We start from the raw sequence: 55,153 nt of genomic DNA, 5'->3' as shown, positions 1-55,153 counted from the left end.
CGTCGTCGCGGACATGCCGCGGGCGCTGGCCTTCTACCGCCGTCTCGGGCTGGACGTGCCGGAGGCCGAGGACAAGGCGCCGCACGTCGAGTACGTGCTCGGCGACGGCCTCAAGCTGGCCTGGGACACCGTCGAGACGATCCACTCGTTCGACCCCGGCTGGGTGCCGCCGGTCGGGGGTGGCCGCATCGGGCTCGCATTCGAGTGCGATTCGCCGGCCGAGGTCGATCGGATGTACTCCGAGCTGGTCGCGGCCGGACATGAGGGCCACAAGGAGCCGTGGGACGCGTTCTGGGGGCAGCGGTACGCGGTGGTCCACGACCCCGACGGCAACGGCGTCGACCTCTACGCGCCGCTTCCGTAGCCGGTTTTTCATTAGGTGCCGCCAGGCGCCTCGTTCTTCGGCACCGTAATTACTACGGACGCCGAAGGGAGGCGCCCTGGCGCCGACCGGTGTCTGGCGGGAGCAGCGGACCGCAATCACCGCGGACCCGAGTAAAAAGCCTCTTGTTCTTCCGGCTCGGCCGGGCCTTTTCTCCGGCTTGGCCGGGCTTTTGTTCTTCCGGCTCGGCCGGGTTTTTGCGTTTCGGGGCTTTTATCCGTGTCCGTACGGTTCGGCCGGTTCGTCGCCGTCGACGGAGCCCGGGGCGCGGCTCACCGCGACCGCCTCGACTTCGCTGTCGTCGAACACCGTCGGCAGCTCGTCGACCACCTGGACCTGCTCGACCAGCACCTCGGAGTGGGCGCCGCAGCCGTGGTCGACCGAGACGACCTGGGCGTCGTCGGGCGCGTACTCGTTGCCGCACACCCCGAACGCCTGCCGCATCGAGCCGGCGAGCTGCATGTAGAAGCCGCACGAGCCGCAGCGGGCGGCCGACGGGGCGGCGACGGAGATGGGCGCGTTGGGGCCGCGGTCGCCGTCGTACCAGCGCTGGGCCGCGTCCAGGCGCCCCTCGCGGGACAGGACGCGGGCGCGGCCGAGGCCGAGCTCCCAGTTGACCTCCTCGACGCCCGGGTCGTCGGACAGCACGTAGCCGGGTGCCAGGCGGATGTCGTCGGCCGGGGTCGGCAGCAGGTCGCCCACGCCCAGATCGCCGGGTTGCAGGCGCTCCTGCCACGGCACCCACTCCGGCGCGCGCAGCGACTCCGCGCCCGGGAGCAGCGCCGACTCGCAGATCGTGACCTGCTTGCTGCGCGGGATGCGGGTGACGGTGACGGCCCAGCGCCAGCCGCGGTATCCGGGCAGGCCGCACTCGAAGAAGTGCGTGACCAGGCGTTCGCCTTCTGCCACAACGCCCATATGCGCACCGATGTGCTCAGGGTCGACGACGTCGAGTCCCTGCATCGCGACGTCGACCGCGTCGGTCAGGACCTGGTCGGGCTTCGCGGCACGGCCGCTTCCTCGCGTGGGCGCAGTCGAGGCAGTCACGACCCTATTCTTGCTCATCCCCGCGCCTCCTCAACATGCCGGTCCCGGCGCGCCCCGATTTCTGTCGTACCCGTGGTCCAAGATGGTGGCATGTCGGTGATTCGAGGAGTGGCACAGACCGTGGTGACCACCGCGCGCGCGGCCCGGGTCGCGACCGTGGGCACCACGCGGGCGGGCCGCTACCTCGGGCGCAACCTGCTGCGCGTCCGCGAGCGCGGTGCGGGTGGCGAGGCCGGCATGCTGCGCCTGCTCGACCTGCACGCCGCGTCGTGCGCGGGCGACGCCCTGGTCACGTTGGGCCTGGCCGGGACCGTCTTCTTCTCGGTGCCGGCCGGCGAGGCCCGCGGCCGCGTGGCCCTCTATCTGCTCATCACCATGCTGCCGTTCGCGCTGCTCGCGCCGGTCATCGGGCCGCTGCTCGACCGGTTCCGGCACGGCCGGCGCTATGCGCTCGCCGTGACCATGCTCGGCCGGGCCGCCCTGGCCTTCCTGCTCTCCGATCACCTTTCGAGCTGGCTGCTCTATCCGGCCGCGTTCGGCATGCTCGTGCTGTCCCGGGCCTACGGGGTGGCTCGCAGCGCCGCCGTGCCCCGGGTGCTGCCGCCCGGGCTGGGGCTGTCCGAGGCGGGCGCGCGAGCCTCCGTGTTCGGGACCATCGCCGGGGCCATCGCCCTGCCGCTCGGGCTGCTCGCCGGGCAGTGGGGTCCGCAGTGGCCGCTGCGGCTGTCCATCCTCGTGTTCGTGTTCGGCATGGTCACCGCCCTGCGGCTGCCGGCCCGCGCCGACTCCGACCCGCCCGAGACGGTCCCGGGCGTGCTCCGGCGCAGCCTCGGCCGGCGCCAGGTCAAGGTGCTCAGCGGCCGCGTGGTGGTGTCCGCGCTGATCGGCAGCGCCACGCTGCGGGCGCTCTACGGCTTCCTGACGTTGTACCTCGCGTTCGCGATCAAGGAGGGCACGCTTCCGGTCGGCTTCCTGGCCTGGCAGCTCTCCCAGCAGGCGGCGGTCGTCGTGGCGGCCGGGGCCCTCGGCGTGGGCACGTTCCTCGCTACGGCGATCGGCACTCGGCTGCGCATCCACCGCCCCGCCCAGCTGCAGGCGATCGGCCTGGTGATGGTCGCGTTCGTCGCGGTCCTCGCCGCCGACCGCAACTCGCTGGCCACGGTCGCGCTGCTGTGCCTGTTCACGGCGGTCGCCAGCGGCCTGGCCAAGCTCGCCGTGGACGCCTCGATCCAGGAGCGGATCGACGAGAACGTCAGGGCCAGCGCGTTCGCCCACTCCGAGACGCTGCTCATGATCGCGTGGGTGCTCGGCGGGGCGGTCGGGCTCGTGCCGTTCGGCTCGTCGTGGGGGCTGATCCTGGCGGCCGGGTTCGTGACGCTGGGGGCGGTGCGGGCGCTGTATTCGGCGGTGGTGCTGCGCAAGGAGCGGCTGCGGGGTGCGCCGGCGGACGTGCCCGATGCCGAGGGGACCACGGTGGTCACGCCGGCCCGGCAGGCGAGCTCCACGACGACCACGGGCGCCAGCACCAGCACCACGGCGGCGGGCGCTGGAGCTGGCGGCGCTTCCGAGGCTCCCACGGTGCCGCGGCCGGCGCAGGCGGCTGAGCAGGGGGAACGTCGGCGGTTCGGGTTCGGGCGGCGGGGGGAGCGGGCGACGGAGACCGCCTCCGCGCCCACGGCACCTGGTGGAGGTTCGGCGCCGCCACCGTCCACGGCTCCGTCCCCGTCCGCGGCCCCACCGCCGGCCGGCGGGCCGACGGAGACGAGGCGGATGCCGGCCGTGGACGTCGAGGACGGTTCACCCTTGGCCCCACCGGGGTACACGCTGTATCGGCCGTCGGGGACCGACCCGACGGCGCGGCTGGAGGACGACGAGCGATGAGGTCGTTTCTGGGGTACTCCCGGGCGTTGATCGTGACCGCGGTCGAGGCGGAACGGGCGAGCGTGCTCGGCGGGCTGGGGCTCGGCGAGCAAGGAGCGGACGCGCTCGAGTCCGGCGCACCCGTGGTCGTGGTCGCGTGCGGGGTGGGGCCAGCGGCGGCCGCGGCGGTGACGGCCCAGCACCTGACCATCGCGATGCAGGAAGGCGCGCCGTTCGACGTGGCCGTCTCGGCCGGCATCGCGGGCGGTTTCGCGGGGCGCGTCGAGATCGGCGGCCTGGTCGTCGCGACCGAGTCGATCGCGGCCGACCTGGGCGCCGAAGGGCCGGACGGGTTCCAGAGCGTCGACGAGCTGGGCTTCGGCACGTCGCGCTGTGACGCCGACCCGGGCTTGCTGCGGACCCTCCGACAGGCGCTGCCCGAAGCGATCGGCGGGCCGGTGCTGACGGTTTCGACGGTGACGGGCACGGCCCACTCGAAGGAGCTGGTGCAGAAGCGACACCCCGACGCGGTGGCCGAGGCGATGGAGGGCTTCGGCGTGGCCAGCGCGGCGCGGCTGTGGCCAGCAACAGCCTTCGGCGAGATCCGCACCGTCTCCAACGCCGTCGGACCACGCGACCGAGCCGCATGGCGAATACCACAGGCTTTGGCAACCTTGCAGGACGCCTTCGGGGCGCTCGTCGTGCGCTGATCCTGCGCTCCGGCGCCTCGGCACGCGACCGGCTTTGGCGTGCCGCTTCTGGGGGCGCGGTCGGACGTGGCGTGGCGGGCGCGGCGTGCGCTGACCACGAGGTGCGGTGCGCTGCGCTGCGGTGTGCGGTCCGCGGCTGGCTTGGCGTGCCACATTCGGGCACGGTCGGGCGTAATTGGCGTGCGCTGATCATGCGGTGCGATGCTGCTCGCCGAGGCCACCGCCGGTGCCGTGCGCGGTCCGTGCGTGCGTGCGTGCATGACTGGGCGCTCGTGCGTGCGTGCGCGTGCGTGCATGGCTGGGCGCTGGTGTGTCCGTTTGTGCGTGTGCGTTCATGCGTCCGTGACTGTGCGCTCGTGCCCCTGTCGCGTCCGGGCTTCGTGTGCGGCTCCGGACCGCGCGGCTCGTGGCGTCGGGGTCGAGGGTGGAGGTTGGCGTGGGGAAGGTGAGGAAATTGGTGGCGGTCGTTTCGATGTGAGCTTAGTCTCATATCGTGGGCGTCCTGCACGGGCTGGTGGTGGCGGGGGTCATTGGGCTTATCGCCGTGGCTCCTTGTCTGGTCTGTGTGTTGCTCATGTCGGCTGATGAAGTGGTGGGCAAGGTTTGGACTCGGGTTCGGTGGGTGTTGCCGCGGGGGGTTCGGCGGCGGCTTGTTAAAAGACAACAGCGGGTTGAGCTGGAGCGGCTGGCTCGGGATCGGCGGTGGGCTCGGCTTGATCGGTGGTCTCGGGAGACGCAGTTCGGGCAGCGGTGGGAAGAGGCGCCGGTTATCGGGCAGCGGCCTCAGCTCGGCGAGACCGGGACCGGGACCGGGGCCGGGACTGGGACTGGGACTGGGACTGAGACCGGGGCCGGGACTGAGGCCGGGGCCGGGACTGGGGCCGGGGTCGGAGAGCAGGCCCTGCACGAGCGCAGGACCCGGGTTGGGCGGTGGCTGGAGCGGTGGCGGGTTGCGCGAGAGATCGAGGATGCGGTCACCGAGACGGAGTCGCTGCAGGTGGTCGGGCCGCCGATTGAGCAGGTCGCGGGGGATTTGCGGCGGTTGAATCGGCTGCGGGAGAGTGTCGCCACGCGGTCTCGAGTCTGGTTCGTGGCGGTGCAGGAGGCGTACGACGAAGGGTTGCACGTCGCTTGCGCGGAGTTGAAGGTTGAGGAGCACCTCGACGAGCTCACCGGGATCGATCTCGAAGTTGAGCGGCTGCGGGTCGAGGGGGAGTTGGAGCGGGCCGGGCTGGTGCTCAGGAATGCCGGCGCTGAACAACGCTGAGGACAACACTGAAGGCAGCGGGCCGAAGACGGCGGTAGAAAGACGGCGGTAGAAAGAGACCGCGGGCCGAAGACGGCGGTAGAAAGACCGCAGTAGAGAGACAAACGGTAGGAAGAGTCGAGGTTGAGGGTGTTCATGGCGGTGTATCCGCCGATCGAAGTGCAGCAACACTTCAAGGTCGTCGTGGATCGGCTGGCCGTGGCGCGGCCGCGGGAGCGGTCCGTGCGGCTGGCTTCGCCGGAGCGGTGGCATCTCACCGTCGCGTTCATCGGGGACGTCGAGGATGAGCTTGCGTCCGTCGCGGCGCTTCAGGAGTTGGCCGACGTCCCGGTGCCTACCGTGTGGATCGCCGGTGGGAAGACGCTGGGGCGGGGGAAGTTTCGGCACCTGGTGGCCGGGGTCGAGACCGACGACGGCGGTGCGGGGCTCAAGCGGCTCGGCGATCGGACCAGGAAGGCGCTGAAACGGCACCGGCTGCCGTTCGACAAGCGCGAATGGCAGCCGCACGTGACCATCGCCCGGCCGTCCGACATACTGAGCGCCGAGGAGCTCGGCGGGGATCTTGAAATGCTGGCCGGGTACCGCTCGCCGGCGTGGCGCCTCCAGGAAGTACACCTGATGCGTAGTCGCCTTGGACCCCGGCCGGAGTATGACGTCCTGGCCAGGGTCCCGCTGAGCGAAGCGAGCTGAGGACTACCAGGCCCACGCCTCGGGGCCGGGGCCGCCCTTGCCGACCGGCGGGAAGAGCTCGTCGAGCCGGTCCAGCGTCGCCTGATCCAATTGCAGTTCCAGAGCCCCGAGCGTGCTGTCGAGCTGCGAGATCGTGCGGGGGCCGATGATCGGGGCGGTCACCGCCTCCTGGGCCAGCAGCCAGGCCAGGGCCACGTTCGACGGGTCGCCGCCGAGCCCGGCGGCCAGCTTCTCGAACTGCTCGATCGCGCCGCGGTGCTTCTCCAGGTCCTCGGCCGAGCGGCCCTCGCTGGACCGGCCGGCCGTGCCCGCGGCCTGCTTGGCCAGGGCGCCGCTGAGCAGGCCGCCGTGCAGCGGGGACCACGGGATGACGCCGAGGCCGTACTGCTTGGCGGCCGGGAGCACCTCCAGCTCGACCGTGCGGGCCATGAGGTTGTAGATGCACTGCTCGGCGACGAGGCCGAGGAAGTGGCGGGCCTTCGCCGACTCCTGCGCGGCCGCGATGTGCCAGCCGGCGAAGTTGGACGAGCCGACGTAGAGGACCTTGCCCTGGGCGACCAGGACCTCCATCGCCTGCCAGATCTCCTCCCAGGGCGTGGTCCGGGAGATGTGGTGCATCTGATACAGGTCGATGTAGTCGGTCTGCAGGCGGCGCAGCGAGGCGTTGGCCTCGGCGATGATGTGCCGGGCGGAGAGGCCCTGGCCGTTGGGCCACTCCTGCATCTTGCCGTAGACCTTGGTCGCCAGGACGACCTTCTCGCGGCGGCCGCCGCCCTGGGCGAACCAGTTGCCGATGATGGTCTCGGTGATGCCTTCGCCGGTCTTCCAGCCATACACGTTCGCGGTGTCGAAGAAGTTGAAGCCGTGCTCCAGCGCGCGGTCCATGATCGCGAAGCTGTCCGGCTCGGTGGTCTTCGGCCCGAAGTTCATGGTGCCCAGGCAGAGGCGGCTCACGGAGAGGCCGGTGCGCCCGAGGTTGGTGTACTCCATGCACACCAAACTATCCCGGTAAAGCAGGCCCAAACAGACCCTGCGAATACCCCTCAGGAGGTCTCGCGGGCCGCCAAGCGCAGAAAAGCGCGAAGCAGCCGAGCTCAGGAGGTCTCGCGGGCCGCCGGTGCGCCGCCGAACAGCACGTCGTCCCAGCTGGGCAGGCGCTTGCGTGGCTTCTCGGTGGCCGCCGACGGCTGCTCCACCGCGGCCGCCGCCGAGGCCGTGTTGCGGCGCGGGCGAAGCACAGCCAGCGACGGTACCGCCGGAATCTCCTTCGCCTGATCCGAGTCCTCGTCGAACGGGGAGCGGCCGATCAGCGCCGCGGCACCGCGGGCCCGGTTTTCGTGCTTGGCGGGGGGCGTGACGACGGGCGCCTGCTCCTCGCCCGGCTGCGAGCCGAGCGGCCGGTCGAGCGAGGCCAGCAGCGCGTCGCGGCCGGCCCGGATCGGGTCGTTGCCCAGGGTGCGGCCACCGGGGCGGCGCTCGGGCGTGGTCGGCCGGATCGGCTCGTGGCCACCGCTGCGCCCGGCGTCGGGGCGCAGCCCGAGGTCACCGCGGCTGGTCTCGCCCCGGCTGGGCATGGACCGCTCCGGCGCCGGCGGCTCGAGGCCGGCCGGGGCGCGCTCGGTGCACAGGTATTGCGCCATGTCGTCGTGCGGCGCGACCAGCTGCCGGGCCTTGTCCAGCTCCCACACGGCCTGCGCGGTCGCCTTGCCGCTGGGCCAGGTCGCGGTGATGCGCCAGGTGCCGTCCTCGCGCCGGTAGGCGTCCCAGGAGATCTTCTCGGTGTCGATCCCGTGCTGGCTGAGGCGGGTGTCGACGACCTCGGCCAGGGAGGAGCCGCGGTCGGAGGTCTTCAGCCGGGTGCGCCGGGCGTGCTGGGCGAGCATGGCCCGCTCCTGCAGCACCGGGCCCGCGTAACGCAGGACCCGGTCGACGGGCACGCCGGCTGCCCGCGCGACTTCGTCGGCCGACTCGCCGGAGCGGATGCGGGCCTGGATGTCACGCGGCGCGAGCTGGGAAGCACCGGTCTCGACGATGGTCGTCGGGTGGCTGTGGTCGGGGCGCAGGGCACCCTGGACACGCTCATCGATGGGCAGCGCCAGCAGCCGCCCAACCTCGTCGGCCAGGACGAACGCCTGCCCGTCCTCCGAGAGGGCGACGAATCGCACAGGCCGCATCGCGTGCCTCCGTCCCCGCATCAGGCACCATCGGCCGGCGCCTTCCAGTCACAGTACGACAACCGTAGCTGGAAAGACGCACGCCGCGCCGACAAAAAGCTGATCAGAGACGTTCGATGACGTAGTCGACGCAGACGGTCAGCGCCTCGACGTCGGCCGGGTCGACGCCGGGGAACATCGCGACCCGCAGCTGGTTGCGGCCCAGCTTGCGGTAGGGCTCGGTGTCGACGATCCCGTTGGCCCGCAGCGCCTTGGCGATGGCCGTGGCGTCGATCGAGTCAGCGAAGTCGATGGTCCCGACGACGTTGGAGCGCACCGCCGGGTCGGTGACGAACGGGGTGGCCACCGCCGAACGCTCGGCCCAGCCGTAGAGCAGCGCCGCCGACTCCGCGCTGCGCTTGGCCGCGAACGACAGCCCGCCGCCGGCCAGCATCCAGTCGACCTGCTCGGCCGCGAGGAAGATCGTCGCCAGGGCCGGGGTGTTGTAGGTCTGCTCGAGCCGGGAGTTGTCGATCGCCGTCTGCAGGTCGAGGAAGTCGGGGATGTAGCGGCCGGACTCCTTGATCTCCGCGGCCCGCGCGATGGCGGCCGGCGACATGAGCGCGATCCACAGGCCGCCGTCGGAGCCGAAGCCCTTCTGCGGCGCGAAGTAATAGACGTCGGTCTGGCTCACATCGACGTCGAGCCCGCCCGCCCCCGAAGTCGCGTCGGTCAAGTGCAAGGCGCCTTCATCGGTACCGTCCAGACGCCGCACCGGCACCGCGACGCCGGTCGAGGTCTCGTTGTGCGGCGAGCAGTACGCGTCCACACCGGCTTCGGCGCGCAGGATGGCGCCGGTGCCCGGCTCCGCCTTGATCACGGTCGGCTCGCCGAGGAACGGGGCCTTCTTGGCCGCGGACGCGAACTTGGCGCCGAACTCGCCGAAGCTGGCGAACTGGGCCCGGTCCCGGATCAGACCGAAGGCCGCGACCTCCCAGAACGCGGTGCTGCCGCCGTTGCCCAGGACGACCTCGTAGCCCGCGGGCAGGCTGAACAGCTCCGCGAGGCCCCGCCGCAGCCGGGCCACCTCGTCGCGGACGGGCTTCTGCCGGTGGCTGGTGCCCATCCACGTGGCGGCCACACCGGCGAGGGCCTGCACCGCCTCCGGCCGCACCTTGCTCGGGCCGGAGCCGAAGCGGCCGTCCTTGGGCTTGATCTCGTCGGGAATGCGGATGTCAGCCATGTGAGTACTCCGGGGTGCGGCGGGCGGGCGGGTACCTCGCGGATCCTGCCATCTTCCCCGCCGCCGCCCCGAGAAAATTAACGAGCGTCACACAGCGTTGCGTTCAGACCCCGTGCGGGATCTTCTCCCAGCCCTCGACGTCCTGCGGCTTGCGCGGGGCCGGGCCGACGTACTTCGCCGACGGGCGGACCAGGCGGCCGAGCTCCTTCTGCTCCAGGATGTGGGCACTCCAGCCGGCCACCCGGGCGCAGGTGAACATCGACGTGAACATGTGCGCCGGGACCTCGGCGAAGTCCAGCACGACGGCCGACCAGAACTCCACGTTGGTGGCCAGCACCCGGTCGGGCCGGCGGGCGTGCAGCTCCTCCAGTGCGGCCTTCTCCAGGGCCTCGGCGACCTCGAAGCGGGGCGCGCTGAGCTCCTTGGCCGTGCGCCGCAGCACGCGGGCGCGCGGGTCCTCGGCCCGGTAGACCCGGTGGCCGAAGCCCATCAGGCGCTCGCCGCGGTCCAGGACGCTCTTGACGTAGCCCTCCGCGTCGCCGCTGCGCTCGACCGCCTCGATCATGCCGAGCACGCGCGACGGCGCGCCGCCGTGCAGCGGGCCGGACAGGGCCCCGATGCCGGAGGAGATGCAGGCCGCGGCGTCGGCGCCGGTGGAGGCGACCACGCGGGTGGTGAACGTGGAGGCGTTCATGCCGTGCTCGGCGGCCGAGATGAAGTAGGCGTCGACGGCCTTGACGTGCCGCGGGTCCGGGTCGCCCCGCCAGCGGCGCATGAACCGCTCGACGATGGTCTCGGCCTTGTCGATCTCCTTCTGCGGCACGGCCGGCAGCCCGAGGCCGCGGGCGGCCTGCGCGACGAACGACAGCGCGGTGACGCTCACCCGGGCCAGGTCCTCGCGGGCCTGCGGGGTCTCGATGTCCAGCAGCTGGCCCAGGCCCCAGTAGGGGGCGAGCATGGCGACCGCGGACTGCACGTCCACGCGGATGTCACCGGAGTGCACGGGCACCGGGAACGGCTCGGCCGGCGGCAGACCCGGCCCGAACTTCCCGTCGACCAGCAATGCCCAAACGTTGCCGAAGGACACCTGGCCGATGAGATCCTCGATGTCGACGCCGCGGTAACGCAGCGCGCCGCCTTCCTTGTCGGGCTCCGCGATTTCGGATTCGAAGGCGATCACGCCCTCGAGTCCCGGCTTGAAATCGGACATCACGCACTCCTGATCAAATCGGGGTGTCAACGCCAACCCATCTTCGCCCAGCCATCTTCGCTCAGCGGCGTGGCGGCTGCCGCCTGAACGGTGGCTCAGATGTGTCCTGCACGACACATCTTCACGCAAATTCGGGGCACAGAGGAAGGATGTGAGCGTGAGACCCAGCACATCGCCGCAAGATTTGTCACGCATGCGCACCGAGTATTCGGGCGAGATCGATGAAGCGACCCTCGCCGACAACTGGCTCGACCAGTTCGCCACCTGGTTCGCCGACGCGATGGACGCCGGACTGCCCGAACCCAACGCGATGCTCCTGGCGACCGCCTCCGCCGACGGCCGCCCATCCGCCCGCACGGTGCTGCTCAAGGGCTATGACCAGCGCGGATTCACGTTCTTCACCAACTATCAGTCCCATAAAGGGCAGGACCTGGCCGAGAACCCGCGGGCCACGCTCGTCTTCCCCTGGTACCACCTCAAACGCCAGGTCATCGTGAGCGGCTCGGTGTCGAAGGTGGCGCGGGAGGAGACCGAGGAGTACTTCGCGGTGCGGCCCCGCGGCGCCCAGCTCGGCGCCTGGGCCAGCCCGCAGTCGACCGTGATCGAGAGCCGGGCCGACATCGAGGGGCGCCTCGAAGCGGCCGAGCGGCGCTTCGGCGACGGCACCATCGAGCCCCCGCCGCACTGGGGCGGGTTCCGGGTCGAGCCGGACGAGGTCGAGTTCTGGCAGGGCCGACTCAACCGGCTGCACGACCGGCTGCGCTACACCGCGACCGGCAAGATCGAGCGGCTGGCACCGTGACGGCGGTCGAGGACGAGGCGCGGCCAGAAGAGCCGAAAGGCTGGCTGCGCCGCCACGCCATCGACGTGCGGCCGTTGCGCCACCACGCGTACCGCCGAATCTTCATCGGCAACGCCGTGTCCTTCTTCGGGGTGCAGTTCACTGCGGTGGCGGTACCCGTGCAGGTCTACGCCATCACGAAGTCCGCGCTCTGGGTCGGCATCGCCAGCTTCGTCGGCCTGGTCCCGCTGATCGTGTTCTCGATCTGGGGCGGCGCGATCGCCGACGCCTATGACCGGCGCAAGGTGCTGCTGACCAGCTCTACGCTGATGTGGCTGACCACGCTGGGCCTGCTCGTCCAGGCCGTGCTGCACCTGAACAACGCCTGGCTGATGCTCGGGCTCATCGCCGCCCAGTCGGCCGCGTTCGGCGTCAACAGCCCGGTCCGGCAGGCCATCATCCCGTCGCTGGTCGGCCCGGAGGAGGTGGCCTCGGCCAACACTCTGGGCTTCACCATCTCCAACGCGGCCGCGATCGGCGGCCCGGTCGGCGCCGGCCTGGTCATCCCCGCGTTCGGCTTCCCGGCCGCCTATGCCGTCGACGCCGTCATGTTCACCGTTGTGCTCTGGGCCACGCTGCGCCTGCCCGCCCTGCCCCCGACCGGCGAGAAGCAGGCGGCCGGCCTGCGCGACATCGGCATCGGCCTGCGCTTCCTGGCCGGGCACCGGCTGATCCTGCTCACGTTCGCCATCGACATCGCGGCGATGGTGCTGGCCATGCCCAAGGCGCTGTTCCCGGTCGTGGCCGACCAGCGCTTCGGGGAGTCGTCGCTGGGCTGGCTGTACTCGTCCATCGCGATCGGCGCCGTGCTGGCCGGACTGACCTCGGGCTGGATCAACCGGGTGCACCGGCGGGGCGTCGCGCTCGTCGGCGCCGTCGTCGGCTGGGGGCTCGCGGTCGCGGCCGCCGGCGCCGTGCCGTGGCTGTGGGCGTGTGTAGCTTTCATGGCCTTGGCGGGGGCGGCCGACATGATCAGCGGGGTGTACCGCCAGACGGTGCTCCTCGGCGCGCCGGACGCGATGCGGGGCCGGTTGCAGGGTGTCTTCTTCGCCGTCGTGGCCGGAGGTCCACGTCTCGGTGACCTTCGGGCCGGCTCGGTGGCCGACTGGACGGGCGCGACCTTCTCGTGGGTGGCCGGTGGAATCGCCGCCGCGGTCGTCGCCGTGCTGCTCGCGGCCGCGTTCCCGGTGCTCCTTCGCTACACCGACACGACACAGTGACGATATTGTCACTGACCATGGAAACAGCCGCCGCCGCGCAGCTCAAACATGCGCCCTCCGGTACACAGTGGACGATTCGCTCCGGCGGCCAAGAGGCCGTCATCGTCGAGGTGGGCGGAGGCGTGCGCACGTTCACCGCTGACGGGCGCGACGTCGTCTCCGGCTACGAGGAGCACGAGCACGCGATCGGGTCGGCCGGGCACGTCCTGGCACCGTGGCCCAACCGCATCCGCGACGGGCAATACACGTTCGGCGGCGAGCACCAGCAGCTGCCGCTGACCGAACCGGACCGCCACAACGCCATCCACGGCCTGGTCAACTGGGTCCGCTGGACCGCCGTCGACGCGACCGAGGACAGCATCACCGTCGCGCACGACCTGGTCCCGCAGGCCGGCTACCCGTGGCCGCTGCGGCTGCAGACCCGCTGGTCGGTCGGCGCGGCCGGGCTCAAGGCCGAGCACGAGGTGACCAACACCGGCGGCACCCCCGTCCCGTTCGGCCTGGCCACGCACCCCTACGTCCTCGTGCCCGGCGTGCCCGTGGACGACCTGACCCTGCGCGTGCCGGCCCACAGCCGCGTGCTCGTCGACGTCCGGCTCCTGCCGATCGGCGCGGCCCCGGTGACCGGCACCGAGTTCGACTTCGTCGACGGCCGGCGGCTCGGCGGGACCGTCCTGGACACCGCCTTCGGCGAGGTGGACACCAACGCCGAGGGCGGCTCCCAGATCGACGTCTCCGCCCCCGACGGGCGCGGGGTGACCGTCTGGGCCGACTCCGCCTTCTCGTGGTGGCAGGTGTACTCCTCCGACACCCTGCCCCCCGAGCGGCTGCGCAAGGCCCTCGCCATCGAGCCGATGACCTGCCCGCCGGACGCCTTCCGCTCCGGCCGCGACGTCATCGTCCTCGAGCCCGGCACGACCTGGCGCGGCACGTGGGGCATCCGCGCCCACTGAAAGATCTAGTCTTTCCCGGTGGAACTTTCCGAGGTGATCCGCCGGCGGCGGATGGTGCGCAACTACGACCCCGACCGTCCGGTGCCGGCGGAGACCGTCGAGAAGCTGCTCGGCTACGCCACGCATGCCCCGTCGGCGGGCTTCTCCCAGGGCTGGGAGTTCCTGCTGCTGGACACGCCGGCCGACGTCGAGCGCTTCTGGACCGCCACCGCCCCGGAGGAGGAGCTCCCCGGCTCGTGGATGGCGGGCATGACCAAGGCCCCCGTCATCGTCGTGGCGCTGAGCCACCGGGACGCCTACCTCGACCGCTACGCCCAGTCCGACAAGGGCTGGACGGACCGCGACGAGGCCCGGTGGCCGGTGCCCTACTGGCACATCGACACCGGGATGGCGAGCCTGCTGGTGCTGCTCGGAGCGGTCGACGAGGGCCTCGGCGCGTGCTTCTTCGGCATCACGCCGGACCGCATCCCGCAGTTCCGGGCCGAGTTCGGCGTCCCGGACGCCTACACCCCGATCGGGGCCATGACCATCGGGTACCGCGCCCAGGACAAGCGCTCCCCATCACTCAAACGGGGCCGGCGGGAATCACCCACTGTTACGCATCGCGGCAATTGGGGTAACCGAGCCGACTCGTGACACAAATCTTGTCGCACCCAGTCGGTACCCTGACAACCGTCAGGGGGGTGACACGTTCATGATCTTCAAGGCGGTCAAAGACGGTCGGCCGTATCCGGAGCATGGGCTGACGCTGAAGCAGTGGTCCGAGATTCCGCCGCGGCCGGTGCGGCTCGACCAGCTCATCACCACCAAGCGCGAGCTCAAGCTCGACCACCTGCTCGCCGAGGACTCGACGTTCTACGGCGACCTGTTCCCGCACGTCGTGCAGTGGGACGGCGGGCTCTACCTGGAGGACGGGCTGCACCGCGCGCTCCGGGCCGCATTGCAGCAACGCACCTCGATCCACGCCCGAGTTCTGCAGGCATAGTGCATATTCTGGGGGCGTGACGACGACGCCGGAGCGCCCCCTGGACCTGCTCGACCTCGACGGCCTGCACTCCGAGGAGGAGCTGGCGATCCGGGGCGTCGTGCGACAGATCGTGGACGACCATGTCCGGCCCAATGTCGCCGAGTGGTACGAGCGGGGCACCGTGCCCGTCCGCGAGCTGGCCACGGAGCTCGCCAAAGTCGGGCTGCTCGGCATGCATCTGGAGGGCTACGGATGCGCCGGGGCGAGCGCGGTGGCCTACGGCCTGGCCTGCCTGGAGCTCGAGGCCGGCGACTCCGGCGTGCGCAGCCTGGTGTCGGTGCAGGGCTCCCTCGCCATGTTCGCGATCTGGAAGTACGGCTCCGACGAGCAGAAGGCCGAGTGGCTGCCCCGGATGGCGGCCGGCGACGCGATCGGCTGCTTCGGGCTGACCGAGCCCGACCACGGCTCCGACCCGGCCGCGATGACGACCCGGGCCCGGCGCGACGGCGACGACTGGGTGCTCTCCGGCGGCAAGATGTGGATCACCAACGCCCCGGTCGCGGATGTGGCGGTCATCTGGGCACGTACTGACGACGGGATCAGCGGCTTCGCGGTACCCACCGAAACTCCCGGCTTCAGCGCCCGCGAGGTCCACCACAAGCTCTCGCTCCGGGCCTCCTGCACCGGGCAGATCTTCCTCGACGAGGTCCGGCTGCCGGCCGCGGCCCAGCTGCCCCTGGCGCGGGGTCTGAAGGCGCCGCTGTCCTGCCTTACCGAGGCCCGCTACGGCATCGTCTGGGGGGCGCTGGGGGCCGCCCGCGACAGCCTCCACACGGCGCTGGACTACGCCGGGGCGCGGGAGCAGTTCGGGCGGCCGATCGCCGGGTTCCAGCTGACCCAGGCGAAGCTGGCCGACGCGGCGGTGGAGCTGCAGAAGGGCTACCTCCTCGCCCTGCACCTGGGCCGCCTGGCCGACGCCGGCCGGCTGCGCCCCGAGCAGGTCAGCGTGGGCAAGCTCAACAACGTCCGCGAGGCCCTCGCGATCGCCCGCCAGTGCCGCACGATCCTGGGCGCCAACGGCATCAGCGCCGAGTATCCGATCATGCGCCACGCCGCCAACCTTGAGACGGTCCTCACATACGAGGGCACGTCGGAGATCCACCAGCTGGTCATCGGCCAAAGACTCACCGGGCTCGCCGCGTTCGCATGACAAACCGCGGGGACTGATCGACTCGCGGGGCTTTACTGACACCCTTAACGTTGTCAGTAGGTAGATCCTCCGCAACCAGGAGTCAGCGATGGCCGACAATAACGAGTCGAAGACCTCCGAGTACCCGGAGATCACCTCGGGTCCTGGAAGCGATCTGCGGATCGGTGACCCGATCGACAGCCGCAAGAGCACCGAGCCGCCCCAGCCGGTGATCGTGAAGCAGGGCGGCGGCGCGATGCGCGGGCTGTTCTGGCTCGTCGCCGCGATCGGCCTGGTCGTCGCGCTCGTGCTGGGCGCCAAGACGATCGGGCTGTTCCCCGGCCTGAAGAACCCGTTCGCCCAGGAGCAGACCGACCGCTCCGGCCCGGCGCTGCTCAAGTCCGTGCAGGACCTCAACCAGTTCGTCGCGGCCGAGGGCAACTTCCAGGTCATCGTCGACGTGCAGAAGGACCGTAAGTACATTCCGGACTTCCTGCTCAATGAGCGCATTCTGTTCGTCGCGGCCGGATCGGTGGAGGTTTACGTCGATTTCTCCGCCATCGGGCAGGGTGCCGTCAAGGAGTCCGACGACCGCCGCTCGGCCGAGATCAACCTGCCGGCGCCGCAGCTGCGGCCGGTGCGGATCGACAACGACAAGAGCTACGTCTACTCGGAGGAGCGCGGCGTCTTCAACCGGATCGGCGACGCTTTCAGCTCCGACCCCAACCGGCTCCAGGAGGTCTACAAGCTCTCCGAGCAGAAGATCGGCGACGCGGCCAAGGACGCCGGGCTGCAGAAGCGGGCCGAGGACAACACCCGCAAGATGCTGCAGCAGTTTCTCACAGCCCTGGGCTACACTTCGGTCACCGTGAATTTTCCCGCCGGCTGACAGAGCCTTGAGCAGGGATCTTGCGCCTCAGTAGTCACGCAGTAACGCGGCGAACACTGGTCATTTACCCGATGGACCAACTTGCGTGTGCCTCATCACAGTATTTGACTCGGGGTAACTGGCCGAACCGCGAACGCTGACCTGGGGTGGAGGTGACGGTGGCTACCGTCGCACTCAAAGATGTGATGAAGGTTTTTGCCGACGGCACGGTAGCCGTCGACAGGGTGAACCTGGATGTCGGGCAGGGCGAGTTCATGGTCCTGCTCGGACCCAGCGGCTGCGGCAAGTCGACGCTGCTGCGCATGGTGGCCGGGCTCGAGGACCCCACCTCGGGCGCGATCATCATGGACGGAGAACTGGCCAACGACCTGCCGCCGCGGGAGCGGGGGGTCGCGATGGTCTTCCAGGACTTCGCCCTCTATCCGCACATGACGGTCGGCGAGAACATCGGCTTCCCGCTGCGGCTGTCCGGCATCGAGCCGGAGCCACGGGCGGAGCAGGTGGCCGAGGTGGCCAGCGCACTGGGCATCGGTGACGTGCTCGCGCGCAAGCCCGGGCAGCTCTCCGGTGGCCAGCGGCAGCGGGTCGCGATGGGGCGCGCCATCGTGCGGCGGCCGAAGCTGTTCCTGATGGACGAGCCGCTGTCCAACCTGGACAGTGGGCTGCGGGCCGAGCTGCGGGCCGAGATCTCGGGCCTGGTGCGGGAGCTGGGCGTCACGACCATCTACGTGACGCACGACCAGGCCGAGGCGCTCACCATGGCCGACCGGGTCGCGATCCTGCGCAAGGGCGTCCTGCAGGACGTGGGCACGCCGACGCAGGTCTACGGGCGGCCGGCGACGCTCTACGTGGCCGCCTTCCTGGGCAGCCCGCGGATGAACCTGCTCGAGGCCGAGGTGTATGTCCACCTCGACCGCCACATCGCGCTGCACATGGGCGACCAGGTGCTGCACCTGCCGTGGAACGACCTGCGCTCGCGCCAGGTCGCGCACTTCCACGGCGAGCGCATCGTCATCGGGGTGCGGGCGGAGGCGTTGACCCCGGTGCCGGACTCGACCACGGGTGACGTGCTGCGGGGCCGCATCCGCTACCTGGAGCACCACGGGCACGAGTCGCTGGCGTTCCTCGACATCGGCGCGACCGCGGTCATCGTCGACGAGATCGGCAAGCCGCCGACGGACGTGCCGATCAACGGTGGCGGCCTGAAGCGGTTCGTCAGCAAGCTCACCGGCCGCGGCGGCGAGGACGAGCTCGTCGGGGCCGGCGTCAACGGCCGCGGCGGCACGCAGCGCCGCCCGCAGAACCGGGAGAGCGTCCTGAGCGACCCGGGCCGGCACCACCGACGCCCGGCGGAGCTCGCCGTGCGCCTGGCGCCCTACCCGAATGTCACACACGGTCACCCCTTGACCGTCGCTGTGCGAATGGAAGCTCTGCACTTTTTCGACGAAAGAGGACAACGTATCGACGTGGGGTGGCGCTAAGTGACAGGCATCACTTAGCCTGCGCCGATGGCAGCCTATGGCGAATCCAGTTCCGGACTGCTCATCATCGAGCGGATCCTGCGTGACCGCGACGGGATCTGGCGACAGATCGGTGAAGAGCGCGAGCTCGGCAAGCTGACGAGGCAGATGCTGTACAGCTCCGTGGTGGCCCTGGCCTGCTACGGAGCTGTACTCGGCGCATCCCACAGCGTCGCGATGGCGGGGCTCTCGGCGGTCAAGCTCCCCCTGCTGTTCCTGGCCACACTGGCGATCTGCCTGCCGACGCTCTACCTGTTCAACCTGGTCTTCGGGGCCCGGCTGCAGGTGAAGCAGGCACTGTCGCTGGTGATGGTCACGATCACCGTCATGTCGGTGCTCTCACTGGCGTTCGCGCCGATCAGCCTGTTCTTCCTGATCACCGCGTACAGCTACGACTTCTACAAGGTGCTCAACGTCGCGATCCTGGCCCTGACCGCCTTCGTGGGTCTGCGCTTCCTGACCAGCGGCATGCGGGCGCTCAACGAGCACACCACGGCCCTGGCCCTGGCCCGGCGGCAGGAGCAGGAGCGCAAGGACCGCGAGGAGGCGGCCGCCCTGGCCGCGCTCTCGGCCCCGGATGCCCCCGCTGAGGGGGCGGTGGAGCCCGTTTCGCCCGTCTCCGGAGTGCCCGCCGCGGCTCCGGCCCCCAACGGCCTGGTCTCCACCATCGTGGCGCCCGCACCGGCACCCGCGCCGGTGATGGTCGCGCCCGACGGCCGGCCGATGTACCCGGTGATGATGCCGCAGCTGGCCCCGCGCCCGTTGCCGCAGCGCCAGGAGCAGTTGGCGCCGGGGGAGCGGCCGGCCAGCATGGCGCTGCTCAACGTCTGGATCCTGCTGTTCGGCTTCGTCGGCACGCAGCTGGCGTGGACGTTGCGGCCGTTCTTCGGCTCGCCGGACGAGCCGTTCGAGATCTTCCGCAAGATCGAGGGCAACTTCTACGTCGAGATCGTCCGCTCGATCGGTCGCCTGTTCACCTGAGTCGCAAACGCCCTACTCGCTGAGCTCCACCGGCCCTACTCGCCGGTAACATCCGGGGCATGACTGATACGAAAGCGATCGCCGAAGGCCTCATCGCGGCCGTACCGTTCGCCCGCACGCTCGGCATCGAGATCACCGACCTGGACCTGGGCGCCGACCAGGTCCGGGCGGTGGCCACCCTGCCGGACGAGGAGCGGCTCCACAACCACGTCGCCGGGCCGCACGCCGGCGCCCTGTTCGCGCTCGGTGAGACCGCGTCCGGCGCCGTGGTGATGGGCGCATTCGGGCCTTACCTCCACCTGGGCACGCCACTCGCGGTGCGCTCCGACATCGCCTACGCCAAGCTGGCCCGCGGCCCCGTCCGGGCCACCGCCACCCTGGGCCGCCCGATGGCGGAGGTCGTGACCGAGCTGACCGCCGGCGACCGCCCCGAGTTCCCCGTGCACATCGAGATCACCCGGGGCGACGGCGCTGTCACCACCACGATGACGGTCGTGTGGACGATCCGCCCGCACGGGTGACTGCGGCCTGGTACTTACCTGTTAACTACTGGAAGGTTTCTTGACTATTACTCAGTGGTGATGTGACCATTTTCGCCAGACGAAGGGGTGGTCACAGGCATGGAAGCTGGCACGGGGGTCGATCTGGCCGGCATGGCGAATGCCGTGCTGCAGCCGGGATTCGTAGGCAAGGAGCCGCCACCGTGGCTACGTCGCCGCCTCGCCGAAGGGCTGGGCGGCGTCGCGCTTTACGCCCGTAACGTGGTCGACCGCGACCAGGTCGCCGAGCTCACCGCCGGTCTGCGGGCGGAGCGGCCGGACGTCATCGTCGCGATCGACGAGGAGGCCGGCGACGTCACCCGCATCGACGCGCACACCGGCAGCCCCTGGCCCGGCAACCTGGCGCTCGGCGCGATCGACGACCCCGCCCTGACCCGGGAGGTCGCCGGGCACATCGGCCGCGACCTGGCCGCGGCCGGCGTCACGTTCGACTACGCCCCCGACGCGGACGTCAACAACGACCCCGGCAACCCGGTCATCGGCTCCCGCGCGTTCGGCGCCGAGCCCGAGCGGGTCGCCCGGCACACCGCCGCCTGGATCGCCGGGCTGCAGGCGGCGGGCGTCGCCGCGTGCGCCAAGCACTTCCCCGGCCACGGCAACACCAGCGTCGACTCGCACCTCGACGTCCCGCTGATCGACGCCGGCCGGGCCGAGCTCGACGCGATCGAGCTGGTCCCGTTCCGGGCCGCCATCGCCGCCGGAGTGCGGGCGGTGATGAGCGCCCACCTGCGGGTACCGTCGCTGGACCCGGACCTGCCGGCCACCCTGAGCCGCCGGATCATGACCGACCTCTTACGCGGCGAGCTGGGCTTCGACGGCCTCATCGTCACCGACGCCATCGAGATGCGGGCCGTCGCCGGCCGCTACGGGCTGGCCAACGCCACGGTCCTGGCCCTGGCCGCCGGCGCCGATGCCGTCTGTGTCGGCGGCGAGCACGCCGACGAGGAGACCGCGACCATGCTCCGCGACGCGATCTGCGCCGCCGTGGTCGCCGGCGCGCTGTCCGAGGAGCGCCTGGCCGACGCGGCCGCCCGGGTCGCCCGCCTGGCCGCCTGGTCGGCCGCCGCCCCGAAGAGCACCCCCGACCCCCGCGCGGCCGCCGTCGGCCTCTCCGCGGCCCGCCGCGCGCTGCGCATCTCGGCCCCGGACGCCCGGTTCCCGCTGTCCGCCGCGCCGTACGTGCTCGAGTTCCAGCCCGAGCTCAACATGGCCATCGCCGCCGAGACGCCGTGGGGGGTCCTCGCACCGCTGGCCGAGCTGGTCCCGGCCACGACCGGCGCCCGCCTCTCCGCGGCCGACGGCCTGCCCGCCGCCCTGGAGGCGTCCCAGGGCCGCCCGCTCGTCCTGGTCGTGCGCGACCCGCACCGCTACGCCTGGATGACCGAGGCGTTGAAGGCCGCGCTGGCGGTCCGTCCGGAGGCGGTCGTCGTCGAGATGGGCGTCCCGGCCGCGCCGATGGGAGACGTGCACATCGCGACATTCGGCGCGACCGCCGCTTCCGGGCGGGCCGTGGCGGAGCTGCTGGCCGGTCGCTGAGAACTCTCCGTGAGCTCTCGGCGCGCCCTTGTTGTTCTTCGCGTCCAGGACGAGGATGCGGGGAAAACCGGAGGCGCCGATGCAAGTTCCCGCCGCATTCGAATACGCCAAGGCGACGAGCGTCGATCAGGCCCTGGAGCTGCTAGCGCAGCACGGGGAGGACGCCCGGGTCATCGCCGGCGGGCACAGCCTCATCCCGATGATGAAGCTGCGCCTGGCCCGGCCGACCGCACTCATCGACATCAACGACGTGACCGAGCTGTCCTACATCCGGGTCGAGGGCGCTGAGCTGCGGATCGGTGCGCTCACCCGGCACGCCGAGCTGCTGGAGTCCCGGCTGGTCGGCGAGCACTACCGGATCTTCGCCGACGCCGAGAAGGTGATCGCCGACCCGCTCGTGCGCAACCGCGGGACCATCGGCGGGTCGCTCTGCCAGGCCGACCCGGCCGAGGACCTCTCCGCCGCGTTCGCCGCCGTCGACGCGTCAGTGGTCGTCCGCAGCCGGGCCGGCGAGCGGGTCGTGCCACTGACCGAGTTCCACGTCGGCCCCTACGAGACCGTCGTACAGGAGGGCGAGCTGCTCACCGAGGTCCGGGTGCCGATCCGGCCGGGCGGTGGGTCCGCCTACCGCAAGGTCGAGCGCCGAGTGGGGGACTGGGCGGTCGCGGCGGCCGGGGCCGCGGTGTGGCTGGACGGCGACACCGTGCAGCGGGCCGGGATCGGCCTGGCCGCGGTCGGGGCCGAGCACTTCCGGGCGGCCGAGGCCCAGGAGTATTTGGTGGGTCAGCCCGCCACCGAGGAGACGTTCGCCCAGGCCGGCCGGATCGCCGCCGAGCACACCAACCCGACCGCGGACCAGCGCGGGCCGGTCGACTACAAGCGCCACCTCGCGGGGGAGCTGACCACGCGCGCGCTGCGCGCCGCGGCCGCTCGTGCGAGAGGACAGGAGGCCTGAGCATGCAGATCACCGTGACCGTCAACGGCGAGGCGCACACCCGTGACGTCGAGCCCCGCCTGCTGCTGGTGCACTTCCTGCGCAACGAGCTCGGCCTCACCGGCACGCACTGGGGCTGCGACACCTCCAACTGCGGCGTGTGCACCGTGACCCTGGACGACGTGCCCGTGAAGTCGTGCACCGTGCTCGCGGTCATGGCCGACGGCAAGCGGGTCGGCACCGTCGAGGGCCTGGAGCAGCCGGACGGGCTGGACCCAGTCCAACAGGGCTTCGTCCAATGCCACGGACTGCAGTGCGGCTTCTGCACCCCCGGCATGTTGATCACCGCCCGCGCGTTGCTCGACCGCAATCCCGACCCGTCCGAGGGCGAGATCCGGGAGGCGATCTCCGGCCAGCTCTGTCGCTGCACGGGATACGAGAACATCGTCCGATCGATCCAGTGGGCCGCTTCCCAGGAAAAGAGCCCGGCATGACCGTTACAGAGACCCCTATGGGCTTCGGGCGTATGCACCGCAAGGAAGACGCGCGGTTCGTGCGGGGCCGCGGCAACTACGTCGACGACGTGCGCCTGCCCGGCATGCTGCACGGTGCGTTCCTGCGCAGCCCCTACGCGCACGCGAAGATCCTCTCGATCGACACCGGCGCGGCCGAGCAGCTCCCCGGGGTCAGGGCCGTCATCACCGGTGCGACCCTCGAAACCCTGAAGCTGGCCTGGATGCCGACGCTGTCCTACGACACGCAGGCCGTCCTCGCGACCGACAAGGTGCGCTTCCAGAACCAGGAGGTCGCGTTCGTCGTCGCCGACAACCACTACATCGCGCGCGACGCCCTGGAGCTCATCGAGGTCGACTACGAGCCGCTGCCGGTCGTAGCCGACGCCAAGCTGGCCCTCGCACCGGGCGCCCCGGTCATCCGGGACGACAAGGAGGGCAAGACCGACAACCACATCTTCGACTGGACCGCCGGCGACAAGGAGAAGACGGACGCGGTCTTCGCCGGGGCCGAGGTCGTCGTGGCCGAGGACGTGCTCTACCCGCGGGTCCACCCGTCGCCGCTGGAGACCTGCGGCGCGGTCGCCGACTTCGACAAGGTCACCGGCAAGCTCACCATCTACTCGACGACACAGGCCCCGCACGCCCACCGCACGGTCTACGCGCTCGTCGCCGGCCTGCCCGAGCACAAGATCCGGGTGATCTCGCCCGACATCGGCGGCGGCTTCGGCGGCAAGGTCGGCATCTACCCCGGCTACGTGCTGGCGATCGTCGGCTCGATCGTCACCGGCAAGCCGGTCAAGTGGATGGAGGACCGCAACGAGCACCTGACCTCCACGGCGTTCGCCCGCGACTACCACATGCACGGCGAGATCGCGGCGACCCGGGACGGCAAGATCAAGGGCCTGCGGGTCAAGGTCATCGCCGACCATGGCGCGTTCAACGGCACCGCCCAGCCGACGAAGTTCCCGGCCGGCTTCTTCCACATCTTCACCGGCTCCTACGACCTGGAGGCGGCCTTCTGCGACGTCACCGGGGTCTACACCAACAAGGCCCCCGGCGGCGTGGCCTACGCCTGCTCGTTCCGGATCACCGAGGCCGTCTACCTCGTCGAGCGCATGATCGACGTGCTGGCCTACGAGCTGAAGATGGACCCGGCCGAGCTGCGGATGAAGAACCTGCTCAAGCCCGAGCAGTTCCCGTATACGACCCCCACCGGCTGGGAGTACGACTCCGGCGACTATCCGAAGGCCCTCCGGCTGGCCATGGACATGGTCGGCTACGAGCAGCTCCGGCAGGAACAGGCGGAGAAGCTCGAGCGGGGCGAGTACATGGGCATCGGCCTGAGCTTCTTCACCGAAGGTGTCGGCGCGGGACCGCGCAAGCACATGGACATCCTCGGGCTCGGCATGGCCGACGGCGCCGAGCTGCGCGTGCACCCGACGGGCAAGGCCGTCCTACGGCTGTCGGTCCAGACCCAGGGCCAGGGCCACGAGACGACGTTCGCCCAGATCGTGGCCGAAGAGCTGGGCATCTCGCCCGACGACATCGACGTCGTGCACGGCGACACCGATCAAACCCCATTCGGCCTGGGTACTTATGGAAGCCGGTCGACCCCGGTGAGCGGCGCGGCCACCGCGATCGTGGCCCGCAAGGTCCGCGACCGCGCCCGGATCGTGGCCTCGGCCATGCTCGAGGTGTCCCCGGACGACCTCGAGTGGGAGAAGGGCCGGTTCTTCGTCAAGGGCGACCCGGACCAGGGCAAGTCCATCCAGGAGATCGCGATGGCGGCCCACTCCAGCCTCGAGCTGCCCGAGGGCGTCGAGGGGCACCTGGACGCGACGACGGTCTACAACCCGCCCAACCTGACCTACCCGTTCGGCGCCTACATCTGTGTCGTGGACGTCGACCCGGCCACCGGCCAGGTGAAGGTGCGCCGGTTCATCGCGGTCGACGACTGCGGGGTCCGGATCAACCCGATGATCGTCGAGGGCCAGGTCCACGGCGGCCTCGCCGACGGCATCGGCATGGCCCTGATGCAGCTCATGGCCTTCGACGAGGAGGGCAACCACCTCGGCGCCTCGCTGATGGACTACCTGCTGCCGACGGCCCTCGAGTGCCCCTCGTGGGAGCTCGGCGAGACCGTCACCCCGTCGCCGCACCACCCGATCGGGGCCAAGGGTGTCGGCGAGTCGGCCACGGTCGGCTCCCCGGCGGCGGTCGTCAACGCCGTCCTCGACGCGATCAAGCCCTTCGGGGTGCGCCACGCCGACATGCCCCTCACGCCGTCCAACGTCTGGCGGGCCGTGCAGGGCAACCCCATCCGCACCGACCTCGCGATCAGCTGATGAACCTGCTGCTTCGCGCCGATCAGCTCCGTTCGGCCCGCACCCCGTTCGTCTTCGCGACGGTGGTGCGGGCCGAGCGCCCCACCAGCGCCAAGGCCGGCGACCGGGCCCTCGTGCTGCCCGACGGCACGATCGAGGGCTTCGTCGGCGGCACCTGCGCCGAGACGACGGTCCGCCTGCAGGGGCTGCGGCTGCTGGAGACCGGGGAGTCCCTGCTGCTGCGGATCACTCCCGAGGACGCCGAGCCGGACGCCCGCCCGGGGGCCGAAGGCCTGCTGACGGTGGCCAACCCGTGCCTGTCCGGCGGCACGATGGAGATCTTCCTGGAGGCGATGATCCCGGCCCCGCTGGTCTTCGTCTACGGCGAGGCGCCCGTCGCCCGCGCCCTGGTCGACGTGGCCGGGTCCGTGGGCTGGGACGCCCGCCGCGCCACCGAACTGCCGATCCCCGCGGACACGGATGCGGTCGTGGTCGCCTCCCACGGGCGTGACGAGCTCGAGGTCCTGGCGGCCGCGGTCAAGGTCGGCGTCCCCTACATCGCGCTCGTGGCCAGCCGGAAGCGCGCGGCGGCGGTCCTGGCCGAGCTCGACCGGCCCGAGGCCGAGATTCACGCCCCGGCCGGCCTGGACATCGGCGCGCGGACCGCGCCGGAGATAGCGCTGTCCATCGTCGCTGAAGTGCTGTCCCTGCGCACCGCCCGCGCGAAGCCGGCACCGAGCAGCGCCAAGGACCCCGTCTGCAACATGGACGTGGCGATCGTCCCGGACGCGCTGCACTACGTCTTCGAAGGGCAGACCTACTACTTCTGCGGGAGCGGCTGCCGCGCCGCGTTCGCCGACAACCCGGGCCGATATCTGTGATCGAGGACGTCGAGGCGCTGGTCGCCGGCCTGGATCGGCAGGGCTACCTCGCCGACCGGGCGCTGGGCACCGCGCTGTTCCTGGCCGTGGGGCTGCGCCAGCCGATCCTGCTCGAGGGGGAGCCCGGGGTCGGCAAGACCGCCGCGGCGGCCGCGCTCGCGTCCACGTTGGACACGCCGCTGATCCGGCTGCAGTGCTACGAGGGGCTGAGCGCGGCCGAGGCGCTCTACGAGTGGAACTACCCGCGCCAGCTCCTCGGCATCCGGCTCGCCGAGGCCCGCGGCGAGGCCCCGCGCGAGGCCGACCTGTTCGCGCCCGAGTACCTGCTGCGCCGGCCATTGCTGGCGGCCATCGAGCACCCCGGGCCGCGGCCGGCCGTGCTGCTCATCGACGAGGTCGACCGGGCCGACGACGAGTTCGAGGCGTTCCTGTTCGAGCTGCTGGCCGAGGGCGCGGTCACCATCCCCGAGCTCGGCACCCGCACCGCCACGGTCCCGCCGGTCGTGGTCCTCACCTCCAACCGGACCCGCGACCTGCACGACGCGCTGCTGCGCCGCTGCCTGTACCACTGGATCGGCTACCCCGACCAGAGCCGCGTGGCCGCCATCATCCGCCGCCGCGTGCCCGGCGCCGCCGACTACCTCGCCACCGAGGTCGCCGGGGCCGTCTCCCGGTTGCGGGCCCTGGATCTGGTCAAGCCGCCCGGGGTAGCTGAGGCGATCTCCTGGGCCAACGCGCTGCAGCTGCTCGGGCTGCGGCTCGATGCGGCCTCGGCGGAGCTGACGCTCGGGGCGGCGCTGAAGTATCACGAGGACGAGGAGACGGCCCGTGCCGCTCTCGCCGACATCGCTCGCTGACCTGGTCGCGGCGTTCGCGGCGGCGTTGCACCGGGCCGGGCTGCCGGTCGGCGCGGACCGCTTGTCCCGCTTCACCCAGGCGATCGTCCTGCTGGACCCGCGGACGGTGGACGAGCTGCACCGCTGCGCCCGGGCGACGCTGGTCTCCGATCCGGGGCATTTCGCGGTGCTGGACTCCGTGTTCGACGCGGTGTTCCGTGGCTACAGCGACGTCGCCGAGTTCCGCGGTGACATGAACGCGTCCGGGGCCCTTCCCACGACTCGAGCCGCCAGCCTCAACATTTCCGACATTCCCGGTAAATCAGAATCGCAGAGGGATGTTCGTGTCGGTGTCACCGGCAGCGGAGCCGAACACCTGGCCACGCGCGACTTCGCGACGCTGAGCGACGCCGAGCTCGACCAGCTGGCCGGGCTCATGCGGAAGCTGAAGTTCGCCACCCCGCCCCGCCGCAGCCGACGGTGGCGCCGGTCCGCGCACGGGCGCCGGATCGACCTGCGCTCCGCCCTGCGCCGAGCCCGCCGGACCGGCGGTGAGCCGCTGAAGCTGCCCCGCCGCATGAGCCGCGAGAAGCCCCGCCGCCTGGTCGTCCTGTGCGACATCTCCGGGTCGATGGAGCCATACGCACGAGCCATGATCCAGCTGTTGTACTGCGCGGCCGGTGGGTCCCGGGCCGAGGTGTTCACGTTCGCCACCCGGCTTACCCGCCTCACCCGGCTGCTGGCCCGCCGCACGACTCCGGCCGCGGCGCTGCAGCGGGCCGGGCAGGCCGCGCCGGACTGGTCGGGCGGGACGCGGATCGGGGCGGCGCTGCGGCGGTTCAACGACGAATACGGCCGCCGGGGCCTGGCCCGCGGGGCCGTCGTGCTCATCGTGTCCGACGGCTGGGAGACCGGCGACCCGGCCCCGGTCGGCGTCGAGCTGGCCCGCCTGCGCCGGCTCGCCCACCGGATCGTCTGGGTCAACCCGCGCACCCAGAGCCCGCGCTACCGGCCGCTCGTCGGCGGGATGGCGGCCGCCTGGCCCCACTGCGACGCCGTCGTCAGTGGACACTCCCTGGAAGCGGTCGGCCCCTTGCTGGACGCCTTATCAGGCAGTACCAACAAGGGGCCGTTGATCTTTTAGAACTTAACCGCAGCGGAACGTGGCCGGGGCCGCGTTCGGACCCCACGGGACGGTCCCGACCAGCAGGACCGTGGTCTGCTCACCGGGCTTCAGCCGGGCGTCGCGCGGCGCCAGCTCGACGTTGGCCGCCGTCTGGGTGGCCGTGCCGTTCACCGCCAGCTCGACCTTCTGCGTGCCGGTGTAGGCGAAGCGCACCTTCACGTCGTTCAGCGTCTGCCGGCCGGTGTTCTTGATCGTGGCCTGGGCGATGTAGACGCCGCCGAGGTTGAGCACGGTGGAGTACTGCACCGAGCACGCCGACACCGCCGGCGCGCCGCCCTCGCCCTGGTCGGCCAGGAACGAGGCGACCCACGAGAGCGTCGAGTTCCAGTTGATGGCGATCTCGTTGGTGGAGTAGGAGTTGATGTCATCCACGTAGCAGAACTGCGGCGCGCAGTTCTGCAGCAGCTTCTGCGCCAGCGGGTCCTGCAGGTTGGAGTTCGGCCCGCCGGCGATGGAGCCGGACGGCGGGTTGGGCAGGGCCGCGTTGAGCTGGTGGGCGAAGATGCGGGTGTGCTGGTTGTGCGAGTTGCGCTCGCCGAAGCCGGTCACGTAGGACTGGTTCAGCGCGTTGCGGCCGAGGATGTAGTCGATGCCGCTGACCACGCCGTCGCGGAACTCGCCCGACCCGGTCAGGTCGTAGGCGGTGGCGATGACGACGAGGTTGTTGAGCACGGCGCTGTTGGAGCCCCACTCATACTTGCCGGTGCCCGGCGCGTAAGCGATGCCGTAGGGGTTGGCCCGCACCGTCGCCAGATAGGCCTTGGCGCCGTCGACGACGGACTTGCGGACCCGGTCGCGGTCCGGCAGTCCATTGGGGACGGTGGCCAGGTCGAGCCGGCCCAGCGCCGCGGTGTAGCCCCAGCTGAAGCCCTCGGGCTTGAAGATGTCCGCGGTGTGCCACTTCGACGCGGTGACGGCATCGCGGTAGGCCTTCTCGCCCGTGCTGATGTACAGCTCGGCCGCCGCCCAGTAGAACTCGTCGGTCACGTCGGCGTCGTCGTAGGCGCCGCCGCCGTTGCCGTCGCTGACCAGCGCGTAGATCGCCGGGTGGGCCAGCGCCGCCGCGTAGGCGGTCTTGGCCGCGGCCAGCAGCTTCGCCGCGAACGCCTTGTCGTAGGGCGCGAACAGCCGTGCCCCCTGCGCCGCGGTGGCCGCCAGGTTCAGCGTGGCCGCCGTCGACGGCGGGTGCAGCTCACGCGGCTGCGGGTCGGCCGCCGGGTCGAGCGGCAGGCCGGTCCAGTTCTGGTCGTGCACCTTGTGGTGGGCCATGCCGGCCAGCGGCTGCCCGGCCGGGACCTGCATGCGCAGCAGGAACTCCAGCTCCCAGCGGGCCTCGTCGAGCACATCGGGCACCTGGTTGCCGTGCTCGGGCAGGCGCAGCGTGCCGTCGGCGAGCTGTCCGGGCTTGGCGCTCGAGGCGACCTTGGACCGCTCGAAGGTGCTCATGAGCTGGGCCACCGCGATGCCACCGTTGACGACGTACTTGCCGTGGTCGCCGGCGTCGTACCAGCCGCCGCGCACGTCCAGGCGGTAGTCGCACACGCCGGCCTGGCACGGCACGTCGGTGTCGCCCTGGTTGGGCGCGACCCCGAGGTGCCCGGCCTTGCGACCGTAGCCCGGCGCGATGGCGTCGGAGATCTCGATGCCGCTGCGCTGGACGTAGAACCACGACAGGGCGTCGGTGCGCAGCTGCTCATAGGCGGCGTTGGCACCGATGTCGAACGGCACGCTGGTCTCGCCGTCGGCCGTCAGCGTGAAGCCCTTGCCCTGGGTCTTGTACTGCGAGAAGTCGGCCGTCTGCACGTTCTGCCCGCTCGTGGCGTCGACCCCGCGCGGCGTCGTGTTGCCGGTCGCGACGACCGTCCCGGCCGCGTTCTTCAGCTGCCACGGCAGGGCCGCGGTCGCCTCGGTCACGACGGTGGCCTGCTTGGGGCCGTTGGCGAGGTAACCGACCTGGTTGACCCGCACCCGCGGTCCGGTGTCCGGCACGTACACGGGCGGCGGAGCCCCTCCTTGCAGCGAGACGTTGTCGACGCAGAACGTGTAGGCCGCGGCACTGCCGCCGACCTGGAACGCGACCTGGCCGGCGGCGGTGTCGGCCGCTGCGGTGAAGGTGTAGCTGAAGGTCTGCGCGGCCGGCGTGAGCTGCGGGGCCTCGGAGATCTCCTGGGTGTAGGGCGGGTCGGCCAGCTGCACGTTCGCGCGGACCGTCACCGGGACGCTCGCGCTGGCGTCGAACTGCAGCTTGTAGGACTCACCGGCCTGCAGCCGGATCTGGTTCTGCCCGATGATGGCGTCCCACGGGTTGGTGGTGCCCCCGGGAATGCTGGCGCATAGGCGGCCGTCGACCACGGCACCCGGCGAGTTGCCGGTCCACCACCAGGGATCGGTGCCGTTGTCGAAGGTACCGTTGACGATTTGTTCGGCCGGGTCGGCCGCATTGGCGGAGGAAGCGGCGACGGGCGAGAGAAGCAACGCCGCGCCGACGGCAATGGCTAATTTGCGCTGCACAGACACCCCTTTTTGGCGGAAGGTTGTGCTCGCTCGATGGGAGCGTTCCCACGCTGCCGCAGGGCGTCAGGGGTGTCAATACCGGAAGCGCTTCAACGCCTCATGATGGGCAGGATGTACCAGATCCCGATGAAAGCTGCAGCCAGCACGGCCGCGACGCCGATCGCCCAGGACATGCCCACGACGACTTCGAAGATCAGGAAGACCGCGCCGACGATCGACAGCCACAGAAAAAACAGCCCGACGCCGGCCAGATTGGAGCTGGTCGCTACCAGCTCCTTCTTGCGGCCGCGCCGGAACAGAATGCGATGGTGGCTCACCGGCGCGATCAGGCACAGAGTGGCGATGGCCGTGCAGACGAGCGTGGCGATATAGGTGGCTTTCTGGGTGTCCGACACCGCGGTCCACCGCTGGTTGAACGGCAGCGTCAGCAGGAACGCGAACAGGATCTGCACGCCGGTCTGGGCCACCCGCAGCTCCTGCAGCAGCTCGTTCCAGTTCCGGTCGAACCGCTCATCCGGGGTCTCGTCGCGATCGGCCATAAGGGCCCAGTTACCCAACTGTTCACCCAGATGAACCTGGCGGTTCGGGCAGTCCTGGGTCGTTCCCGCTTCCCGCGCCGCATGTCGGGGCTGGGCAAGCTCGCCGCCTCGGCTTATGGTCGCGACGTGAGCGCCCCCTTCGATGAGCTGACCGCCGGCCGGCGCGCGTGGATCGCCCGGGCCGGCCTCGCCGAGCTCAACGCCACGATCGGCCGCCCCGGCCGAGCGGCGGTGGCCGCCCGGCCGGATCTGCTGGCCCGGGTGGATCAGCACGCGGCCGCCATCCGGGACTCTCTCGGTGGAGCGCTGCTGGACCCGGTCGCGCTGGCCGGCTACTCGGCCGCTATCCGCGACGCCGCCCGCGACGCCGAGGACCCGCTGGACGACTGGTCGAAGCCGTCCTGGGCCATGCTGCGCCTGCTCGCGGTGTGCAGCCTCGTCCCGTAACTTTCACGGGGCTACCTCCGGCCGCGTCTACTTCAGTACGCGCGGGTCCGCGTGCAGGTTGTCGGCCAGGCGGATGGTGATGAACTCGTCGTTGTCCGGCTGACCCGCGGTGCGGCCGCTGGAGAACGGGAAGTTGTTGTCGTTCACGACACCCAGCGTGCGGTCGTCGAGGATCACGACGTCCTCGATGGTCTGGAACGGGAACGTGAAGACGTCGGCCGAGCTGAACAGGTGCCGCGGGTCGGCGATGTTCAGGAGGTCGGCGACCACCGTCTTGTCCATCTTGCCGTCGCGGTTGCGGTCTCGCTTGTCGGCCAGGTAGATCTTCTTGAACTTGGCCGTGGCGCCCTGGCCGTTGTCCCGCTCGATGACCAGGAAGCGGTCGTCGTCGACGGCGATGGCGTCGCCGATCGAGTTGGCCGGGTCCTCGAGCTGATACGTGTAGAACTTGCCGGTGTACTGCCGCTTGGCCACGTTGAACTCGTTGAATCGCAGAGCGCCGGCGGGATCGCCGGCCACGGTGCCCTCCAGCAGCGGGTAGAGGGTGCGGCCGTCGGGCGACTGGGCCAGGCCCTCAAAGCCTTTGCTGCTGTTCAGGTTGGGGTTGCCTTCCGGGTTCTCCGGAGCGCGCACGCCGGGCAGCGAGATCGGGGCCTGCAGCAGGCGGCCGGCCCGGTCGAAGTGCAGCAGGTAGGGGCCGAACTCGTCGCCGATCCAGTAGGAGCCGTCCTTGACCCGCTGGATCGACTCGATGTCGAAGTCGGCCCCGGTCAGGACCCGGTCCGGCCGGGTGAGCGCGAACGGCACGAACTTGTTCGGGTCGGTCAGGTTGATGCCGCCCAGCACGTCGACCGTCTTCTTGCCGTAATCCGGGGCGAGGTGGTGGATGCGCAGCACGAAGTCGCCGCTGTTGGCCTTGTTGCCGTAGCCGTTGTCGGAGATGACGTCGAATGTGCCGTCGCCGTTCTTGACGATGCCGCTGAAGCCCTGGATCGGCTGGTCGTCGAAGGGCGGCGTGATGCCGTTGGACGGGGTGCCGCCCAGCAGCGCGCCGGACGGGTCGCTGGCGGAGACGAACGTCGCCGCCGGCAGCGAGGCCCAGCCGGTGAGCGTGACCTGCCCTGTTCTGTTGTTGGCGGCGGCACTGGGCGCGGCCAGGGCGAGCACCAGCGCACCAATGCCCACGCCGAGCCCGACACGTCGAAGATTCCTCATGCGTCGGGACGCTAGGGACGGCCCGTGAACCGCACCTAGACTTTTTGTGTCATCTGCCCTAGCAGCGTGTGTAGGCGGTTGACGATGCCCGGTCCATCGGTGATCTTGCCGCTGTCGACGTAGTAGACGAACGACGCGCGCAGCACCAGGGAGCCGTCGGAGGTCTCGACGTAGGCCTGGCCGTCGTCGAAGAACGAGAACGTCTTGGCGTCGACGTCCTTGGACCCCTGCACGGCCGCCTTGTCGAAGCCCACCTGCTCGGCGGCGCCCATCGACGGGCGCATGACGCTCAGGAAGATGTAGAACGCGCCGGACGACCCGTCGACGGCGCACGCCTTGAGGCTGTCGGTGTCCCGGCGTTCCTTGCCCGCGGCGGCCTCGCCCAGCGCGGTCTTGTACTGGTCATCGCCGGCGAGGGCACACACGTCCACAGAGTCGTAGGCGGCCGCGTTGGACTTCACGTCCGGTGGCGCGGCCGCCTTGTCGTCACCGCAGCCGGCGAGCGCCAGGGTGGCGCTCGCCAGCAGCAGAGCCTTATGAAGGGTGGTGGTCACCCTCGCTTTCTACACGTTTTCAGACGCGGCCGAAGTCCTGGGTCCAGTACGGGGTGCCGTCGGCCTTGTAGGCCAGGCCCACCCCGACCGCGATGCTGGAGCAGTTCAGCATGTTCGCGCGGTGCCCGGGGCTGTTGATCCAGCCGTTCACGACGTCCTGCGCGGTGCGGTAACCCCACGCGATGTTCTCGGCCGAGGCGCCCGTGGTGTAGCCGGCGGCCACCTCACGCTGCACGAAGTTGCTGCCGTCGGAGCCCGTGTGGTCGAAGAAGTTCTTCGTCACCATGTCGCTGCTGTGCTTGCGGGCCGCCGCAACCAGGCGGTTGTCGATGCGCATGGCGCCGCAGCCGTTGGCCGTGCGGAAGTTGTTCGTGAGCGTCACGACCTCGGTCTCGATCGCGCTCGGGCTGGTCGTCGGCGCCGTCGGCGTCGTGGTCGGCGCGGTCGTCGGGGCCTTGGTGGGCGTCTTGGTCGGGGCCGTCGTCGGGACCTTCTTGGCCGTCGACTTCTTCTTCTTTTTCTTCTTCGCGGTGTACGACTGGGCGGCCGCATCGTCCGCGGCGTGCGCACCCACGAACTCGGCGACGTGCACGACACCGGCCGAGACGGGCGCGCCGGCCGCGAGGGCCTGTGGTCCGGTGGTCGTGACGAGCGCGAAGCCGAGGGGCGCCGCGATGAGGGCGGCGGCGATCGTGGTGGCGCGGCGGGCGAATCGGGTCACTGGTCGAGGCCTTCCGTTGCGGGGACAAGTGATGTCTGACGCAATGGGTATCGGGCCCGTCACACCCCGTCTGAGCTGCTGAACCGGCATGCAACCCCGAGCAACCAACCGGCTACCACCGACCTCGGCTCGGTGCATTCTCCCTAGTGGTCGGCGCCGCGGATTTCGCCCAAAGGTTGGAGGGCAGCCGCTTCGGGCATTTCTACGGTTGAGGTACACATCGACGAAGGAGCCAGTGCAATGTCCAGTCTCTACAGGCCCCGTGACAATCGCTGGATCGCCGGCGTCTGCTCGGGCCTCGCCCGCCGCTTCGGCATGTCTCCGAACATGATGCGTCTGATCTTCGTGCTCTCGTGCCTGCTGCCGGGGCCGCAGTTCATCATCTACATCGTCCTGTGGGTCCTCATGCCGGACGAGTCCAGAGCCCGCAACTACAGCTGAGTCCGCTCCTCTCTCTCCACAGTGGACTCGGCGTAGTGCGCGGCGGGAGGTCCGGGGTGCGGCCCGGACCTCCCCTTTGCCTGCTAAGTCCGAATATGACGCATCCTCGCGTTTCGGAGAGCCGAATTGGCGGGATGCGAAGTTTGTACGGTTCGGTAGCGGGCTGGGTCCAATGGGGTGCGGGCCGGTTCACCGGTTTCAGGTGGTCGCGGGGCGGCCGAAGTCGGTGGCATGTCCAACGACACGAGCTACACCGCAGCCGGAACCGGCGCCTACGGCGACTACGCCGAGGCCACTCGCCGCAGCGTCGCCCGCTCGACGCTCAACGGCCTGATGACGTGGCTCGGCGAGGCCGGCCTGGCCGCGGCCCGCGAGTCGGCCGGACTGCAGGCGACGATCGACCAGCACGCCGCCTGCGTGCGCGACGCGCTCGGTGACCCGGAGCACGGCCCCGGCGCCGTCCCGCTCGCCGGCTACGCGACCGGCGTGCGCGACGCCCTCATCGAGGCGCAGTGGCAGCTCCCGCCGGTCAGCGAGATCGACTGGGCCCGCCTGGAGTGGCCCGCCCTGCGCCTGATCGCCATCTGTGGCCTCGCCCGCGCCGGCGGTCACGTCTGATTGGTGCGACCTGGCAGCAGCAGCGAACACAGGGCGCCCGCGAGACAGATGACCGCGGTCGCGATGAAGATCTCCCGATACTCCGTGCGCAGCGCCGCCTGCAACGCCTCCTTGTAGGCGTCCAGCAGGCGGCGCTGCTCGTCCGGGGCCTTGCCGAAGACCAGCGGGAAGTTGAGCTTCGCCGTGAGCTCGTGGAAGCGGTGCAGCCCCCACGCGGTCAGTGCGGCCACCCCGATCAGCATGCCCATCATCCGGGCCACGACCACCGCCGAGGACGCCACACCGTGCTGGGCCGGCGGCGTGGCCCGCAGGATCGCCGCCGACAGCGGCCCGATCACCAGGCCCAGGCCGAACCCGGCGACCGCCAGGTCGGTGTCGAGCCGGGGCAGGAACCCGAAGTAGTCCACGCTCAGCACGTCCGCCGGCCACCCGGCGATGAGGACGTATCCGGCCGCCGCCACGGCCAGCCCGGCCACCGCGACCACGCGCTCGCCGAGCCGGCCCACCAGCCAGCCGCCGAGGACCGCACCGACCGGCAGCGCGACCAGGAACCGGGTCAGCACCAGGGTGCCCTGCACCCCACTGCGCCCGAGCAGCGTCTGCGCCACCAGCTCGACGTCCACCAGGGTCACCATCAGCGCCGCGCCCGCGCAGAAGCTGGCCCCCAGTGCCGCGAAGAACGGCCGCCGCCGCGCCCCGCGCAGGTCGATCAGCCGCGTCCGGGCCCGCGCCTCCCAGGCCGCGAACAGCACCGCCCCGACCGCGGCCCCGGCCAGCGCCCACCAGCCCCACGGCGGCAGCACCGCCCGCTCCGGGTCCGGGTTGTAGAGCGCCACCACGGCCGCCCCGAGCGTCACGGCCAGCAGCAGCCCGCCGACGACGTCGATCTTCGTGCTCGTCTTCGGCGCCGCTTCGGGCAGCGCCACCCACACGAGCGCGATGGCGACCGCCGCGAGCGGCAGGTTGAGCCAGAAGATCCCCCGCCAGGAGCCCAGCAGCGCGGCGACCCCGACCCCGTAGAGCGGTCCGAGCACACTCCCGAGCTCCTGCGCCGCCCCGACGACCCCGAGCACGCCCGCCCGCCGCCGCTCCGCCCACAGGTCACCGGCCAGCGCCAGCGTCACCGGCAGCAGCGCACCGCCGGCCAGCCCCTGCAGCGTCCGCCCGCCGGTCAGCAGCCAGATCGAGTCGCCCGACGCGGCGGTGAGGGCCGACCCGGCCGCGAAGCCGGCGAGGCACCCGATGAGCACCGCCCGCCGCCCGAGCCGGTCCGACAGGGAGCCCAGCAGGGGCATCCCGGCGATGTACCCGAGCAGGAACCCGGTCACGACCGGCGTGACCCGCTCCAGCCGGTTGGTCGCGATGTGCAGCGCGTCGAGGATGTCGGTGAGCACCCCGACGACCACGTAGGCGTCGAGCGCGGCCAGCAGCACGGTCGCCCCGCCCACCCCGATGGCCAACCGCCGCCGGCTCCCCACCCGGGGTTCGGCGAGCTCGGATACGGACACCGGCGCTACTTCGGCGGGGTGATGGTGACGGCGGCGTCGAACTCGGTGAACGTGACCGTGACCGAGCCGCCCTTGGCGTCGCCGGAGCCCGGCAGGTCGAACGTGGCCTTCAGCACGCGCTTGTTGTCCTTGGCGACCCACACCTTGCCCGGCACCACGCCGGTCACGCCGGGGACGATCTTCGAGAGGTTCTCGGCCGGGAACTTCGCCGCGACCCGGTAGGTGGCCTGGCCCTCGACGTTCTCCGCGGCCTCGGTCTTGCCGTCGGTCGCGGTGCTCAGGACCTTGGCGATGCCGCGCTCCGGGTCCAGGATCGCCGACGGGTCATAGACCGTGGCCGCCATGGACAGGGGGAGCTGCTGGTATTCGCCGGTCGGGCCCTTGAGGTACATCGTCTGCCCGACGATCGTGAAGGTCAGGTCGGTGGTCGCCCCGAGCGCCTCGACCTGTGCGGTGCCCTGGGCGTTGCCCTCCTTGGTCAGCACGCCCTCGGCGCGCTTGAGGGGCAGCCCGGCGATCGTGCCGTCGGCGGTGATCAGGAACTTGGCCGACTTGATGCCGGCCATCGCCGTCGACGCGTCCTTGAGCAGCCCGTCCGCCGCCGGCAGGTTGGCGTCGACGGCCGGGGGCGAGCTCTTCTTGTCGTCGTCATTGCCGGAGCAGCCGGTGACCGCCACGAGCACCGCCGTCAGGGCGGCGACCAGGAGACCGGAGCGAGACTGGGTGCGGGACATACCCGGCATGCTAGACCCGCCCGCATAACAAACCATGCCGACGCTGAGCGCCCTCTCAGCCCCGATGTTGCAGGATTGCGGACGTGGGCGGGCGGAAGCGGGCGACGGGGATCGTCGAGCGGGTCGACGGGGGAGTGGCCGAACTGTGCCCGGACGACGGGCGGCCGGGGCGGTGGACGCTGCTGCTGGACGGCTATCCGCAGTCCGCGCTCGACCTGGACGACCCGCGCCGGCTGGACTTCGAGTACATGCGCCGGGTCGCCTCCGTCATCGACGCCATGGCCCCGGCCCGGGCCCCGCTGTCCGTGCTGCACCTCGGCGGCGGCGCGCTGACCCTGCCGCGGTACATCGCCGCGACCCGCCCCGGCTCCGGCCAGCGCGTCGTCGAGCTTGATCAAGCCCTGATCGATTTCGTACGGCGAGAGCTCCCCCTGCCCCGCGGAGCCGACATCCGCGTGCGCGCCGCCGACGCCCGGGCCGCCGTGGAGGCCTACGCCCCCGGCAAGTTCGACCTGCTCATCGCCGACACGTACAACGGCGCCCGGGTCCCGGCCCACCTGACGTCCCTGGAGTTCCTCTCCGCGGCCGCGAAGCTGCTGCGCCCCGGCGGGGTCCACGTCGCCAACCTGGCCGACGGTGCGGGCCTGGCCTTCGCCCGTTCCCAGGTGGCGACCCTGCGGCAGGTGTACGGCGACGTCGTCCTCCTCGCCGAGCCGTCCGTCCTGCGCGGGCGCCGCTTCGGCAACGTGATCCTCGTGGCCGCGGCCGAGCCCGGCCGGATCCCGCAGGCGCCACTGGCCCGGGCCGGTGCCGGCGACGCGTTCCCGGCCCGCCTGGTCGCCGGCGACGACCTGACCGACCTGGTCGCCGGGGCGAGGGTCGTGACCGACGCGACGGCCGTCGCCTCCCCGCCACCCCCGGCCAATTTGTTCTAAGTGGTTGTTACCGACCAGTCCCCGGGACGCGGCTTAGGGATCGTTCAGGAACCGCCTACATTTGCGGAATGCTCGAATTCGACATCGTCCCGGCCCGCCGCCGCCCGGCCGAGGAGCGCGCCGCGCTGCTCGCCGACCCCGGGTTCGGCCGCGTCTTCACCGACCACATGATCACGATCAAGTTCGGTGCGGACGGCTGGCACGATGCCCGTCTGATCCCGTTCGGGCCGCTCTCGCTGTCGCCCGCGACCGCGGCGCTGCACTACAGCCAGGAGCTGTTCGAGGGGCTCAAGGCCTACGTGCGGGCGAACGGCGAGATCGGGCTGTTCCGCCCGGAGGCCAACGCCCGCCGGCTCAACGCGACCGCCGAGCGGCTGGCCATGCCGGCCCTGCCGGAGGAGCTGTTCCTGAAGGCGGTCTGGACGCTGGTCGAGGCCGACCGGGAGTGGGTGCCGTCCGGCGAGGGGCAGAGCCTCTACATCCGGCCGTTCATGATCGCCACGGACCCGTTCCTGGGGGTCCGGCCTTCGTCGGAGTACCTCTTCGCCGTCATCGCCTCCCCCTCGGGCGCCTACTTCTCCGGCGGTGCGAAGCCGGTGACGGTCTGGATCTCGCAGGACTATTCGCGGGCCGCGCCGGGCGGGACCGGCAACGTGAAGGCGGCCGCCAACTACGCCGTCAGCCTGCGCGCGCAGGCCCAGGCCCAGGACGCCGGCTGCGACCAGACGGTCTTCCTCGACGCGGTCGAGCACCGCTGGATCGAGGAGTCCGGGAGCATGAACCTGTTCTTCGTCTACGCCGACGGCGGCACTCCGCGCCTGGTCACCCCGCCGCTCAACGGCTCGATCCTGCCCGGCGTGACCCGGGACTCGGTGATCCAGCTGGCCCGGCACAACGGCTGGACCGTCGAGGAGCGGCCCTACTCGGTCGACGAGTGGCAGGCCGACGCGCGGAGCGGGGCGCTGCGCGAGACCTTCGCCTGCGGCACCGGCGTCGTGATCACGTCGATCGGCCGCGCCCGCTCCCGCGACGGCGAGTTCGAGATCGCCGGGGCCGAGGAGGGCCAGGTCACCGCCGGCATCCGCGATGCCCTGGTCGGCATCCAGCGCGGCCGGGCCGAGGACCCGTTCGGCTGGTCAATGGTGCTCAAATAAGCGACAGGTGCACGTGGTTCGTGTGGTCGCTCGACGGGTCCCCGTTGCCGCCGCTGTAGGCGTGCCAGCCGGCGGCGGGGGTCCAGACCTGCCTGAACCAGATGACGTAGAGCACCCCGAGCGCCGACGCGTTCTTCACGAAGTAGGCGGCCAGGTTGGTGCCGTAGGTCTTGTCGGCGCCGCTCGCGACGCCGCCGAAGCCGTCCGACGCGGCGGCGAAGTCGCAGGCCCGGCCCTTCGGATGCTCATACGGCCCGGACGGGCGGAAGCACGAGTAGAAGTGCGTGAAGCCGGCCTTGCGCGCCTCCTGAGCGGCGTGCAGCGTGCGCGGCGTGATGCAGCCCGTCGTCGTCGGGTCGTCGATGATGCAGTTCTCGGCCGGCCAGCTGCCGTCGGCATTGCGCGGGGCGGGGTTGGCCAGCGGTGAGTTGACGTTGACGTAACCGTCGGCCTTGCCGCGCATCTTGGCCAGGGCGGCCTCCGCGTCGGCCTTCTTCTTCGCCTGGATCGCGGTCTGCGCCTGCTGCTTGGCGACCTCGTCGTCGACCGCCTTCTTCGCCTCCGCGAGCTCCTTCTCGAGCTGCGTCAACCGCCCGATCTGCTTCCCGTTGTACCGCGCGATCGTATTCACCAGCAGGATGCGGTCCATGAACTGCTCGGGGGAGCCGGTGTTGACCAGCGCCGCGGAGAGCCGGACGTCGCCGCCGGTGCGGTAGGCCGCCGCCGCGATGACGTTGACGCTGGCCCGGACCGGCTCCAGCTCCTTCCGCATCGAGTCCATCTGCTGCGCGAGGTCGGCCTGGCGCTTCTTGGACGTGTCGAGCACGGCCTGGGCCTGCAGCCACTCGGTGTTGGCGGCGTCGAGCTTCTCGCCGAGCGTGAGGTCGGTGCCCTCGTTGGGGGCACCCGTCGGGTCGCCGGGCGCGGCGCTCACCGGGGTCGCCCAGAAGCCGAGCAGCATGAGCGCCGCAACCAGCGAAGTGAGAGTCCGGCGCCGCATGCCGGTGAGATTACCGAACCGAATTGGTGCCGCCCAGAGTCAAGAATGCGCCCGGACGGCTACGCAAAGTAGTTCTGAACCTCCGTACTGCAACCTCCGTAATGGCTTTGTTCATTCGAACGTGTGTCCGGCGTGTCGGATTCGGGAGATCGACGATTGCTTTGCTAGCGTGCCCGCTAGCAAACGGCTAGCGGGAGTGATGTTGGAAGCAACGGATAGGGCGGTGGCGATGCCGCCGCAGCGGCCACGGTTCGAGCGTGTGCAGCTCAACACCCGCGTGCGGGTGGAGATCGAGCAGACGCTGCAACGCTTCGTGGTCGACCACAACACCACGGTGCAGAGCTCCGTGGACCTCGCGCTGGCCGAGTTCCTCGCGGCGCGGGGCTATCCGCTGCCCCACACGGACTCCGCCCGGCCACAGACGCATGACGACGGGAGAAGCCGGTGAGCACGCCGGGCATCAACGAGTACGACGCCGATCTGCAGAAGACGGTCCGGCAGACCTCGATCATGCGGCAGCTCTTCTACTTCGTCGTGCTGATCGTCGCCCTGGCCGGGCAGGTCTCCGGCGCGGTCGAGGCCCTCGGCATCCCGCTGATCTGGGCGATCCCGGCGGTCGGCGCGCTCGAGCTGGGCGGCATCGTGGTCCTGGCCAACGCCGACGTGCGGCGCCGGCTGGGGGAGAAGGCCACCGCGTCGCGGATCCTGTCGGCCGCCATCGCCGCGTTCGCGGTCGCGTTCAACTGGATGGCGCACGACAACAAGCTGATGGCCGGCTTCTTCGCGGGCATGTCGGCGCTGGGCTACCTGGTCTGGCTGATGCACACCGAGAACCAGCGCCGCGACCGGCTCCGGGCCAAGGGTGACCTGCCGCCCACCACACCCGCCTACGAGGTGGTCGGGCACTGGCTGCGGCACCCGTGGCTGACGCTGCGGGCCAAGAACCTGGCCAAGGCCGACCCGTCGCTGGGGCTTTACACGTCCATCGCCGCCGCCAAGGCCGAGAAGCGCAAGGAGCAGCGCACGTCGGCGATCGCGAAGGTGCTGCACCGCAAGATCCGCTCGGCCGTCGACCCCAGCACGGCCGACATCGCGGTCGCCGTCTACGACCTCGACGAGATCGCGGTCCGCCTGGCCGACGGCGCCGACTACGAGGGCCTGACCGCGCTCATCGCCGCCGACCTGGCCCCGGCCCGGCTGGCCGCGATGACCAGCGCCCCGCCGCCGCCCGCACCCCCGGCCCCGGCACTGCCGGTCCTGGACGCGGAGGAGGCGCGGCCCGCCCTGCCGACCGCCGTTCCGCTCGTCGCTCCCAAGGCCGTCGTGGCCGTCCCCGAGGAGGAGGAGCGCCGCGCCGCCCGCGAGGCCGTGGCCCGCGCGACGGCGGCCGTCGAGCTCCCCGAGCCCGAGCCGGCCCCGGCACCGTCGGCGCTCGGCGGGCTGCGGGCCGACCTGGAAGGCATCCTCCCGGCCACGCCGGCCGCCCCGCGCCCGCGCCGGGCCCGGACCGCGCCCGTGACCCACGAGATCGGCGACGTCATCGACATCGCCGAGGAGCCGACGCTGACCCCGCCGACCCTGGTGCGGGAGGGGTCCCTGCGCAACCAGGTGCACCAGATCCTGCACGACAACGTCCCGCCCAACGACCGCCGTGACGTGGTCGCCCTGACCACCATGGTCGGCGACCTGCTCGACCTCGACGACGTGGAGCGGCTGACCGCCTCCAACTACGTGCGCACCTGGAAGAACGACGTCGACCAGGGCCGCCGCGCCAACGGCCGCCACCTCCAGGGCATCCTGCCCGTCCAGGGGTAAAGCCGTAAGTCCCGCCGCTTCGCTGCCGATTGGTGGCGAAGAGGCGGGAGGTGCCGATGGCCCGGTTGCTGGTGGTGGACGATGAGCCCGACGTCCGCGACCTGATCGTCAAGCGGCTGCGGGCCGACGGCCACGACGTCCTCGCGGTCGAGGACGGCTCGGCCGCGCTCGCGGCCGTGGCCCGCCACGGGCTGCCCGAGGCCGCGATTCTCGACGTCGACCTGCCCGGCATGGACGGCATCGAGCTCCTGCAACACCTGCGCCGGCACCGGCCCGACCTCCCGGCGATGTTCCTCACGGTGCTGTGGGACGGTGCCGTGGCGGCGCGGGCGCAGGAGACGGGGGCGGAGTACGTCCGCAAGCCCTTCACCGCGGAGGCGTTGCGCGCCGGGCTGGAGCGGACCCTGCAGGCCGCCGGATGACCGCTTCCCTCCTGCGGACGGCGGCGTGGGCCGCGCTGTACGTCGTGAGCACCCTCGCCGGCCGCCTGACCATCATGGACGGCTCCAGCCTGAGCCTGGTCTGGCCGGCCGCCGGCGTCTCGATCGCCTGGTTCTGCACCCAGCGCAAGGCCCGCATCCGCTGGCTCGACCCGGTCGCCCTCGCCGTGATCACCGTCGCCGTCAACATGGCCACCGGCGCCGCGCTGAGCCTGGCGCTGTGGTTCGTGGTCGCCAACCTCGTGCAGGCCGCCGTGTTCATGCGGGTCCTGGAGCGGCTGCGCCCGCACCTGTGGGGCGCCGGCGGTCACGAGCTGCTGGCCCGCTCGGCCGACCTGTGGCGGCTGCTGGTCGCCACCGGCGCCGGGGCCGGAGCCGGCGCGCTGATCGGCCCCGTCGCGGTGTGGCTGACGACCGGCCACTACCAGTGGACCGACGGCGCCGTGTGGTTCCTGCGCAACGTGGTGAGCATCCTGCTGATCAGCGCCGTCGTTTTCCGTCTGGGATACCACCATTCGACCGGCTTCCGCATCCAGCGCGCGCGACCGGGGCGCCTGTTCGAGTACGCGGCGCTCATCCTGTGCTCACTCACCGCCTACGGTGTCGGCTTCGGCGTGTCGCACCTGCCCCTCGTGTTTCCGCTGCTGGTCGTCACCGTGTGGGCGGCGCTACGGCTGCACACGACCTTCGTGGTGCTGCACGACCTCTGCCTCGGTACCATCGCCGTGCTCTTCACCCTGCACGGCAACGGACCCTTCGCCGCGGTGCCCTCACACGCGGCCCGGGCTCTCATCGCCCAGGCCTTCGTCGGCCTGATCGCCGTCGTCGGCCTGTCCATCGCCCTGGGCCGGGACGAGCGCACCGAGCTCGTGGACCGGCTCGCCGAAGCCGGTCGGGCGGCGGCGGCCCAGGCCCGCCTGGTGACGACGATCGTCGACTCGATGAGCGAGGGCGTTTCGGTGGTACGCCCGGACCTCACCTGGGTCGTCCGGAACCCGGCCGCAGTGTCTCTCCTCGGTGGAAGGACCAGCGGCGACGGCACGGTGGCCCACCCGGACCACTACGGCCTGTGCTACTCGGACGGCACCCCGCTGCCACCCGGGGAGATGGCTCACGTGCAGGCGCTGGCCGGCCACGAAGTCCGGGGGCAGGAGGTGCTGATCCGCAACGAGGGAGTACCCGAAGGAAGAATTTTGCACGTCAGCGCCACACCACTGCCCGACGACGGCGGTGCCGTGATCGTCTTCCACGACGTGACCGCCGACCGCCGCCACCGCGACGAACTCTCCTCCTTCGCCGGCGTGGTGGCCCACGACCTGCTGAACCCGCTGACCACGATCGACGGCTGGGCCGAGAACCTGGCCGACACGCTGCAGACGATGCCGCCCGACGACCCGGCCGTCCAGGACGCCGGCGACAGCCTGGCGAGGATCACGCGAGCCTCGGCCCGGATGCGCCACCTGATCAACGACCTGCTGGCCTACACGACCGCGAGAAACGCCCAGATAGCCCCCGTCGACGTGGCCCTGCACGACCTGGTGGTCGAGGTGACGAACGCCCGCACCGACCTGGCCGCCGCCGGCACCCCGCCCCCGCAGTTCACCCTGGGCCACCTGGACGACGTGCGAGCCGACCCGGTCCTGCTCCGCCAGCTCCTGGACAACCTCGTCGGCAACGCCGTGAAGTACACGGCCCCCGGCACCGTCCCGCACATAGCGATAGCGTCGAGCGTCGACGACGACGGCCGGGTCAGGGTCGAGCTGACCGACAACGGCATAGGCATCCCCCCGGGCCACCACGACGCCATCTTCACCAACTTCCACCGCGCCCACCGCTCCAGCGGCTACGCCGGCACGGGCCTGGGCCTGGCGATCTGCAAACGCATCGTCGAACGCCACGGCGGCACGATCCGAGCCACCGACAACCCAACCGGCGGCTCCCGCTTTACCTTCACCCTCCCGCCCTCCGAACTCCACCCCTCCCCGGCCCGCGTCTAGCCGCCCGCCGAGCACGCTGCGCTGCTGTGGAACCTCGGCGCGCCGAACGGCCCTCCGGGTACAACGACCGCTCGCCCAGGTCCGAGTTCGGGTCGAAGCCCCGCATCTCGGCCGCGGGGTCGGCGGCGCAGCAACGACGGCAGCGGCCGGCCGAGGTGGCGGTCGGCGTCCTCGACGGCTTCGGCGGGGGCCAACTATCGACGCGGGCGGGGTTACGCGTCGCGGCGGTGCAGGGTGATGTAGCCGCCGATCAGCGCGGCGGCCGCCCACAGGGCCAGGATTGCGACGCCTCCCCACGGCGGGAACGCCCGGTCGTAGCGGGGCGTGCCCGGCGCCCCGAAGAAGTGCAGGACGGCCAGCCCGGCGTCGTTGGGCAGGAACTGCGCGACCTTGCGCAGCCCGGGGATGTTCCCGAGACCTTGCGATTCAAGGAAGAACAGCGGCAGTTGTACTGCCAGAGCCGCGGTGGAACTCCGCAGGAGCTGCGCGATGCCGGCCGCCAGGAGGGCGATGAGCACGAGATACAGGAAAGCGCCCAGGATCGGCTCCCATTGCGGGCCGAGCCGCCGCGCGCCCAGCCCGGACCCGCCGGCGACGTACGCGGCCCCGACCGTCAGCGCCGCCGCCCCGGCCGCGTACAGGCCGACCACGCCGACCTTGGCCAGGTAGTAGCGGCCGCGGTTGGGGACGGCGGCGAGGGTGGGCCGGATGGTGCCGGCGGAGTACTCCCCGCCGACCGCGAACACCGCGAACACGACCAGCGCCAGCTGCGCCATGGTCAGGCCGTAGAACGTGGCGAAGACCGCGTCGAAGTTGTACCCCTCGTTGTCCCGGAAGCTCCGCCCGACGAGGTAGGCCAGGCCCCCGCCGACGGCGACGGTCGCGCCGAGGGTCCAGTACGTAGAGCGCAGCGTGCGCACCTTGACCAGTTCGGCCCCGAACGCGCTCACCGGCCGACCGCCTTCAGGAACGCGGCCTCGAGGGACGGCGCGCCGGCGACGAACTCGTCGACCGTCGAGTCGGCGATGAGCCGGCCCGCGGCGATGACGACCAGCCGGTCGGCGGTCAGCGCGGTCTCGGCCATGAGGTGGCTGGAGATGAGGACGGTGCGGCCCTTCGCGGCGTACTCCCGCAGCAGCGTCCGCAGCCAGTGCACTCCCTCCGGGTCGAGTCCGTTGATCGGCTCGTCGAGCAGCAGGATCGGCGGGTCGCCGAGCAGTGCCGCCCCCAGCCCGAGCCGCTGCGCCATCCCGAGGGAGAACCCGCCGGCCCGCCGCCGACCGGCCGCGGCCAGCCCGACGAGCTCGAGGACCTCGTCGACCCGCCCGTCCGGGATGCCGTTGCTGCGGGCCAGGAACAGCAGGTGGTGCCGGGCCCGCCGCCCCGGATGCGCGGAGCGCCCCTCCAGCAGCGCGCCGACGGTGCGCAGAGGCCGCTCGAGGTCCGCGTAGGCCCGCCCGCCGATCAGCGCCCGCCCGCCCGACGGCCGGTCCAGCCCGAGGATCATCCGCAGCGTGCTGGACTTCCCGGCCCCGTTCGGCCCGAGAAAACCCGTGACACATCCCGGTTGTACCGCGAACGAAAGCCGATCGACCGCAAGCGTCGACCCGTAGCGTTTCGTGAGCTCTTCGACAACGATCACGAGCCGGACGCTATGGGCCACGGCCGGCCGTCCGCAGTCACCGAAAGTCGGGCCGCGCCGCGACGAACGTCGCAGGTAGCCTGCTCGCATGCGCCGATACCTCGCCGCGGTCGGCATCGTCGGCTTCGACAGCGCAGTGCTCACGTTCGCGCATGCCGGCACCGTCCGGCCGTGGCTGCTGCCGGTCTGGGCCGCGGTGGTCGCCGCGATCCTGGCCCTGTCGCAGCGCCGCCCCGCGCTGGCGTTCCTGGCCGCGCTGCTCCCGGCCCTGGTCACCGGCGGTGCGGGGACGCTGCTGCCGTATACGGCGTATCGGGCCGGGCGGGGCACCGGCAGTACCCCCGCCGCATTGTGCTCTGCTCTTGGGGTTTTTGTGGTGGCCGAGCTCTTCCGCGCCCCCAACCCGACCTCGGTGATCATGGTCTCGGTGGCCCTCGGGTTCGTCCCGTTGCTGGTCGGCGCCTATGTGGCGCAGCAGGAACGGCAGGCGGCGGCCCTGGCCACGCACGAGCGCCTGCGCATCGCCCGGGACATGCACGACGCCCTCGGCCACCGCCTCAGCCTCGTGTCCATGCAGGCCGCGGCCCTGGAGGTGGCCGAGCTCCCGGCCCCGCACCAGGAGGCCGTCCGCCGCCTCGCGGAGCAGGCCCGCAGCGCCGCCGGCGACCTGCACGACGTGATCGGCGGCCTGCGCGCCCCGAGGCCCGGCCTGGCCGCCATCACCGACCTCGTGACGCGCGCCCGCACCGCCGGGGTTCCCGTCGACCTCACGCTCGGGGACTGCCGGCCGGAGCCGCCCGAGGAGGTCGGCGCGGTCGCGTTCCGCCTCGTGCAGGAGGGTCTCACCAACGGCTGCAAGCACGCCCCGGGCGCCCCGATCGCGGTGCGGCTCGAGTGGGAGGACGACGCGTTGCTGCTCTCCGTGGTCAACCCGGTGCCGCCCGGCCCGGTCGCGGCGCCCGGCCGCGGTCTGCTGGGCCTGGCCGAGCGGGCCGAACTGGCCGGTGGCCTGGCCGGCCATGCGGTCGTCGGCGGCGAGTTCCGCCTGTGGGCCGTCTTCCCCGCCACGCCGGCCGCCCGCCCGCCCGCGTTCGTGGGTGTCGCCCTGGCCGGCATCATGTTCGGCCTGGTACCGCTGGCGCTGCTGGTCGGTGTCGCCGGATGAACCAGCACCGGGTCCGGGTCCTGGTCGCCGACGACGAACCCCTCATGCTCGCGGGCATCCGGACGGTGCTGGAGTCGGCCCCGGACCTTGAGGTGGTGGCGGTGGCCGAGGACGGCGCGGCGGCGATCGCGGCGGCCGGCCGGGTCGACGTGGACGTGGTCCTGCTGGACGTACGGATGCCGCTGCTGGGCGGCCTGGACGCGATGCCCGCGCTGCGGGTCGTCAGTCCCGGCGCGGCGGTGGTGGTGCTGACGTCGTTCAGCGACGAGCCGAGCGTCCTGCGCGCCCTGCGCCAGGGCGCCGCCGGCTACGTCCTGAAAACGTGCACGCCGGACGAACTGGTGCGGGCGGTGCGCTCCGCCCACACCGGCGACGCGTACCTGTCACCGCCGGTGGCCCGCCAGGTCATCGGCCTGATCGGCCCTTCCGGCGCCGCGAACGCCGAACGCCGGCGCGCCGTGAGCGAACGCCTGTCGACGCTGAGCCCCCGCGAGTCGGACGTGCTCCGGCTGGTCGCCGAGGGCCTCGCCAACGCCGAAATCGGCGCCCGCCTCAACATGACCGAGCCGAGCGTCAAGACCCACGTGAGCCGGGTCCTGACGAAGCTCGACTGCACCAACCGCGTCCAGGCCGCCCTGCTCTACCGCGAGGCCACCGGATAGGGGCCGCGCGCCCGCGCGTCGCCGGCGGAAATAATGTCCGCTGTGGCGGGACCGAGGGTGACAGCGGACGACCTGGGCGCATGGCTCGTCAAGGGCAACGCCGACCAGACCGACCTGGCCGGCCGCTTCGCCCGGGACCCGAGTATCCGCAGCTGGTGTGTACAGCCGAGCTACCGCACGGCCCTGATGCGCGCCGGCCAGCCCGTGGTGTTCTGGGCCAGCGGCTCCCGGGCCGGCCTGCCCTACGGCGTGTGGGGCGTCGGCCGGCTGGACGGCGAACCGCAGCGGGACGAGCCGGGCGGCGGCCTGTGGGTGCCGCTGGACCTGGAGGTGTGGCCACCGGACCGGCGGCTGCGGCGCGAGGTGCTGCGGGCCGACGGCCGGCTCGCGGACCTGGAGGTTCTGCGGCAGCCACAGGGCTCCAACCCCTCCTACCTGACCACGGCCCAGTTCGCCGCCCTGCGGGAGTATTGCTAGGGCTGTGCCGCGGCCGCGTCGCCGTGGGTGATCCGCAGGTAGTAGCCGTCCGGGTCGGCGAGCCGGAAGTCGTACAGACCCCACGACCGCAGCTCCAGCGACGTGCTGACAACGGCCCGCTCCTGACAGCGTTCGTGGAGCGCGCGGAGCTCGTCCAGGCCGTCGAGCTCCAGCACGATCTCCACCCCGGCGCCCTTGCCGGCACTGAGCCGCTGCCTGCTGAACCCCTGGCCGTCCCCCTCCGCGGGCAGCTTCGCCACGGGCCCGAGCCCGAGCACGACCAGACCCCGGCGCAGGCTCGCGTAGTCCTCGGCGCGCCGCTCCACCGCGAACCCGAGCACGTCCCGGTAGAACTCGACGCTGACGCCCATGTCCTCCACGAACAGTTCCATCCGAAGCCGCATCCGTCGATGATCCACCAACCGGCCGGTGGTCGGCGGGGCGCCTGACACGGGGCTTAGCCGAGTTTTACGTTCGACTTATATCTGGGCCGAAATCTTGAGAGAGCGCTCTCCAGCTGCTTACGTACGAGGCAGTCGCATGCCTCAGCACCCCTGGAGGGCCTTCCTCATGCCGACCGCGCGTAACGCGTACCTCGTGCCGCCCCGGCGCCAGCCGAAGCGGCGCCGGACCCTGCTGGCGCTGCTCGCCGTGCCCGTCGCCGGCGCGCTGGCCTTCACCGTCGTGCTCACCGCGACCGCCGGGGCCGAGCAGATCGACACCGCCGGTGTCGTCCAGGCCGAGGCGTGGAATGCGCAGAGCGGGGCCCGGACCGAGAACACCGGCGACACCGGCGGCGGGCGGAACGTCGGCTGGCTCGCCGGCGGGGACTGGATGCGCTACGACAACGTCGACCTCGGCGGGGCCGGCTCGCTGAACGCCAGTGTCCGGGTCGCGGCCGGCAGCCGGGCCGGTGGGACGATCGAGCTGCGGGCCGGGTCGCAGGACGGGGAGCTGCTGGCCGGGATCCCGGTCGGGTACACCGGCGGCTGGCAGAACTGGACCACGAAGACGGCCGTCAGCACGACGGAACTGACCGGTTTCCAGACCGTGTTCCTGGTGCTCCGCAGCGCGCAGGCGAGCGACTTCATCAACGTCAACTGGCTGCAGTTCAAGCGCACCCCCACCGCGACGGTCCCGGGGTCGCCGTCGGCTTCGGTCGCGCCTTCGGCCAGTACCCCCGCCGGCTCTTCAACGGCCGGCAACGGCTGGCCCACCGTCGATGCGGCCAAGCAGAAGGCGGACACGACCGCGTTCTTCGCGCGCCGGCCGGCGCCGATCACGAACAACCCGGTGAAGGTCCCCGAGTTTCACGCCACGTGCACGGTCAGCCATCACGCCCCGGACGATCCGATCGTGTTCCCGGGCCTGGCCGGCGCCTCGCACGACCACACGTTCCTTGGCAACCGGTCGACGGGCGCGAACTCGACGGCCGACTCGCTGTTCGCGGCCGGCACGACGTGCACGCCCGCGCAGGACCACTCGGCGTACTGGATTCCGACGCTGTATCAGAACGGCAAGGTCGTGGACCCGAAGGAGGTGACCGTCTACTACGGCTCCCGCCTGAAGGACCCGAGCCGGACCCAGCCGTTCCCGTTCGGCCTGCGCATGATCACCGGGGACGCCAAGAACCAGAGCGACACCCCCGACAAGCAGGGCAACCACTTCTGGTGCGCGGGCGCCGGCGGCGAGATCGGGCGGACGGCGGACGGCCAGTATCCGATCTGCGCCAAGACGGCCGGGCTGGTCCGCCAGATCACGTTCCCGGACTGCTGGGACGGCGTCCACCTGGACAGCCCCGACCACAAGGCGCACCTGGCCAACGGCGACTCCACCGGGGCCTGCCCGGCCGGCCACCCGGTGCCGATCCCGTCGGTGTCGTTCGTGATCGCGTATCCGCTGAACACCGACACCGGCGGCATCACCCTCTCGTCCGGCAACGGCTTCTCGATGCACGCCGACTTCTTCAACGCCTGGGAGCCCGACGCGCTCGCGCAGCGGGTCCGCGACTGCCTCGACCAGGGCTACAAGTGCAACGCCCAGGGGACGTTCTAGCGCTGGTGCAGAGCCGGAGAGGTCACCCGCCGCCACGGGTGGCCTCTCCAAAGTTCTTGGTAGCAGCAAGGGCGATCCACCCCCGGCCGTGGCACCGTCGCAGACATGATCCGCTGTGTGATCGTGGACGACTCCGAGCGGTTCCGGGCCAGTGCCCGCCGGCTCCTCGCCGAGCAGGGCATTGCCGTGGTCGCGACCGCCGCGGACAGCCGTCAGGCGTTGCGAGCGGTGCAAGAGCAAGATCCGGATGTGGTACTGGTAGACGTCGGCCTCGGCACCGAGAGCGGCTTCGAGCTCGCCGCCCGGATCCGCGACCGGGCCGTCATCATGGTGTCGAGCCTGGCCCGGGAGGATCTGGCGGAGCTGCTGGCCGACAGTCCGGCGATCGGCTACCTGCCCAAGGACCAGCTGTCCGGCGGGGCGATCACGGGCCTGCTGCGGACGAAGCCGCTTCCAGGAAGGTGAGCACGGCGAGCACCCGGCGGTGCGTCTCGTCGGTCTCGGGCAGGTCGAGCTTCGTGAGGATCGACCGGACGTGCTTCTCGACGGTGCCCTCGGTGACCCACAGCGCCTTGGCCACGCCGCCGTTGGAGCGGCCCTCGGCCATGAGGGCGAGCACCTCGCGCTCCCGGGGGCTCAGCACGTCGAGGGGGTCGCGGCGGCGGTGGGCGGCGACGAGCTCCTGGACGACGGCCGGGTCGACGACGGTACCCCCGTCGAAAACGCGATGCAGCGTCTCCACGAAGTCGTCGACGTCGGTGACGCGGCTCTTGAGCAGGTAGCCGATCCGCTCGCCGCTGGCCAGCAGCTCGATCGCGTGTTCGACCTCCACGAACGCCGACAACACCAGGATCGCCACCCGCGGGAACCGCCGGCGGATCTCCCGAGCCGCGGACAGCCCCTCCGTCGTGTGGGTCGGGGGCATGCGGATGTCGACGACGGCGATGTCCGGCGCCGCCTTCTCGACCAGCTCCAGCAGGTGCGGCCCGTCGTCGGCGAGCCCGGTCACGGCGAACCCGTGCCGGTCGAGGAGGCTCGCAAGCCCCTCCCGGAGCAGCACGTCATCGTCCGCGATCACTACCGACCGGCGCAGTGCCGTGCTCGCCTCGAATGCCATCAAATCCAACATATCCCCGCAGAGCTGGGTAGACACCACCCATGCGCGGGGGGATGACCGGGCGGCTCGCGGCGACCAGCGCCCTGTTCGCCGTCATGATCTCGGTCGCCTTCGCGGTCATCCTCGTGTCGGTCTATCAGCTGCGCACCTCGGTCATGGTCGTCACCCGGGCCGAGCGGGCCGTCTCCGCCTGCAACACCCTGGAGCGCCTGGTCCTGGACGTGGAGGCGGGCCGCCGCGGATATGCCCTCACACACGACCGGGCGCTGCTGGAGCCGTGGGTGCGGGCCCAGCGCCAGATCCCGCTGCGCCAGCAGGAGCTCGCCTCGTCGGTCGCCGGCAGCCCGGTCCAGGCGGCCCGGGTGACCCGGCTCAACAGCGACGTCACCGCCTACCTCGACAACTACGCCGACCCGGCGATCACCGACGACGAGGCGGGCGAGCCGGCCAACATCGACCCGCAGTCCATCATGGACGGCCAGAAGCAGATCGCCGCGCTGCGGGCCGAGTTCGACGAGTTCATCAACACCCAGCGGGTGACGGTCGACCGGATGCACGCCGCGGCCAGCCGGGCCGGGCGGCAGGCCCTGGTCGCCGGCGTCTCCGGGCTGACGGTGGCGCTGTTCGCGGTCGCGATCCTGACCCGCTCCCTGGCGGTCATGGTGGTGCGGCCGCTGCACCGGATGGTCATGGCGGCCGACCGGGTCGCCGGGGGTGATCTGCAGGTGCGGGTGGCGACGGACGCGCCGGTCGAGGTCGGGGCGCTGCAGCGCACGTTCAACGCGATGGTCGCCGCGCTCGACCGCAACCGGGGCCTGCTCGGGGCGGTCGCGGCCGAGCAGGCGGCACTGCGCCGGGTGGCCACCGTCGCGGCCCGCGGCCGGCCCGCCGAGGACGTCTTCGCCGCCGTGACCGAGGAGGCCGGCAAGCTCTTCGGCGCCGACGCGGCGGTGCTGCTGCGCTTCGAGGCCGACGGCAGCGCCACCGTCGTGGCCAGCTGGAGCTACGACCCCGTGCACCGGATCGGTCTGGGCCCGGTCGAGCTGGACCACGGCGGCATCGCGGGCCAGGTCCTGCGCTCCGGCCGCCCGATCCGGATGGCCGGCCTGCGCAGCGCCGACTTCCTGCGGCACGAGTTCGGCGACGCGACGATCCGCTCGGCCATCGGCGCCCCGGTCCTCGTCGCCGGCCGCACCTGGGGCGCGCTGAAGGCCCTGTCCACGTGCTCGAAGTCCCTGGAACAGCACGACGCCGAGCGGGCCGCCGAGTTCACCGAGCTGGTCGCCAGCGCGATCGCCAACACCCAGGCCCGGGCCGACCTGACCGCATCCCGGGCCCGGGTGGTGGCGGCCACCGACGAGAGCCGCCGGCGCATCGAGCGGGACCTGCACGACGGCACCCAGCAGCGGCTGATCGCCCTGCTCCTGGCCCTGCGGGCGACCGAGAGCCAGGTCGCCGACGGCCTGCGGGAGCGCCTGCACGGCATCGGCACCGACCTGGCCGAGGCGATCGACGAGCTGCGGGAACTGGCCCGCGGCATCCACCCGTCGATCCTGTCCGACGGCGGTCTCAGCCCGGCCATCAAGTCCCTGGCCCGCCGCTCGCCGGTGCCGGTGGAGGTCCGCCTCGACCTGCCGTCGCGCCTGGACGCCCCGGTCGAGATCGGCGTCTACTACATCGTCGCCGAGGCCCTCACCAACGCCATCCGCCACGCGAACGCGTCGGTGATCACGGTCCGGGCCGCGATCGCCGAGGCCCGCCTGCGCCTGTCCATCGAGGACGACGGCGTCGGCGGCGCCGACCCGGCCACCGGCACCGGCCTGACCGGCCTGGGCGACCGCGTGGCCGCGCTGGGCGGCACGATGCAGATCGCCAGCCGGCCCGGCTCCGGCACCCGCCTGACGATCGACATCCCGCTCGTGACTCCCCCGCGGGGGTGAGGTGCGTTGAGGCCCCTATGGTGGCCAGCCGGTATCCGCGCCTGCGGGTTTTCCGACCAGGGAAACCCCGCTGGCCACGAGGCAACGGACACCCGTCCGCGGGCACGGTGGAACAGTCCTTCACACCCCCTTGAACAGGTGATCCACCATGACGACTCGCCCGGTCGAACCGGTGCTGTGCATGGCACTGTTCGTCTCCAACACGCCCTGCTTCTCCGACCCGGACACGGCCACCGTCCGCGCGACCGTGAACGCCACCCTGGACCGTCTCGGCCCGGAGGAGTGCTACGCCCGCGCCGCCGAGGTCTTCGGCGACCGCCCCGACGTGGCGCTGAACCGCATCCAGTGGGCCCGCTCCGTGTGCAGACGGGCCTTCACACCCGCCGCCGTCTAGGCCCTAGCCGGCCGGCTATCCGGCCGGCTGGCCGTCGAGCTTGGCCAGCAGGCGGGCCAGCTCGTCCAGCTCGGCCGGGGTCAGCGACAGCATCTCGGCCGGTGGGCGGCCGTGGATCCGCTCGGCCCGGGCGGCCTCCTGGCGGCCCCGGTCGGTCGGGATCACGAGCTTGGCGCGGCGATCCGAGGGGTGGGGCTCCCGGCGCACGAGGCCCCGCTTCTCCAGGTCGTCGACGACCACCGTCATGTACGGCGCGTCCGTCTGCAGGAGCGCGGCCAGCTCCCGCATCGTCATCGGCTGGCCGGCCAGGCGGCGCAACGCCTTGGCCCGCAGGTAGCTCATGTCCAGGGCCTCGCTGACCTCTTTGCGCCGGTCGTTGCGCTCGAACACCAACGCCAGTATGGCCTGCCAGACCGCGGCGGCCTTGGCGTCGTCCGTGTCAGGCATCGACCAGCTCCGCTTCCGGTTGGCGGCTCAGGGCCCGAGGGCTGGTTGTGAGGGTACCGATGAGCAGGATGGCGGCGCCGCACCCGGCCACGATCCACCAGCCGGCGTGGCTGGCCGGGCTGAAGCCGTCGGCCATCGCGCGGCCGTGCAGGCCGGCCGTCACCACCGCACCGAGGACGGCGATGCCCAGGACCGAGCCGAACTGGCGGCTGGTCGACGCGAACGCCGCGGCCACACCCGCCTGCGCGGTCGGCAGGCCGGAGACGGCGGTGACGGTGATCGGCGGGTTGACCATGGCGAACCCGATGCCGAAGGCGACATACGCGGTCAGGATCTGCCACAGCGGCGTGTGCGCCGTGAGCCCGCTCAGCAGCAGCCCGCTGGTCAGGATGCCGGCCCCGCCGACCAGCAGCGGCGGGCGCGGGCCGCGGGCGCCGACGAGCCGGCCGGAGAGCGGGCCGAGGACGACGGTGATCGCGGCGATCGGCAGGGTCAGCAGCCCGGCGTGCAGCGGGGAGAAGTGCCGGACGTCCTGCAGGTACAGCGTGTTGAGCAGCAGGAACCCGGCCAGTGCCCCGAACGCGGCGACGGCGATCGCCGTGGCCCCGGCGAACGGCGGGCTGCGGAACAGGGTGATGTCGACCAGCGGCTCGGGGCGGCGCGGCTCGACCACGAGCAGGGCGACCAGGGCGATCAGGGCGACGATCCCGGCGATGAGCTCGTGCTCG

General features: G+C 71.4%; 57 protein-coding genes (2 of these 57 cut by a window edge). 38 read left to right on the top strand and 19 right to left on the bottom strand.

The window, feature by feature from the left end:
- Positions 1-364, top strand: the 3' portion of a protein-coding gene (locus ACIA8L_RS39600) for a VOC family protein (RefSeq protein ID WP_395912751.1). It extends 29 nt beyond the left edge of the window; 364 of the gene's 393 nt are visible here — the last part of the coding sequence; its start codon lies beyond the left edge, outside the window; it ends in the stop codon at positions 362-364.
- Between the two features lie 231 nt (positions 365-595).
- Here ACIA8L_RS39600 and ACIA8L_RS39595 read toward each other — a convergent pair whose 3' ends face one another.
- Positions 596-1,447, bottom strand: a complete 852-nt coding sequence (locus tag ACIA8L_RS39595) for a DUF3027 domain-containing protein (RefSeq protein ID WP_395912750.1) — start codon at positions 1,445-1,447, stop codon at positions 596-598.
- Between the two features lie 72 nt (positions 1,448-1,519).
- Here ACIA8L_RS39595 and ACIA8L_RS39590 point away from each other — a divergent pair, with 72 nt between their 5' ends.
- The 4 genes from ACIA8L_RS39590 to thpR all read left to right on the top strand — a co-directional run bounded on the left by ACIA8L_RS39590 (position 1,520) and on the right by thpR (position 5,956).
- Complete coding sequence (locus ACIA8L_RS39590; protein WP_395912748.1) at positions 1,520-3,310, top strand: MFS transporter; 1,791 nt, start codon at positions 1,520-1,522, stop codon at positions 3,308-3,310.
- Positions 3,307-3,999, top strand: coding sequence for a futalosine hydrolase (locus ACIA8L_RS39585; protein ID WP_395912746.1), 693 nt, complete (start codon positions 3,307-3,309; stop codon positions 3,997-3,999). Before ACIA8L_RS39590 ends, ACIA8L_RS39585 begins: the two co-directional genes overlap by 4 nt.
- Positions 4,000-5,089: 1,090 nt before the next feature.
- Positions 5,090-5,266 carry a hypothetical protein gene (locus tag ACIA8L_RS39580; protein ID WP_395912744.1) on the top strand — a complete coding sequence of 59 codons (177 nt, stop codon included), beginning with the start codon at positions 5,090-5,092 and terminating at the stop codon, positions 5,264-5,266.
- Between the two features lie 129 nt (positions 5,267-5,395).
- Positions 5,396-5,956: an RNA 2',3'-cyclic phosphodiesterase gene (gene thpR / locus ACIA8L_RS39575; RefSeq protein WP_395912882.1), complete on the top strand. Its 561-nt coding sequence runs from the start codon at positions 5,396-5,398 to the stop codon at positions 5,954-5,956.
- A gap of 3 nt (positions 5,957-5,959) precedes the next feature.
- Here thpR and ACIA8L_RS39570 read toward each other — a convergent pair whose 3' ends face one another.
- From ACIA8L_RS39570 to ACIA8L_RS39555, 4 genes are all read right to left on the bottom strand, one after another.
- Entirely contained in the window at positions 5,960-6,946 is a 987-nt protein-coding gene (locus tag ACIA8L_RS39570) for an aldo/keto reductase (RefSeq protein ID WP_395912743.1), read from the bottom strand.
- A 104-nt stretch (positions 6,947-7,050) separates the two neighbouring features.
- Entirely contained in the window at positions 7,051-8,130 is a 1,080-nt protein-coding gene (gene sepH, locus ACIA8L_RS39565; RefSeq protein ID WP_395912742.1) for a septation protein SepH, read from the bottom strand.
- A 103-nt stretch (positions 8,131-8,233) separates the two neighbouring features.
- Complete coding sequence (gene serC, locus ACIA8L_RS39560) at positions 8,234-9,352, bottom strand: phosphoserine transaminase (protein ID WP_395912740.1); 1,119 nt, start codon at positions 9,350-9,352, stop codon at positions 8,234-8,236.
- Between the two features lie 103 nt (positions 9,353-9,455).
- Positions 9,456-10,562, bottom strand: a complete 1,107-nt coding sequence (locus ACIA8L_RS39555) for a citrate synthase 2 (protein ID WP_395912739.1) — start codon at positions 10,560-10,562, stop codon at positions 9,456-9,458.
- Positions 10,563-10,755: 193 nt separating this feature from the next.
- Here ACIA8L_RS39555 and pdxH point away from each other — a divergent pair, with 193 nt between their 5' ends.
- From pdxH to ACIA8L_RS39470, 17 genes are all read left to right on the top strand, one after another.
- Positions 10,756-11,364, top strand: a complete 609-nt coding sequence (pdxH, locus tag ACIA8L_RS39550; protein WP_395912737.1) for a pyridoxamine 5'-phosphate oxidase — start codon at positions 10,756-10,758, stop codon at positions 11,362-11,364.
- A complete protein-coding gene (locus ACIA8L_RS39545) occupies positions 11,361-12,623 on the top strand; it encodes an MFS transporter (RefSeq protein ID WP_395912736.1) in 1,263 nt (420 codons plus the stop codon). The genes pdxH and ACIA8L_RS39545 overlap by 4 nt, the downstream gene beginning before the upstream one ends.
- A gap of 17 nt (positions 12,624-12,640) precedes the next feature.
- Positions 12,641-13,576, top strand: coding sequence for an aldose 1-epimerase family protein (locus ACIA8L_RS39540; RefSeq protein WP_395912734.1), 936 nt, complete (start codon positions 12,641-12,643; stop codon positions 13,574-13,576).
- 18 nt (positions 13,577-13,594) lie between these two features.
- Complete coding sequence (locus ACIA8L_RS39535) at positions 13,595-14,212, top strand: nitroreductase family protein (protein WP_395912732.1); 618 nt, start codon at positions 13,595-13,597, stop codon at positions 14,210-14,212.
- 58 nt (positions 14,213-14,270) lie between these two features.
- Positions 14,271-14,561: a type II toxin-antitoxin system VapB family antitoxin gene (locus ACIA8L_RS39530; RefSeq protein WP_395912730.1), complete on the top strand. Its 291-nt coding sequence runs from the start codon at positions 14,271-14,273 to the stop codon at positions 14,559-14,561.
- A 16-nt stretch (positions 14,562-14,577) separates the two neighbouring features.
- Positions 14,578-15,753 carry an acyl-CoA dehydrogenase family protein gene (locus tag ACIA8L_RS39525; RefSeq protein ID WP_395912728.1) on the top strand — a complete coding sequence of 392 codons (1,176 nt, stop codon included), beginning with the start codon at positions 14,578-14,580 and terminating at the stop codon, positions 15,751-15,753.
- A gap of 88 nt (positions 15,754-15,841) precedes the next feature.
- Positions 15,842-16,621, top strand: a complete 780-nt coding sequence (locus tag ACIA8L_RS39520; RefSeq protein WP_395912726.1) for a DUF4230 domain-containing protein — start codon at positions 15,842-15,844, stop codon at positions 16,619-16,621.
- 158 nt (positions 16,622-16,779) lie between these two features.
- Positions 16,780-18,102, top strand: coding sequence for an ABC transporter ATP-binding protein (locus tag ACIA8L_RS39515; RefSeq protein ID WP_223099293.1), 1,323 nt, complete (start codon positions 16,780-16,782; stop codon positions 18,100-18,102).
- A 27-nt stretch (positions 18,103-18,129) separates the two neighbouring features.
- Entirely contained in the window at positions 18,130-19,122 is a 993-nt protein-coding gene (locus ACIA8L_RS39510; RefSeq protein WP_395912724.1) for a hypothetical protein, read from the top strand.
- Positions 19,123-19,181: 59 nt separating this feature from the next.
- Entirely contained in the window at positions 19,182-19,643 is a 462-nt protein-coding gene (locus ACIA8L_RS39505; protein ID WP_395912722.1) for a DUF4442 domain-containing protein, read from the top strand.
- 99 nt (positions 19,644-19,742) lie between these two features.
- Positions 19,743-21,218 carry a glycoside hydrolase family 3 protein gene (locus ACIA8L_RS39500; RefSeq protein WP_395912720.1) on the top strand — a complete coding sequence of 492 codons (1,476 nt, stop codon included), beginning with the start codon at positions 19,743-19,745 and terminating at the stop codon, positions 21,216-21,218.
- A gap of 79 nt (positions 21,219-21,297) precedes the next feature.
- Positions 21,298-22,173: an FAD binding domain-containing protein gene (locus ACIA8L_RS39495; protein WP_395912718.1), complete on the top strand. Its 876-nt coding sequence runs from the start codon at positions 21,298-21,300 to the stop codon at positions 22,171-22,173.
- A gap of 2 nt (positions 22,174-22,175) precedes the next feature.
- Positions 22,176-22,646 carry a (2Fe-2S)-binding protein gene (locus ACIA8L_RS39490; RefSeq protein WP_395912717.1) on the top strand — a complete coding sequence of 157 codons (471 nt, stop codon included), beginning with the start codon at positions 22,176-22,178 and terminating at the stop codon, positions 22,644-22,646.
- Positions 22,643-25,012, top strand: a complete 2,370-nt coding sequence (locus ACIA8L_RS39485; RefSeq protein WP_395912715.1) for an aerobic carbon-monoxide dehydrogenase large subunit — start codon at positions 22,643-22,645, stop codon at positions 25,010-25,012. Before ACIA8L_RS39490 ends, ACIA8L_RS39485 begins: the two co-directional genes overlap by 4 nt.
- A complete protein-coding gene (locus tag ACIA8L_RS39480; RefSeq protein ID WP_395912714.1) occupies positions 25,012-25,872 on the top strand; it encodes an XdhC family protein in 861 nt (286 codons plus the stop codon). Before ACIA8L_RS39485 ends, ACIA8L_RS39480 begins: the two co-directional genes overlap by 1 nt.
- Entirely contained in the window at positions 25,869-26,729 is an 861-nt protein-coding gene (locus ACIA8L_RS39475; RefSeq protein ID WP_395912713.1) for an AAA family ATPase, read from the top strand. The genes ACIA8L_RS39480 and ACIA8L_RS39475 overlap by 4 nt, the downstream gene beginning before the upstream one ends.
- Positions 26,701-27,852: a VWA domain-containing protein gene (locus ACIA8L_RS39470; protein WP_395912711.1), complete on the top strand. Its 1,152-nt coding sequence runs from the start codon at positions 26,701-26,703 to the stop codon at positions 27,850-27,852. Before ACIA8L_RS39475 ends, ACIA8L_RS39470 begins: the two co-directional genes overlap by 29 nt.
- A 3-nt stretch (positions 27,853-27,855) precedes the next feature.
- Here the strand turns inward: ACIA8L_RS39470 and ACIA8L_RS39465 are convergent, their stop codons facing one another.
- Positions 27,856-30,405, bottom strand: a complete 2,550-nt coding sequence (locus ACIA8L_RS39465; protein WP_395912710.1) for a glycoside hydrolase family 9 protein — start codon at positions 30,403-30,405, stop codon at positions 27,856-27,858.
- A gap of 92 nt (positions 30,406-30,497) precedes the next feature.
- Positions 30,498-30,947: a DUF6328 family protein gene (locus ACIA8L_RS39460; protein ID WP_395912708.1), complete on the bottom strand. Its 450-nt coding sequence runs from the start codon at positions 30,945-30,947 to the stop codon at positions 30,498-30,500.
- A gap of 126 nt (positions 30,948-31,073) precedes the next feature.
- On the opposite strand from ACIA8L_RS39460, the gene ACIA8L_RS39455 reads away from it, so the two are divergent.
- Positions 31,074-31,394: a DUF6401 family natural product biosynthesis protein gene (locus ACIA8L_RS39455; RefSeq protein WP_246655850.1), complete on the top strand. Its 321-nt coding sequence runs from the start codon at positions 31,074-31,076 to the stop codon at positions 31,392-31,394.
- Between the two features lie 27 nt (positions 31,395-31,421).
- Here the strand turns inward: ACIA8L_RS39455 and ACIA8L_RS39450 are convergent, their stop codons facing one another.
- Genes ACIA8L_RS39450 through ACIA8L_RS39440 form a run of 3 tightly spaced genes read right to left on the bottom strand, consistent with a single transcriptional unit; the run spans position 31,422 to position 33,884 of the window.
- On the bottom strand, positions 31,422-32,609 hold the full coding sequence (locus ACIA8L_RS39450) for an esterase-like activity of phytase family protein (RefSeq protein ID WP_395912706.1): 1,188 nt from the start codon (positions 32,607-32,609) through the stop codon (positions 31,422-31,424).
- 35 nt (positions 32,610-32,644) lie between these two features.
- On the bottom strand, positions 32,645-33,163 hold the full coding sequence (locus tag ACIA8L_RS39445) for a hypothetical protein (RefSeq protein ID WP_395912704.1): 519 nt from the start codon (positions 33,161-33,163) through the stop codon (positions 32,645-32,647).
- A gap of 19 nt (positions 33,164-33,182) precedes the next feature.
- Positions 33,183-33,884: a CAP domain-containing protein gene (locus ACIA8L_RS39440; protein WP_395912703.1), complete on the bottom strand. Its 702-nt coding sequence runs from the start codon at positions 33,882-33,884 to the stop codon at positions 33,183-33,185.
- Positions 33,885-34,124: 240 nt separating this feature from the next.
- On the opposite strand from ACIA8L_RS39440, the gene ACIA8L_RS39435 reads away from it, so the two are divergent.
- Both ACIA8L_RS39435 and ACIA8L_RS39430 read left to right on the top strand, forming a co-directional pair.
- The gene (locus tag ACIA8L_RS39435; protein ID WP_395912702.1) at positions 34,125-34,325 is read left to right on the top strand and encodes a PspC domain-containing protein; all 201 of its coding nucleotides are present in this window, start codon (positions 34,125-34,127) and stop codon (positions 34,323-34,325) included.
- Between the two features lie 231 nt (positions 34,326-34,556).
- Positions 34,557-34,943, top strand: coding sequence for a DUF6401 family natural product biosynthesis protein (locus ACIA8L_RS39430; RefSeq protein ID WP_395912700.1), 387 nt, complete (start codon positions 34,557-34,559; stop codon positions 34,941-34,943).
- Here the strand turns inward: ACIA8L_RS39430 and ACIA8L_RS39425 are convergent.
- Both ACIA8L_RS39425 and ACIA8L_RS39420 read right to left on the bottom strand, forming a co-directional pair.
- Positions 34,934-36,451, bottom strand: coding sequence for an MFS transporter (locus ACIA8L_RS39425; RefSeq protein ID WP_395912699.1), 1,518 nt, complete (start codon positions 36,449-36,451; stop codon positions 34,934-34,936). The two genes, ACIA8L_RS39430 and ACIA8L_RS39425, sit on opposite strands and share 10 nt — an antisense overlap.
- Before the next feature lie 5 nt (positions 36,452-36,456).
- A complete protein-coding gene (locus ACIA8L_RS39420; RefSeq protein ID WP_395912697.1) occupies positions 36,457-37,185 on the bottom strand; it encodes an LppX_LprAFG lipoprotein in 729 nt (242 codons plus the stop codon).
- 83 nt (positions 37,186-37,268) lie between these two features.
- Between ACIA8L_RS39420 and ACIA8L_RS39415 the strand changes: the two genes are divergently transcribed.
- Positions 37,269-38,120: a spermidine synthase gene (locus ACIA8L_RS39415; RefSeq protein ID WP_395912695.1), complete on the top strand. Its 852-nt coding sequence runs from the start codon at positions 37,269-37,271 to the stop codon at positions 38,118-38,120.
- Between the two features lie 68 nt (positions 38,121-38,188).
- On the top strand, positions 38,189-39,274 hold the full coding sequence (locus ACIA8L_RS39410; RefSeq protein ID WP_395912693.1) for a branched-chain amino acid aminotransferase: 1,086 nt from the start codon (positions 38,189-38,191) through the stop codon (positions 39,272-39,274).
- On the opposite strand, the gene ACIA8L_RS39405 is transcribed toward ACIA8L_RS39410, so the two are convergent.
- Positions 39,267-40,274, bottom strand: a complete 1,008-nt coding sequence (locus ACIA8L_RS39405) for a coiled-coil domain-containing protein (protein WP_395912691.1) — start codon at positions 40,272-40,274, stop codon at positions 39,267-39,269. The genes ACIA8L_RS39410 and ACIA8L_RS39405 overlap by 8 nt on opposite strands.
- Before the next feature lie 223 nt (positions 40,275-40,497).
- Between ACIA8L_RS39405 and ACIA8L_RS39400 the strand changes: the two genes are divergently transcribed.
- From ACIA8L_RS39400 to ACIA8L_RS39385, 4 genes are read left to right on the top strand one after another with little or no spacing between them, the layout of a single operon-like run.
- Positions 40,498-40,722, top strand: a complete 225-nt coding sequence (locus ACIA8L_RS39400) for a hypothetical protein (protein ID WP_395912689.1) — start codon at positions 40,498-40,500, stop codon at positions 40,720-40,722.
- Positions 40,719-42,089, top strand: coding sequence for a hypothetical protein (locus tag ACIA8L_RS39395; RefSeq protein WP_395912687.1), 1,371 nt, complete (start codon positions 40,719-40,721; stop codon positions 42,087-42,089). Before ACIA8L_RS39400 ends, ACIA8L_RS39395 begins: the two co-directional genes overlap by 4 nt.
- 56 nt (positions 42,090-42,145) lie before the next feature.
- Positions 42,146-42,511, top strand: coding sequence for a response regulator (locus ACIA8L_RS39390; protein ID WP_395912685.1), 366 nt, complete (start codon positions 42,146-42,148; stop codon positions 42,509-42,511).
- Entirely contained in the window at positions 42,508-44,526 is a 2,019-nt protein-coding gene (locus ACIA8L_RS39385; protein WP_395912683.1) for an ATP-binding protein, read from the top strand. The genes ACIA8L_RS39390 and ACIA8L_RS39385 overlap by 4 nt, the downstream gene beginning before the upstream one ends.
- Before the next feature lie 212 nt (positions 44,527-44,738).
- On the opposite strand, the gene ACIA8L_RS39380 is transcribed toward ACIA8L_RS39385, so the two are convergent.
- Both ACIA8L_RS39380 and ACIA8L_RS39375 read right to left on the bottom strand, forming a co-directional pair.
- Positions 44,739-45,476, bottom strand: coding sequence for a hypothetical protein (locus ACIA8L_RS39380; protein ID WP_395912681.1), 738 nt, complete (start codon positions 45,474-45,476; stop codon positions 44,739-44,741).
- Complete coding sequence (locus ACIA8L_RS39375) at positions 45,473-46,168, bottom strand: ABC transporter ATP-binding protein (RefSeq protein ID WP_395912679.1); 696 nt, start codon at positions 46,166-46,168, stop codon at positions 45,473-45,475. Before ACIA8L_RS39375 ends, ACIA8L_RS39380 begins: the two co-directional genes overlap by 4 nt.
- A gap of 88 nt (positions 46,169-46,256) precedes the next feature.
- On the opposite strand from ACIA8L_RS39375, the gene ACIA8L_RS39370 reads away from it, so the two are divergent.
- The 3 genes from ACIA8L_RS39370 to ACIA8L_RS39360 are packed head-to-tail and all read left to right on the top strand — an operon-like array spanning position 46,257 to position 48,472.
- On the top strand, positions 46,257-47,333 hold the full coding sequence (locus ACIA8L_RS39370; RefSeq protein ID WP_395912677.1) for a sensor histidine kinase: 1,077 nt from the start codon (positions 46,257-46,259) through the stop codon (positions 47,331-47,333).
- The gene (locus ACIA8L_RS39365) at positions 47,330-47,995 is read left to right on the top strand and encodes a response regulator (RefSeq protein WP_395912675.1); all 666 of its coding nucleotides are present in this window, start codon (positions 47,330-47,332) and stop codon (positions 47,993-47,995) included. Before ACIA8L_RS39370 ends, ACIA8L_RS39365 begins: the two co-directional genes overlap by 4 nt.
- Before the next feature lie 57 nt (positions 47,996-48,052).
- Positions 48,053-48,472, top strand: coding sequence for a hypothetical protein (locus ACIA8L_RS39360; protein WP_395912673.1), 420 nt, complete (start codon positions 48,053-48,055; stop codon positions 48,470-48,472).
- On the opposite strand, the gene ACIA8L_RS39355 is transcribed toward ACIA8L_RS39360, so the two are convergent.
- The gene (locus tag ACIA8L_RS39355; protein ID WP_395912671.1) at positions 48,469-48,876 is read right to left on the bottom strand and encodes a VOC family protein; all 408 of its coding nucleotides are present in this window, start codon (positions 48,874-48,876) and stop codon (positions 48,469-48,471) included. The genes ACIA8L_RS39360 and ACIA8L_RS39355 overlap by 4 nt on opposite strands.
- A gap of 166 nt (positions 48,877-49,042) precedes the next feature.
- Between ACIA8L_RS39355 and ACIA8L_RS39350 the strand changes: the two genes are divergently transcribed.
- The gene (locus ACIA8L_RS39350; RefSeq protein WP_395912669.1) at positions 49,043-50,527 is read left to right on the top strand and encodes a DUF1996 domain-containing protein; all 1,485 of its coding nucleotides are present in this window, start codon (positions 49,043-49,045) and stop codon (positions 50,525-50,527) included.
- Positions 50,528-50,632: 105 nt separating this feature from the next.
- Positions 50,633-50,992 (top strand): response regulator transcription factor, encoded by a 360-nt coding sequence (locus ACIA8L_RS39345; protein WP_395912667.1) that lies wholly within the window; start codon positions 50,633-50,635, stop codon positions 50,990-50,992.
- On the opposite strand, the gene ACIA8L_RS39340 is transcribed toward ACIA8L_RS39345, so the two are convergent.
- On the bottom strand, positions 50,952-51,644 hold the full coding sequence (locus ACIA8L_RS39340; RefSeq protein ID WP_395912665.1) for a response regulator: 693 nt from the start codon (positions 51,642-51,644) through the stop codon (positions 50,952-50,954). The genes ACIA8L_RS39345 and ACIA8L_RS39340 overlap by 41 nt on opposite strands.
- A 41-nt stretch (positions 51,645-51,685) precedes the next feature.
- Between ACIA8L_RS39340 and ACIA8L_RS39335 the strand changes: the two genes are divergently transcribed.
- Together ACIA8L_RS39335 and ACIA8L_RS39330 are read left to right on the top strand one after the other, a co-directional pair.
- On the top strand, positions 51,686-53,584 hold the full coding sequence (locus tag ACIA8L_RS39335) for a CHASE3 domain-containing protein (protein ID WP_395912663.1): 1,899 nt from the start codon (positions 51,686-51,688) through the stop codon (positions 53,582-53,584).
- A gap of 148 nt (positions 53,585-53,732) precedes the next feature.
- Positions 53,733-53,978: a hypothetical protein gene (locus ACIA8L_RS39330; RefSeq protein ID WP_395912661.1), complete on the top strand. Its 246-nt coding sequence runs from the start codon at positions 53,733-53,735 to the stop codon at positions 53,976-53,978.
- 15 nt (positions 53,979-53,993) lie between these two features.
- Here ACIA8L_RS39330 and ACIA8L_RS39325 read toward each other — a convergent pair whose 3' ends face one another.
- Together ACIA8L_RS39325 and ACIA8L_RS39320 are read right to left on the bottom strand one after the other, a co-directional pair.
- Positions 53,994-54,425 (bottom strand): MarR family winged helix-turn-helix transcriptional regulator, encoded by a 432-nt coding sequence (locus ACIA8L_RS39325; protein WP_395912659.1) that lies wholly within the window; start codon positions 54,423-54,425, stop codon positions 53,994-53,996.
- Positions 54,418-55,153, bottom strand: partial view of an MFS transporter gene (locus ACIA8L_RS39320; protein WP_395912657.1) — the 3' portion only. It continues 653 nt past the right edge of the window; the window shows 736 of its 1,389 coding nt (coding positions 654-1,389); the start codon falls outside the window, past its right edge; it ends in the stop codon at positions 54,418-54,420. Before ACIA8L_RS39320 ends, ACIA8L_RS39325 begins: the two co-directional genes overlap by 8 nt.

The sequence above is a fragment of the Dactylosporangium sp. NPDC051541 genome (genome assembly GCF_044454505.1).
Taxonomy (GTDB): Bacteria; Actinomycetota; Actinomycetes; order Mycobacteriales; family Micromonosporaceae; genus Dactylosporangium.
The sequence above is the reverse complement of the archived record's forward strand: the minus strand, read 5'-3'. Positions and strand labels throughout refer to the sequence as shown.

Coding starts and splice junctions, on each gene's coding strand:
- ACIA8L_RS39595 (WP_395912750.1), bottom strand. CDS start 1,447: ATGAGCAAGAATAGGGTCGTGACTGCCTCGACTGCGCCCACGCGAGGA.
- ACIA8L_RS39590 (WP_395912748.1), top strand. CDS start 1,520: ATGTCGGTGATTCGAGGAGTGGCACAGACCGTGGTGACCACCGCGCGC.
- ACIA8L_RS39585 (WP_395912746.1), top strand. CDS start 3,307: ATGAGGTCGTTTCTGGGGTACTCCCGGGCGTTGATCGTGACCGCGGTC.
- ACIA8L_RS39570 (WP_395912743.1), bottom strand. CDS start 6,946: ATGGAGTACACCAACCTCGGGCGCACCGGCCTCTCCGTGAGCCGCCTC.
- sepH (WP_395912742.1), bottom strand. CDS start 8,130: ATGCGGCCTGTGCGATTCGTCGCCCTCTCGGAGGACGGGCAGGCGTTC.
- serC (WP_395912740.1), bottom strand. CDS start 9,352: ATGGCTGACATCCGCATTCCCGACGAGATCAAGCCCAAGGACGGCCGC.
- ACIA8L_RS39555 (WP_395912739.1), bottom strand. CDS start 10,562: ATGTCCGATTTCAAGCCGGGACTCGAGGGCGTGATCGCCTTCGAATCC.
- pdxH (WP_395912737.1), top strand. CDS start 10,756: ATGCGCACCGAGTATTCGGGCGAGATCGATGAAGCGACCCTCGCCGAC.
- ACIA8L_RS39540 (WP_395912734.1), top strand. CDS start 12,641: ATGGAAACAGCCGCCGCCGCGCAGCTCAAACATGCGCCCTCCGGTACA.
- ACIA8L_RS39530 (WP_395912730.1), top strand. CDS start 14,271: ATGATCTTCAAGGCGGTCAAAGACGGTCGGCCGTATCCGGAGCATGGG.
- ACIA8L_RS39520 (WP_395912726.1), top strand. CDS start 15,842: ATGGCCGACAATAACGAGTCGAAGACCTCCGAGTACCCGGAGATCACC.
- ACIA8L_RS39510 (WP_395912724.1), top strand. CDS start 18,130: ATGGCAGCCTATGGCGAATCCAGTTCCGGACTGCTCATCATCGAGCGG.
- ACIA8L_RS39505 (WP_395912722.1), top strand. CDS start 19,182: ATGACTGATACGAAAGCGATCGCCGAAGGCCTCATCGCGGCCGTACCG.
- ACIA8L_RS39500 (WP_395912720.1), top strand. CDS start 19,743: ATGGAAGCTGGCACGGGGGTCGATCTGGCCGGCATGGCGAATGCCGTG.
- ACIA8L_RS39495 (WP_395912718.1), top strand. CDS start 21,298: ATGCAAGTTCCCGCCGCATTCGAATACGCCAAGGCGACGAGCGTCGAT.
- ACIA8L_RS39490 (WP_395912717.1), top strand. CDS start 22,176: ATGCAGATCACCGTGACCGTCAACGGCGAGGCGCACACCCGTGACGTC.
- ACIA8L_RS39485 (WP_395912715.1), top strand. CDS start 22,643: ATGACCGTTACAGAGACCCCTATGGGCTTCGGGCGTATGCACCGCAAG.
- ACIA8L_RS39480 (WP_395912714.1), top strand. CDS start 25,012: ATGAACCTGCTGCTTCGCGCCGATCAGCTCCGTTCGGCCCGCACCCCG.
- ACIA8L_RS39460 (WP_395912708.1), bottom strand. CDS start 30,947: ATGGCCGATCGCGACGAGACCCCGGATGAGCGGTTCGACCGGAACTGG.
- ACIA8L_RS39450 (WP_395912706.1), bottom strand. CDS start 32,609: ATGAGGAATCTTCGACGTGTCGGGCTCGGCGTGGGCATTGGTGCGCTG.
- ACIA8L_RS39435 (WP_395912702.1), top strand. CDS start 34,125: ATGTCCAGTCTCTACAGGCCCCGTGACAATCGCTGGATCGCCGGCGTC.
- ACIA8L_RS39430 (WP_395912700.1), top strand. CDS start 34,557: ATGTCCAACGACACGAGCTACACCGCAGCCGGAACCGGCGCCTACGGC.
- ACIA8L_RS39420 (WP_395912697.1), bottom strand. CDS start 37,185: ATGTCCCGCACCCAGTCTCGCTCCGGTCTCCTGGTCGCCGCCCTGACG.
- ACIA8L_RS39410 (WP_395912693.1), top strand. CDS start 38,189: ATGCTCGAATTCGACATCGTCCCGGCCCGCCGCCGCCCGGCCGAGGAG.
- ACIA8L_RS39405 (WP_395912691.1), bottom strand. CDS start 40,274: ATGCGGCGCCGGACTCTCACTTCGCTGGTTGCGGCGCTCATGCTGCTC.
- ACIA8L_RS39390 (WP_395912685.1), top strand. CDS start 42,146: ATGGCCCGGTTGCTGGTGGTGGACGATGAGCCCGACGTCCGCGACCTG.
- ACIA8L_RS39385 (WP_395912683.1), top strand. CDS start 42,508: ATGACCGCTTCCCTCCTGCGGACGGCGGCGTGGGCCGCGCTGTACGTC.
- ACIA8L_RS39370 (WP_395912677.1), top strand. CDS start 46,257: ATGCGCCGATACCTCGCCGCGGTCGGCATCGTCGGCTTCGACAGCGCA.
- ACIA8L_RS39365 (WP_395912675.1), top strand. CDS start 47,330: ATGAACCAGCACCGGGTCCGGGTCCTGGTCGCCGACGACGAACCCCTC.
- ACIA8L_RS39355 (WP_395912671.1), bottom strand. CDS start 48,876: ATGCGGCTTCGGATGGAACTGTTCGTGGAGGACATGGGCGTCAGCGTC.
- ACIA8L_RS39350 (WP_395912669.1), top strand. CDS start 49,043: ATGCCGACCGCGCGTAACGCGTACCTCGTGCCGCCCCGGCGCCAGCCG.
- ACIA8L_RS39345 (WP_395912667.1), top strand. CDS start 50,633: ATGATCCGCTGTGTGATCGTGGACGACTCCGAGCGGTTCCGGGCCAGT.
- ACIA8L_RS39340 (WP_395912665.1), bottom strand. CDS start 51,644: ATGGCATTCGAGGCGAGCACGGCACTGCGCCGGTCGGTAGTGATCGCG.
- ACIA8L_RS39335 (WP_395912663.1), top strand. CDS start 51,686: ATGCGCGGGGGGATGACCGGGCGGCTCGCGGCGACCAGCGCCCTGTTC.
- ACIA8L_RS39330 (WP_395912661.1), top strand. CDS start 53,733: ATGACGACTCGCCCGGTCGAACCGGTGCTGTGCATGGCACTGTTCGTC.
- ACIA8L_RS39325 (WP_395912659.1), bottom strand. CDS start 54,425: ATGCCTGACACGGACGACGCCAAGGCCGCCGCGGTCTGGCAGGCCATA.